Origin of the sequence: Bradyrhizobium sp. CB3481 (assembly GCF_029714305.1) — a bacterium.
In the GTDB taxonomy this organism is placed as follows: Bacteria; Pseudomonadota; Alphaproteobacteria; order Rhizobiales; family Xanthobacteraceae; genus Bradyrhizobium.
Window position 1 is genome coordinate 6,001,771 of record NZ_CP121647.1, and the last position, 57,671, is coordinate 6,059,441.

The following is a 57,671-nucleotide window of genomic DNA, read 5'->3' on the forward strand; positions in this document are numbered from 1 at the left end:
GACTGAACGTCATCAGGATCTGCGAGGCGCAGAACAGGACGACGGCCAAGCGGAACACCTGCAGCGCGCCGAAGCGCTGCGCAAGCTTGGCGCCGAGCATGACGAAGCCGGCGACCAGCATCGAATAGGCCACGATTCCGGTGGCGACCGTGGTCGGCGGGACGCCAAAACTCTTGACCATGCCGCCGAGCGCAACCGGCAGCGAGGCGACGTTGAAGGACATGATCATCTGGCCGAGCGCGATCGCGATCATCGGCACCCATGACTCCCGCGCTCCTTCCCGGATTGCTCCGATCGATATCGAGTGAGTTGCCATGGAGTCCTCCCGAACTGCTCGGTTTTTTTGGATGCCCTCCGGCCGAGGCCCGGGCAATCTGCCTAGTGCATCTGATTGTCTTCCGGTTGCGAAACGAACAGGTCCATTCCCAGCCGCTGCGACAGGAACTTTGCCGCGAGCTGTCCCTTCACGCTGTTGCCCGCGGCGTCGAGCGGCGGCGCAAAGGTGCCGAAACCGCCTTTGCCCGGCGATACCGCGACGATGCCGCCGCCGATGCCGCTCTTGCCGGGCAGGCCGATGTCGTAGAGCCAGTCGCCCGACGTCTCATAAAGTCCCGCCGTTATCATCACCGTCAGCGCATAGTGGCAGACCGCCGCATCGACGACGCGCTGCCTGGTCACCGGATTGACGCCGCCATCCGCCAGCGTCGCGCCCATCACCGCCAGATCCCTCGCGCTGACATTGAGCGAGCATTGCCGGGTGTAGAGGTCGGTCGCCTGCTTGGGGTCGCAGTAGATGCGGTCATAGCTCTGCAGCAGGCGCGCGATGCTGCGGTTGCGATAATTGGTCTGCGATGCCGACGCATAGACCTCTTCGTTGAGCGCAAGCTTGCGGCCCGCAAAGCGCGACAGCCCGTCGTGAATGAATTGCCATTGGCCTTCTACCGTCAATCCCGGCACGAGGCTCGTGGTCGCGATCGCTCCCGCGTTCACCATCGGATTGGTACGGCCACCGCCATGCTCGATGGCGGCGAGCGAGTTGAACGGCAAGCCGGTGGCGTTCGCCCCCAGTCGCGCGCGCGCCGCTTCCGGGCCGATCGTTTCGCAGACCAGCGCAAATACGAACGGCTTCGATACGCTCATGATCGAGAATTTGTATTCGGTTTCGCCGGCCTCGTAGACGCGCCCGCTGGTGCCGACCACGCAGACGCCGAACAGTTCTCTGGGAACCCTGGCGAGCGCGGGATAAACCTGCGAATTGTGGCCCTCGCCGTTCGACTTGAAACGCTGATGCGCATCAGACACCAGCCGCTGCACCATGTCGGGCTCAGGCAGGTGTCCTGTCGAGATGTATGGCCGCTCTGCTTGTTCCGCGATCGAAGGAAAGTCCATCGGACTTCTCCATCCGGCTTGGACCATCCCGTTCGAGGACGATCGAGCCGTTCGGGCAACATGAGGTCACGTGCTGACAAGCGATTTCTGTCGATCGCTCAGCCTCCTTCTGACCTGCGGCGGAACGTAACGCCCGAAAGTGTATGGAGTCAACAACACAACCTTAAAGTCGGTTTGCGTAGGGTATGTCCGCCTACAACACTTTGTGACAAATGGCGGTAGCGCGCGGAGGATGCTTCGACAAAGCGTCGCGAATTCGAATCCAACTCGATCGAGCACCGTCACGCTTTGCTGAGCGCGATCAGCGAAGCGTGATCTGATCGCTCTCAGGTTGTGATAGCGTGAGGCCTAGCCGCACGGCCATCGAGCGATGCGGCAGCGATGCTGACGTGTCAAAAGCGCTCCGGTGCGGCCGAGTTTCAATCATATCAAGCAGGAGGATACGGAGATGTCAGATCTAATCGCGATCATCTATCCATCCGAAGCAAAGGCCGAAGAGGTGCGGCAGCGTCTGTTCAAGCTGCAGAAGGAATATCTGATCACGCTCAGCGATGCTGTGATTGCGGTGAAGACCGACGCTGGTCCCGTCAAGCTGAACCAGCTTGTCAACACGACGGCGGTCGGCGCCGTGTCAGGCAGCTTCTGGGGCCTTTTGATCGGCGTGATCTTCCTCAACCCCCTGCTCGGCGTTGCGCTGGGCGCGGCGTCCGGGGCGCTCGGCGGCGCGCTGTCGGACTACGGCATCGATGACGCCTTCATGAAGAAACTTTCGGATACGCTTCAGCCCGGCAATGCCGCGCTGTTCGTCCTCATCAAGAACATGACACCGGACAAGGTGCTGCGGGAGATTCAGGACGCCGGCGGCACCGTGCTCAAGACCTCGCTGGACGACAGCAAGGAGCAGAAGCTGCGCGACGCGCTGGCGAAGGCGGGCGCTGATCAGGCCCCACCGCAGACCAATGCCGCCTAGGCCGTGGTAACTTCATCCGGTTGCGGCCATCGCGCTGCAGCCGGATAGTTCGCTGAAAGCACGCTCAACAGGGACGGCCGACATGCGCGCCGCGAGCGAAGCCGATACCGAGCCGGTAAGGGCCCCTGCACGGACATTGCTCGACGCGATCGAGCGGATCGGAAACAGCATCCCCCACCCGATCGTGATCTTCCTGATACTGATCGCGATCACCATGGCCGTCTCGCACTTGCTGTACCTGCTCGACGTGTCGGTCTCATTCCAGGTCATCAATCTGAAAACGCACGGCACCGACACCGTGACAGCCCGCGCCAACAGCTTGCTGACGGCCGAGGGGGTCAGGCACATCTATACGCGGCTGGTGCCCAACTTCATGGGTTTCAGCGCGGCCGGGTTGTTGATCGTCGCGATGATCGGCGTCGGCGTGGCCGAAGAAGCAGGTCTCGTCGACGCATCGATCCGCAAGCTCGTGGCGATCTCGCCACCCTGGGCGCTGACCTACATCCTCGCCTTTGTCGGCATCCTGTCGAGCGTCGCCGCGGACGCGGGTTATCTCGTGCTGATTCCGCTGGCCGGCAGCGCGTTCCTGAGCGTCGGCCGGCATCCGCTGGCCGGGCTCGCGCTGGGGATGGCGGGCGTCGCCGGCGCTTTCAGCGTCAATATGCTGGTCAAGCCGCTCGATGCCGTCCTCACCGAGCTGACCAACGACGCCATTCATATCGTGAATCCCTCGCTGTCGATCGCAGTGACCGCCAATTTGTGGTTTTCAATCGTGTCGGTCATCGTTCTGACGGTCGTGATTGCCGTGGTGACCACGCGAACCCTGGAGCCGCGCCTCGGCGCCTATCGCGAGGATCATGCCAGTGAAAGCTTGCCGCCGCATCGCGGCGGACAATTGTCCGCCGACGAGGCGCGCGGTTTGCGATACGCCGCCGCAGTATTGCTGGCTCTCGCGCTGGCCTTCTGCCTGCTGACGCTGCCGCCCGGCGCGCCTTTGCGCAATCCGGCAACCGGCGCATTGGTCGGCGATTCCCCGTTCATGAGCGGAATGATCGGCCTCATCATGCTGCTGTTCCTGGCGACCGGCATTGCCTATGGCATCGGCGCAGGAACAATCAGGCGCACGACGGATGTGGTCGACGCCATGACCAAGGCGGTATCCGGATTGGGCGGAACGATCCTGCTGTTCGTGGTCATCAGTCAGTTCGTCGACTACTTCACCTACAGCAACATGCCGACGCTGCTGGCGGTCAAGACCGCCGACGTCTTGAAGAATGCAAATATCGGCCCGCTCTGGCTGCTGCTGGGACTTATCCTGATTGTCGCCGTCCTCGATCTCGTCTTCACGCCGGCCATCGCGACCTGGGCCATCTTTGCACCCGTGTTCGTCCCGCTGTTCGTGCAGCTATCCGTCGATCCGGCGGCGGTGCTGGCCGCCTACCGGGTCGGAGATGGCCCCATCAACTCAATCACGCCACTCAACCCCTATTTTGCGCTGATCGTCGGGCTTGCGAGGAAATACGAGCGGAATGCCGGCGTCGGCACTGTGGTCGCGCTGGTGCTGCCCTATGTGGTCTGGATGCTTGCGGTCTGGATCCTGCTTTTCGCCGCATGGTACCTATCGGGCCTGCCCTGGGGTGTATAGCGCGAAGATGCGATGCGGAGTTCAGCATGATGGGGCCGACCGGGAACGCGATGCCGTCAGCGTGGAGGACCGCATGCTGATCGATCCGCGCCATGGCGATATCGAGGACGATGCCGCCAGTCCCGGGCAGCGATCCCTGCTTGCCATCACGGGCAGCCTGCTGGTCGAAATCAGTTTGCCCAAACTGCTGTTTGCCTGGACGGTGCTGCTGTTGTTGCCGGCGGTGCTGCTGGGCCTGGCGCCGTTGCTGGTCTCCGCCTGGTTTTCAACCCTGTCGGAAAAGCTTGCCACGCTGACCGGGATCGGCACCGCCCTCGCCTTGCTCGCGATAACAGCGGTCGGGTGGATCGGATGGCGGCCGCTGTTCCGGATCGCCGAGAATAATTTCTGGTCGCTCAATGCCCTCGCCGTGCAGCCGGGCTACGCGTTCACCCGCGAGGCGCTTCGTCACCTGACCGAACGGATGTGGGGCAGGACGCTGACCGCGCCGGGTCGGGCGAGGTTGCGCACCGCCAATTCGGTCGGCGCCGGCATCGTGCTGTCCGCCTGCGCGGTGTTGATTGCGATACTGGCCTGGCCAGCCACGCGTTGGACCGGGGGCTGGAACGACCTGGTCCTGCTACACCGCCTCGCCGTGCCGACGCTGGCAAATGCCGTTCTGCTGGTGTCGGGATATCTGGCGGCCGCATCGCTGGTGTGGGGATTTGCGGATGCCAGCATGTCTCAACCGGTCGACCTCACCGCTTTCGATACCGCCGCGCCGAGCGCACGACGCTGGCGCATCGCGCATCTGTCCGACCTTCACGTGATCGCCGAACAATATGGCTTCCGCATCGAAAGCGGACGGGCGGGCCCGCGCGGCAATGGCCAGCTCGCGCGCATCCTCGCACACCTCGCCGCCATCCACGCCACCGAGCCGCTCGACCACATCGTCGTCAGCGGCGATATGACCGATGCCGGCCGTGCCAGCGAGTGGGCCGTCTTTCTCGACGCGATGGCGCGTCATCCGGAACTGGTCGCCCGCACGGTCATGTTGCCCGGCAATCACGACGTCAACATCGTCGATCGCGCCAATCCGGCCCGGCTCGACCTGCCGTTCAGCCCGACCATACGGTTACGGCAAATCCGCACCCTATCCGCCATAGCGGCCGTGCAAGGCGACCGCGTGCGCGTCGTCGATGCCAATGGAAAGCCGGCCGCTACGCTGAACGAAGCGCTGGCGCCGCACCGCGATGCGATCATGGCCCTTGCCGGATACGGCGGTCTGCGCCGTGCCGCAGCGCTGCGCGACCTGTTCGACAGCCTGTTTCCGATGGTCGTCCTGCCAGAGGCGGCAGACGGGCTCGGAATAGCGATCCTGAACTCCAATGCGGAGACGCACTTTTCCTTCACCAACGCGCTCGGGCTGGTGTCGGTCGAACAGACGCACCGCTTCGAAGCAGCGATCCGCCACTATCCGGAAGCACGCTGGATCGTCGCACTGCATCACCATGTGGTGGAATACCCCATGCCGGTAAAAGCCTTCTCGGAACGCATCGGGACGGCATTGATCAACGGCAGCTGGTTCGTGCGCCGGTTGGAAGCGTTGGCCGGCCGCGCGGTGGTGATGCATGGCCACCGTCATATCGACTGGATCGGAGCCTGCGGTTCGCTAAAGATCATCTCCGCGCCCTCGCCGGTGATGAATGCGATCGACGATGCGGCGACGCACTTCTATATTCACACGCTGGCGGCTGGGCCAGATGGGCAGCTTGATCTGCTGCCACCGGAGCGCGTGGAGATTGCCGGCGAAGAAGAGCCCGAGGGCGTGCACTCATGAATTCGGGGCTGATGCGTCGGTCCCTGCCGCCGGCTTTGCCTTCGAACACGGACATCAATCTTCGGCGTTGGCTCGCCTGCTTTGGCAAAACCCGAAATGGAATGGCCTTCCATACTCCCAAGGCGATTGACCTTAGCTCCCATACCAAGCGACAGTATGGACATGGAGATGCAGGATCCGAACTGGAAAAGTCATTCTTGGCTCCCCTATTGTTGGGCCATCTTGATATTTTCCTGCTCGCGGGTGGTGGTCGCGCTCGGACTGGTATTCTCCCAAAAATATCTAACCGTCGGGAGGGCCGATGTCTGGTCTGCCGGACCAGCCTGGTACCACCAATTGCTGCAATGGGATTCGCAATGGTATTTCGAGATCGTCACTCAAGGTTATCGCTACAACGGCGATCCCACCATTCAACAGAATATCGTGTTTTACCCGCTGTATCCCATGCTCGTACGGGGCTTGGCAACGATCAGCGGTCTCGCGCCTGCGGATGCATTGCTGTTGGTATCGAACGTCGCGGGGTTGCTCGCGATTGTCATCCTTTTCAAGCTGGTTCGTGAGGAGTTTGGTGATCAACTGGCTCTCGCCACAATCGCGCTGCTCAGCTTCTTTCCCGCTTCGGTCCTGCTGTCGGCCGGGTATACCGAGCCCTTGGCACTGCTGCTGATCGTCTCGTTTTTCCTTGTGTTGAAACGGAAAAACTACTTGTCGGCAGCGCTGCTAGCAGGCTTGGCAGCCTCTACCCGATCGACGGGCGTTGTCCTGTTGCCTGTCCTTCTTTGGGAGATGTGGTCCAATCGCGACAAGACGAAGTTTCTTCTTGTCCTCGTGCCAAGCGTCCTTCTTGCGACGTCGGGGATCTGGCTATTCATGATCTACCTCTGGAGCGCTTTCGGAACTCCGTTTGCTTTTGCGGATGGGCAGGCGGCATTCCATCAGGGAACGACGCTAGCGACAAGATTGATTGCGGCACTGAAGCTTGAGCCGTTCACGCGAATGATGCTCAATGATTGGAATCCATGGGGACAAGCTAGCTGGTTTACATTATTGTTCATTGCCTTGATTGTTTTGGGCTGGTCCCGGTTGCGCGCAAGCTGGACACTGTTCGCCATGGCAGTCCTGTTGCTGCCATATCTAACGCTCAGCGGTGGGCCAGCAGGCTTCGTCTCAATGAGCCGATTTAATCTCGTTTCATTTCCCCTGTTTGTGACGCTGGCAGGTTTAGGATTGCGAGCGAAGTGGCTGTTGGCAGGAGTGATAGGACTCCTCGGCGCGTCCCTGTTCATGAACACCGCCCTGTTTGCTCGTAGAATTTGGATCGGTTGATCGCTACAATACCCGCGATGACATGCTGCTCGAGTAGGAAGTTATCCGGCGATCGCGTGTAACACCTAATAGCCCCCACCGAGAGGGCCGCGTCTTGCAATCCGTATCCAAGTTTCCCGGTCGCTATTATCTGGCAATCTTTGTGCTGGCATTCGCGACGCTTTCCTACCAGATCCTGATAACGCGCTTCTTCAGCGTTATGCTGCATTATCATTTCGCATTCGCGGCCATTTCACTTGCCATGCTGGGGCTCACCCGGGGCGCGATGAAGGTCTACGGCAAGCCCGCCCGTTATGCCGCCGAGCGGGTCGGAATAGAATTCGCGCGCCACGCGTCATGGTTCGCGCTCAGCAGCGTTGGCGCAATGATCGTCTTCCTGTGCGCGCCGCTCCTCGTACCTGCAGACAATGTTCCCCTCGCTCTGGCCCTGGCGATTATCGCCTTCGTGGCTCCGTTCACGGAAGCCGGGGTTTGCATCACGCTGTTGCTCACGCGCTTGCCCTATCGCGGCGGGCGGCTCTATGCAGCCGATCTGCTGGGTGCCGCCGCTGGATGCGTCGGCGTGATCTTCATACTGCTGGTGATTGACCCCGTAAGCGCCACGTTGTGGCTCGGAGTCTGTGCTGCCGGCGTAGGCTGGATCACTGTCCGAACCAGCGATGACGTCCGTAGTGTCCGTTTGAGCGGGGCTGTCGCGCTGGCGCTGGCGGTCGCGGCCACCCTGCATTCCGGCCTTGACCTGACCGGTCGAAGCCATCTCGGTGTGTTCTGGGCCAAGGGCGCTGAGCAGACCGGCACGCTGTTCGAACGCTGGAATACCTATTCGCGGGTGAGGGTACGCGAAATGGCCGAGAAGGTCCCGTTTGGCTGGGGTCTGGCCCGCACTCCTGATGCCCGGGTCGACCAACACTACCTCGACATCGATGCCGATGCAGGCACGATCATCACCAAATATGATGGCGACATCGGAAAGCTCGCCTACCTGAAGGATGACGTCATCAATGCAGCCTACCTCGTGCAGCCGGCGGCCGATGTCGCTGTCGTTGGCGTCGGCGGCGGTCGTGACATCCTTTCCGGTCTGCTGTTCGGTGCCAGCCGGATTCGCGCAATTGAGATCAACCCGGCGATCTTCGAAGTGCTCACCGAAAAATTCGCCGATTTCTCCGGCCATCTCGATCGCCAGCCCGGCGTATCCCTGGTCAACGCCGAAGCGCGAAGCTACATCAACCACTCGTCCGAGCGGTACGATCTTGTGCAGATTTCACTCATCGATACCTGGGCGGCGACGGTTGCCGGTGGCCTGACGCTCACCGAAAATCGTCTCTATACCGTTGAGGCGTGGGATGATTTTTACCGGGCGCTCAAGCCTGGCGGGCTGTTGTCGGTATCACGCTGGTACGGTGCCGAGCGTCGTGGCGAGCTATACCGGCTGATCGCGATCGCCGCGAGCGCGCTACAGCGCAAGGGAGTCCCAGCCGGGGAACTGCGGCATCACGTCGTCGCAGTCAACGTCGGCGGCATCGTGACGGTGATCACCCGGCCTGACGCGTTCAGCGACGCAGAATGGCAAGGCGCGCGCGAGAGACTTCAGGCGCAAGGCTTCGAGATATTTTTGGGGCCGGACGTCACCTTCGATACCGTCACCTCGACGTTGCTGTCCGACAAGGCAGACCAGGCCTTCTTCGATTCGCTGCCGGAAAACATCGCTGCTTCGACGGACGACAATCCGTTCTTCTTCTATACGTCGCGCTTCAGCGATTTCGTGAGCATCCGCAGTTGGGACATCATGAGCAACAATGTCGCGATCGGCGTCACCGGCCTGCTCATCATCGTAGCGCTCTGCGCTTGCGGATATTACATCGTGCTGCCCTTCCTCCGTCTTGCGACGCGGATGCCAATGGTGACACTGACGCCGCCCGTGGCCTATTTCAGCGCGATCGGGATGGGCTTCATGCTGATCGAGATATCGCAGATGCAGCGCCTGATGGTCTTTCTCGGACATCCCGTTTACGGGCTGAGCGTCGTGCTATTCACAATTCTTCTCTTTAGCGGAATTGGCAGCGCCACGGTCGGTGCGAATACCTCCTCCCGATCACGATTCACCGTCTTCAGGATTGCCGCCCTCCTCACCACGCTCGTGGTGGCAGGGCTGCTGACGCCGCTGGTCACCACATGGGGGCGGGCGTTGTCGACCGACATGCGTATTCTGGTGTCTGTCCTGCTGCTGGCTCCTCCTGCATTCTGCATGGGGATGATGTTTCCGCTCGGCCTCGGTGTCTGGCGCCGTCATCATGAACTACTGCCGTTCTTCTGGAGCACCAACGGAATTACGTCGATGTTCGCCTCGGTGCTGGGTGTGGCGTTGTCGATCCAGTTCGGCATCGCCAAGACCTATGCGTTGGGGGTGTTCTCTTATATGGTCTGCGCCATCGTGATCATTGCAAGCCGCCGGGTGCAGTCGATCGACATGTCCGCCGAGAAGGGTCCCGTCAGCTCCGAGGCTGGTACCGCAGGAAAGGAAGGCGCCTAGAGCTCGCTTGGTTTGACCTGATCAGATCCGCCGAGCAGCTCGGCGATCCAGCGGCTCGATGGGTGCGCGGCGCAGAAGGTGAGTATGGCAAGCGTGATCGGCACGCCGATGAAGGTCCCGAACAGGCCCCATAGGAAGGTCCAGAAGAAGATCGCGAACAGCACGACCACCGGGGAGATCGACAGCATCGTGCCGGCGACCCGCGGCTCGACATAGCTGCCGACCGCGAACTGGATGATGTTCAGGCAAACGAAGAGACCGAACACCGCAGGCCAGCTCTCGAACTGGGTCATCGCCAGCAGGGTCGGAAACAGCGTCGCGATGAACGGTCCAATGAACGGGATATAATTGAGCACGAAGGCGATCACGCCCCATTCCAGCGCGAACGGAAGTCCGGTGATCCAGGCGAACGCGCCGACCAACAAGCCGGTGACGGCACTCATCAGCGTCCGTACCATAAGGAACCATCGAAGCTTTGCTGCGGTTGCAGCGCCGCCCTCGAGCAGCACGGCCGCCGCGGCGCGGTTCTCCAGACGCTTGATCCTCCGCCAGATATCATCGACCTCGAGAAGGCCGAGCATGACGTAGACCAACGCAATCACCCAGAAGGTCAGCGTGGTATTGAGGCGGCCGGTGACATATTGCGTCGCGCGCAGGAGCCAGCCAACGTTGAAGTGCTCCGCCCATAATGCCGCAACGGAGACGCCGTGGCCATCCAGCCACGTGACAGTTGCCTCGTAGAACGCCTGATACCGCGCGAGGTCGGCGAGCAGCGAATGCCCGACGCGGCCAAATCCCCACGCCGCAAGCGAGGCAAGCGCGAAGCAGACCGTCACGGTGATGATGATGGTGATGGCCAGCGCCACAAGCTTCGGCATCCACCATTGCAGCCGCCGTTGAATCGGCCACACCACGGCAATGATGAAAATGGCCGCCGCCAGCGGCGCGAACACCTGGCTCGCCTGGGCCAGCGCCGCAGCGGCGAGCACCGCCGCGATGATCGCGATCGCAGCCTTTAGTCCGAAGCTTACCCCATGCCGGGCTCCTTGAGGCGGTCGGCAACCCGAGATTGTCAGCTGCGCCTGATTGCCGCAAGTGCGGCGGCGCGCGGGCAATAGCGTGACCGGCGTCACGTACCAGGGCGTCGAGTCGGCCTAGCGTTCCCGCGGCAAGTCGCTGCCGCGCGAATCCGTTTCAGGAGGCTGTCATGTCCCGTTTCAAGTCATCGCTGTTACGCACCGGCCTGCTTGCGGGCCTGCTGGGCTTCGCTGCCACGGGCCTGGCCTTCGCCGAAGCCCCGAATGCGGATATCCGCACCGGCATGCAGGCGCCGCCGCCGGAAGAGCGCGTCGCGCTGGTCATCGGCAATTCGAATTACCAGACCGCGCCAAAGCTCGCCAATCCCGGCAACGACGCGCAATCCGTCGCACAGCTGTTGAATTCGGCGGGCTTCGAGGTGACCCAGGCGACGGACCTGACGCGCGGCGAGATGATCAAGGTGGTTCAGGACTTCTCCTCCAAGGTCGGCGAGCGCGGTCCGCGCACCGTGGCGATGGTCTACTATGCCGGCCATGGCGTGCAGGTGGCCGGCGAAAATTACCTGCTTCCGGTCGATGCGAAGATTTCCTCGCCGTCCGACCTCGACGGCAATTCGATGCGGCTGGTCGACGTGATGGGCACGCTGGAATCGATACCGAGCCGGATGCGCATCGTCGTGCTCGATGCCTGCCGTAACAATCCGTTCCCTGAAGCGAGCGACAACGGACGCGGACTTGCCATCGTCGATGCGCCGAACGGCTCGATCGTCGGCTACTCGACGGCCCCGGGAATGGAGGCACAGGATGGTGACGGCAACCACAGCCCGTACACGTCCGCGTTCCTGAACATCGCGCGCGTGCCGAACCTGCCGATCGAGCAATTGTTCAAACGCGTCCGCCTCGAGGTGAACAACGCGACCAACGGCCGCCAGACGCCGTGGGAAAGCTCGTCGCTCACGTCTGATTTCTATTTCTTCGGCGATACCATCATGGCGGCGGGCCGCGCGCCGGATCGTACCCCGATCATGCAGATGGCGTCGAACCTGCCCTCGCGCTCGGTGCGCCAGGCCTACGATTATGTGCTGTCCGAGGGCTCGCCCGAATATTATGAGGAGTTCATCCGTCTGTATCCGCATGACCCGTTGTGCGACCACATCCGCGTGCTGCTGGGCAACATCCAGGTGGCAAAGGCTTGGCATAAGGCCGTGCTGGCGAACTCGCCGTTCGCCTACAAGACGTTCCACGACAGTTTTTCCAATACCCCCTACGCCAAGTCCGCGTTGCACCTGCACGCCGCGCCGAAGGCCGTGCCGCTGATGCAGTTCACGCATCTGGCGAAGCAGTCGCCGAACTTCAAGCCGGGCAATTTCGGTTCCCATGCGCACATGCCGATGTCGTCGAAGATCGTCACGCTACCCGCCAAGGGCATGAACGCGAACAACCCGATCCACGGCGGCTTCAACAAGGGTAATGCAGATAAGGTCATGGGTCTGCCTGGCAAGGGCCACTCCATGCCCGGCAATTTCGGCAGGAACGGCGGCAAGTTCGGCAAGGTCACGTCCCTGCATCCGAGAATGGACAACCATCCGATGCGGATGAACCGACCGATGATGATGCGAAGGCCGATGATGGGTAGCGGGCCGCGTCATTTCGGCAGCCGTATGGGTGGCGGAGGCTTCAGCCGCTTCGCCGGCCCGTCCCGCGGTTCATTCGGCGGCGGTGGGTTCGGCAGAGGGTTCGGTGGAGGTTTTGGACGGCGCTGATCTCAGCTTCGGACAAAGCAAAAGCGGGCAGAGCACATGCTCTGCCCGCTTTCCGTTTGAAATGGTGATCAGGCGACCAATCGAGCGAACAGGTCCGCGTCGACATTGCCGCCGGAGAGCACAATGACGACGTTCTTGCCCTTGGCGTCGATCCGGCCGGCCAGCAGCGCGGCGAGACCGACGGCGCCGCCCGGTTCGACCACCAGCTTCAATTCGCGATAGGCATAGGCGACGGCAGCACCGACCTCCTCGTCGGAAGCGGTGACACCATTGGCCAGCAGCTTGCTGTTGATCGAGAAGGTGAGCTCGCCCGGCATCGCCGCCATCAGCGCATCGCAGATGGTGCGGCCGGCGGCGTGATGGGCCTCGCGATGGCCGGCGCGTAGCGACAGGCCGTGGTCGTCATAGTCCTTCGGCTCGGCGACGATCACCTGCGCCTGCGGGAATTTCGACTTCACCGCCGTTGCCACACCAGCGATCAGCCCGCCGCCCGAGGCCGGCGCGACCACGATATCAGGGCTGAGCCCCAGCGCTGTCATGTCCTCGGCGATCTCGCGGCCGGCGGTGCCCTGCCCTGCGATCACGAAGGGATCGTCATAGGGGCGCACCAGCGTCGCGCCTCGCTTGGCCGCAATGCCGTTGGCGATGGCCTCGCGGTCTTCCTTGTCGCGGTCATAGAGCACGACCTCGGCGCCGTAGCCCTTGGTGCGCTCGCGCTTGGTGACGGGCGAATCCGCAGGCATCACGATGGTGGCCTGCATGCTGAGGATCTGCGCCGCCGCCGCCACGCCCTGGGCGTGGTTGCCGGAGGAGAACGCCACGACCCCGCCGCCGCGCCGATCCTGCGGGATCGAGGCCAGCTTATTGAAGGCGCCGCGGAATTTGAACGATCCGGTCCGCTGCAGCATTTCGGGCTTCAGGAAGACCTTGGTTCCGACGCGCTCGTTGAGCACCGGGAACGTCAAGAGCGGCGTACGCACCGCAAAGGGCGCGACGATCTTGGCGGCGGCCTCGATATCGGCCGCGCCAATGGGAGGATGCTGGACAGGTTCTGGCATCCGCAATTTGTAACGCGGCGACGGACAAGCGGGCAAGACGATTTGGCGTGATCTCAGGGGACGAAAACCGGGTCTTTCGCTGCGATTCGGCCCCTTTGCCCCGTCACGCTGCGCGCGCGGCGGCGCGGGGAACCGGCGCCACCCGCCGCTCCGGATCGGCCCAGGTGATGATCTCGAACCGGCCGTCCTCGTGCTCGACGAGGGCGGTGCAGCTCTCCACCCAGTCGCCGCAATTCATGTAGCGGATGCCGTGCTCATCGCGGATGGTGGCGTAGTGAATGTGCCCGCAGATCACGCCGTCGGCGCCGTGCCGCCGCGCCTCGCCGGCCAAAGTCTTCTCGAACGCGCCAATATAATTGACGGCGTTCTTGACCTTCAGCTTGGCCCATTGCGACAGCGACCAATAGGGCACGCCGAACATGCGCCGGAAGAAATTGACGAGACGGTTCATCTGGATGGCGAAGTCATAGGCCTTGTCGCCGAGATGGGCGAGCCAGCGTGCGTTCTGCACCACCAGGTCGAAGATGTCACCGTGGATGACAAGGTAGCGCTTGCCGTCGACACCTTCGTGAACGGCGTTTTCCACCACGTCGATGCCGCCGAAATGCGTGCCGTAATAGTTGCGCAGGAACTCGTCGTGATTGCCCGGCACGTAGACGACCTTGGCACCTTTGCGCGCCTTGCGCAGCATCTTCTGCACGAAATCGTTGTGCGATTGCGGCCAATACCAGCTCGACTTCAGCGCCCAGCCGTCGACGATATCGCCGACGAGATAGATCGTGTCGGCGTCGTGAACCCTGAGAAAGTCCAGCAAGCGGTCGGCTTGCGAGCCGCGGGCTCCGAGATGGACATCGGATATAAACAAGGTACGAAAGCGCCGTTCCGGGCTCTCTTCACTCAAGGCGTCACTACCCATACCCGTCCCCTGACAGATTTCTGTGACAGGGCGATGACTGATTCACGCGGCCCATAGCCCCACGAGAATCAATGCCGCACCCTTGTCTCTGCGGATAGCAGCGCGATGCGACAAGGGAGCGACATGGCAGTGTTCTTGCGGAGGCTAGCCGTGGTTAGCGGTCGCTCCGAAGGCGATCGTGACGTTAGATCTTTCGCCCCGCCCGCTCCCAATAGGGATCGCGCAGGCGGCGCTTGAAGATCTTGCCGGAATCTTCGCGCGGCAGGTTGGACTGGATTTCGATGTGCTTTGGCACCTTGTAGTCCGCCAGCGAGACCTTGAGCTGGCTGCGGATGGAAGCAATATCGAGCGTCACCGCCGGCTGCGGCTCCACCACAGCCATCAGCGCCTCGCCGAATTCGGCATCGGGGATGCCGAACACCGCGCAATCATGCACACCGGGAATCGCATGCAGCGCCGCCTCGATCTCGGCCGGATAGATGTTGACGCCGCCCGAAATCACCATGTCGCGCTTGCGGTCGCAGATGAAGACGTAGCCGTCGGCATCGATGTAGCCGACATCGCCCGAGGTGATGAACCCTTCCCGATCGATCTCGGCGCGCTTTTCCGGCTTGTTGTGGTAGGTGAAATCCGGATTGCCTGCGATGCGCGAATAGATTTCGCCGATCTCGCCCTGCGGCAGCTCCCTGCCGTCATCGCCGATGAAGCGCAGCTCCGCGCCGGGCGAAATCTTGCCGACGGTGCCGGGTTTCTTCAGCGCGTCCCCGGAGGTGGCAAAGGTGACGGCGCCCGATTCGGTCGAGCCGTAGAATTCGTAGATGATCGGTCCCCACCACTCGATCATCGCGCGCTTGACGTCGGCGGGACACGGCGCGGCGGCGTGGATGATGTGGCGCAGCGACGACATGTCGTACTTCTTGCGCACCTCCTCGGGCAGCTTCATCAGGCGGATGAACATGGTCGGCACCATGAAGACGGTGTCGACCTTCTCGGTCTCGATCACGCGCAAGAACTCCTCGGCATCGAAGCGCGGCATGATCACCAGCGCACCGCCGAGGCGGCCGGCGCGCAGCCCGAACGAGTTCGGTGCGGAATGATAAAGCGGCCCCGGCAATAGCGCGCGGGCGCCGGGCTTCAGGCCATAGATCATCGCGCGCATGCGCTCGGCATTGGCGGTCTGCTCCGGCGTCGGCGCAAAACGGCGCACGCCCTTGGGATGGCCTGTGGTGCCGGAGGTGTAGATCATGTTCTGCGGCTGCGGCACCGCCGGCCCGTCATAGCGCTGGTGCTGCTTGAGCCAGGATTCGAAATCGATCGCAAAGTCCGGCGTCGCCAGGTGATCCGGATCGATCTTGTAGTTCGCCAGGATCTCCGGCGGCGTCGGCACGCTGAGCGCGGTCACGCCTTGCGGGATCGCCTCACGCAACTGATGCAGCATGTCGGCATGCGCGATCAACACCGAGGTGCCGGAGTCCTTCAGCACATAATTGATCTCTTCCGGCTTGAAGTGCCAGTTGACCGGCACGCCATAGGCGCCGAGCCGCATCGCCGCATAGGCCGCCTCGATGAAAGCGATGTCGTTGCGCATCAGCATCGCGACGCTGTCGCCTTGCTTGACCCCGAGCTTCTGCAGTCCGCTGGCGATCCGCTCGGCGCGATCGGCGATTTCGCCATGGCTGCGCCGCCGCTCGCCGCTGATGATGCCGAGGAAGAGTTGGGAGGAGGACATTGTCTCTTTCCGATCTGTGGTCGGGTTGTGTACGTCGTCATTCCGGGGCGATGCGCAGCATCGAACCCGGAATCTCGAGGTTCCGGGTTCTCGCTTCGCGAGCCCCGGAACGACGGTGGCGGCTACCCCGCCTCCGCAAACCTTGGCGCGCGCTTCTCCATATTGGCGCGCACGGCCTCGGTCTGGTTGGGGCTGCCGATCAGCTTCTGCTGTTCGACGGATTCGGCGAGCAGCGCCGGCGCCGGATCGACCGACAGCTTGCCCAGCATGCGCTTGGCGGCGCGGATCGCATCCGGGCTCCTGCCGGCGATGTCGCGCGCCACCTCGAACGCCGCCGCAAGCGGGTCGTCGCAGATCCGCGTCGCGAGGCCATAGCTCATGGCTTCCTGCGCGGAGAAGATGCGGCCCGTATAAGTCAGCTCGCGCAAGATATCGTTGCGCACGAGGCTTGCCAGGATCGGCGTGCCCGCCATGTCGGGCACCAGGCCCCATTTGATTTCCATGATCGACATCCGCGCATCCGGCGTGAGGAAGCGCATGTCGGCGCCGAGCGCGAGCTGGAAGCCGCCGCCGAACGCGACGCCCTGGATCGCGGCAATGACAGGCACCGGAAGCTGGCGCCAGCCCCACACCGCCTGCTGCGGAAAATTCGCGATGCCATGGGTGCGTACCGTCAGGTCGCGCTTCTCGCCGCCGGCGATCCCATTGCCGCCATTTTCTTTCATCGCCTGGAAGCGGCCCATGTCGAGGCCGGCGCAGAACGCCCGGCCCTCCCCGGACAATACTACCACCCTGACGCCCTTTTCCTGGGCCAGCCGCTCGGTCGCCGCCACCAGCGCTTCGAACATCGCGGCATCGAGCGCATTCATCTTGTCAGCACGCACCAGGCGGACATCGGCAATGCCGTCCGAAATCGAGATCGAGACGCGTTGCTCCATGATTAAAATCCTCCACACTTCGTTCTTGGCGCTTTACACAAAGGCCGTTGTCCGGTTTTAGTCAATCGGTCAATTAACAGACAATCCGCGGGGTGGAAACGATGTTCAACGATCAGCTTCTCGCCGGGCGGCGGATCCTCGTGACCGGAGGCGGTACCGGCCTCGGCAAGTCGATGGCGGCGCGGTTTCTGCAACTGGGAGCCGAAGTTCACATCTGCGGCCGCCGCAAAATTGTATGCGACGAGACCGCGACCGAGTTGATGGACGAGTATGGCGGCCGCGTCGTCAGCCATGGCGTCGACATCCGCAATGCGCTTGCGGTCGATGAGATGATCGGACAGATCTGGGCTTCGGGTCCCCTCACCGACCTCATCAACAACGCCGCCGGCAATTTCATCTCGCGCTCGGAAGACCTGTCGCCGCGCGGCTTCGACGCCGTCGCCAACATCGTGATGCACGGCACCTTCTATGTGACCCATGCGGTGGGCCGGCGCTGGATCGCAGACAGGCAGCGCGGCAACGTGGTGTCGATCACCGTGACCTGGGTGCGCAACGGCTCGCCCTACGTGGTGCCATCGGCGATGAGCAAATCGGCGATCCACGCCATGACGATGTCGCTTGCGGTCGAATGGGGCAGACACGGCATCCGCCTCAACACCATCGCGCCGGGCGAAATCCCGACCGAGGGCATGAGCAAGCGCATCAAGCCCGGCGACGAGGCCGGCGCACGTACCCGGGCTCAGAACCCGATGGGCCGGGTCGGCACCATGGAGGAATTGCAGAATCTGGCCGTGTTCCTGATCTCCGGCGGCTGCGACTGGATCAATGGCGAGACCATCGCGATGGATGGCGGCCAAGCGCTCGCAATGGGCGGCAACTTCTACCAGCTGCGCGACTGGAGCGACGACGACTGGAACAAGGCCCGCGAGTCGATCAAGGCACAGAACGAGAAGGACCGGGCCTCGCGCGGGTGAACTCTGCCGTCGTCCCTGCGAAAGCAGGGACCCATAACCACAAGCGCTCGTTGTTACGAAGGCAACTAGCTCCATCGCCTTTACCGATAGGCCGCGGCGTATGGGTCCCTGCTTTCGCAGGGACGACGGCATCCCCGTATTGTCTTCTGCGCACGTTATCGCCACACTCCGCGCAACGATAACAAAACGATACGGGAGAGACATGTCCGCGCCGGAGCAATTGACCAATCTTGCCGACATGGTGCGCGAGCGCGCCAAAACGCGTGGCGATGCCATCGCCTATGAGTTCGAGGGACGCCAGACCACGTTCGCCGAGTTCGACGTCAAGACCAACCGCGTCGCGAACGCGCTGATTGCGATGGAGATCAAGCCGGGCGAGCGCATCGCCTATCTCGGCAAGAACAGCGACTTCTATTTCGAGCTGCTGATGGGCGCGATGAAGGCGGGGATCGTGATGGCGCCGGTCAACTGGCGCCTCGCCGGCCCGGAGGTTGCCTTCATCGTCAGCGACTGCAAGGCGCCGGTGCTGTTCGTGGGCCCTGAGTTCATCACGCAGGTCCGCAACATCAAGCCGCAACTGCCCGATATCCGCACCATCATCACGACCGAAGGCGGCGCGCCGGAATGGCAGGATTTTGCGGCCTGGCGCGATGCGACCAGCAGCGATGATCCAAAGGTGCCAATCGGCCCGAAGGACATCGCGATCCAACTCTACACGTCGGGTACCACGGGCAAGCCCAAGGGCGCGATGCTGTCGCATGCCAACTTCTTCAACCTCGTGCACGCCGGCAGCGAGGCTGAGAAGCCCGAATGGAACAAATGGTCGGCGGACGACGTCTCGCTGGTCGCGATGCCCGTCTTCCACATCGGCGGCTCCGGCTGGGGCGTGATGGGACTCTATCACGGCGCCAAGGGCGTGATCGCGCGCGAGTTCGATCCGACCAGGGTGCTCGATTTCTTCGAGCAGTCTGGAATCACCAAGCTTTTTATGGTGCCGGCCGCGATGCAGTTCGTGGTGCGGCAGCCGCGGGCGCGGCAGGTTGATTTTTCCCGGCTGAAATACATGCTCTACGGTGCCTCGCCGATTCCGGCGGCGCTGCTGAAGGAATGCATCGAGGTGTTCAAGTGCGGCTTCGTGCAGCTCTATGGCATGACCGAGACGACAGGCACCATCGTCGCGCTTCCGCCTGAGGACCATGTCGAGGGGCTGGAGCGCATGCGCTCAGCCGGGAAGGCGCTGCCGGGAATCGAGATCGCAATCCTCGATCCCGACGGCAACCGCTTGCCGCCCCGCCAGGTCGGCGAGATCGCCACCCGCTCCGGCTCCAACATGGCCGGCTACTGGAACCTGCCGGAGGCGACCGCGAGGACGCTCGGCAGTGACGGCTGGCTGCGCACCGGCGATGCCGGCTACATGGACGAGGACGGCTATCTCTATATCCACGACCGTATCAAGGACATGATCATCTCCGGCGGCGAGAACATCTATCCCGCCGAGGTCGAGAGCGCGCTATGCGATCATCCCGATGTCGCCGAGGCTGCCGTGATCGGCATTCCCGACGACAAATGGGGCGAAGCGGTCAAGGCGATCGTGGTGATGAAGCCGGGCAAGCAGGCGACCGCCACCGACATCATCAATTTTACCCGCGAACGCATTGCCGGCTTCAAGACGCCGAAATCGGTCGACTTCATCGAAGCGCTGCCGCGCAACCCGTCGGGGAAAATCTTGCGGCGGAATCTGCGCGAGCCGTATTGGGCGGGGAAAGATCGTCAGGTGAATTAGGCCCCGTCATCAAACGATGTCGTCCCCGCGAACGCGGGGACCCATACGCCGTGTCGTTGCTGATATGGGAAGTGTTAGTTGCCTTCTCTTGACCGCCGTGCCTCAAACTGCGTCCTGTGGTTATGGGTCCCCGCGTTCGCGGGGACGACGCGTTGAGAGCGGAGCGGCCGCTCACTTCTTCCCCGCCTTCTCCCGCGCGGCGCGGTGGCGGGCCTTCATCTCATCCGACCACACCTCCGCCGGATTGTAGAATTCGGCAAACGCCTTTGCACCCGGCGGCAGCGTAACCCAGGGCTGCTTGGTCGAGGTGAAGATGTGAACGTCCGGCGGGCACTGGCTTGGATCATCCATGGTGCCGACGCGGACGAAGCGCACCGCGGGGCCGGAGCCGGGATAATTGCTCCAGACGGCGACCTTGCAGACCGGGCAGCGCGCGATCTTCTGGCCCTTGCCGCTGGCCGACGGGGTATCGATGATCTCGGGCTCGGCCTTGAGGTGCTCGACCCTGTCAGCTTCATATAGCGCGTTGACTGCGTGCACCGTGCCGGTCTCGCGCTGGCACCAGCTGCAATGGCAGGCATGCACGATCATCGGCCGGCCGCTCAATCGGTAGCGGATATTTTGGCACGTACATCCACCTTCCATCATACGCTCCTAATATTTCCCCGCCCCCATATAGCCGAACAGGAATCCCGCCACCTTGCGCTTCTGGATTTCCTCGCTGCCTTCTGTGATGCGGTAGCGGCGGTGGTGGCGGTAGATGTGCTCGAACGGCTTGTGGCGCGAATAGCCCATGCCGCCATGCACCTGCATGGCGCGGTCGGCGGCCTCGCAGCACAGTCGGTTTGCCCAATAGTTGCACATCGAGACGCGGTCGGACAGCGTATGCTCGACCTGGGCCTGAGTGAGCTGGTCCATTTCCCATGCGGTCTTGCGGATCAATAGCCGCAGCATCTCCGCTTGCGTCGCCAGTTCCACCAGCGGCCACTGGATCGCCTGGTTCTCCGCCAGCGCCTTGCCGAACGGCTTTCGCTCACGGGCATATTTGACGCTTTCGTTGATGCAGTAGACCGCGGCGCCGAGCGAGCTTGCCGCCTGCCTGATACGGTTTTCATGCACAAAGCACTGCGCCAGCGACAGGCCGCGGCCGACCTCGCCGAACAGCGCATCCTCGGGCACGAACACGTCCGTAAAACTGACGCGCGGATGATCGGTCGGCATGTTGAAGGTCCACATATATTCCTCGACCTTCACACCCTCGCTTCTGGCTGGCACCAGGAAGCAGGTGATGCCGCGCGCGTCGCCGTCATTGCCCGAGGTGCGGGCAAACAGCGCACAATGGGTGGCGACGTGCATGCCGGTCGTCCACATCTTCTCGCCGTTGATGATCCAGCCCTTGACGTTGTCGCGGGTGGCCTGCACCGCCTTCGTCTCCATATGGGTCGCGTCCGAGCCGTGGTGCGGCTCCGTCAGACCAAACGTGATGCGGTATTTGCCCGTGATCGACCCGTCGATCATCGCCTTCTGCGCGTCGGTGCCGTAGCGATCGAGCATGGTCACGAGCGGGAGGTTGCCGACGATCGAATGCTCGTTCTGTAAATCGTTGTGCAGGCCGAGCCCCTTCGCGGCAAAATGCTCGCGGATTACGGCCATCCAGAGGTTGGAACCGTCCTTGCCGCCGTAACGCTTCGGGATCGCGAAGCGCAGATGCCCAGCCGCGTCGGCGAGGTTTTTTGCCTTGCGCAGCAGCGCTTCCCATTCGTGGCGCGGCAAGCCGCCGTTCTCGAAATCGGTGCGCGCCCATTCGCGGCGGTGGTCGAAGAAGCGGATGTTGTCGTCGGCCTCCTCCAGCGGTTTGATCTCGCGCGCGATGAAGCGGTCGAGTTCGTCGAGATAGGCAACGAGGTCGGCGGGCAGGTTGAAATCCAAGGCGGCTCTCCCGGAAATGTCGTTTATTGCTTTTGCGTTTAGGCGCTACAGAGCGCTCCTGCTCAGGTTGATTTAGCTGAGAAGACCGCGATTAAGTCAAGCAATGGAAGCGGCCTTGGCATGCGCGGGGGCCTTGCGCAATTGGATGGTTTCACACGGCCGCGTCGCGCTATGATCCCTGCCAATATTCTTCTCGGCAGAAAATTGACATGGGAGCCAACATGGACCTGAAATTCTCAAAGGTGACGCGCAAGGGACCGATCACGATCATCACGCTATCGCGGCCCGAAGTGTACAATGCGCTGCATATCGACGCGCATTTTGAACTCAACAAGGTGTTCGACGATTTCTCCGCCGACCCCGAGCAGTGGGTTGCGATCGTCACCGGCGCCGGCGACAAGGCGTTCTGCGCCGGCAACGATTTGAAATGGCAGGCCGCCGGCGGCAAGCGTGGCTGGGACAAGGGCGGCTTTGGCGGCCTCACCTCGCGCTTCGACTGCGACAAGCCGATCATCGCCGCCGTCAACGGCGTCGCGATGGGCGGCGGTTTTGAAATCGCGCTGGCCTGCGACCTCATCATCGCGTCGGAAAATGCCACCTTCGCCCTGCCCGAGCCCCGCGTCGGCCTCGCCGCACTGGCCGGCGGCGTGCACCGGCTGCCGCGGCAGATCGGGCTGAAGCGCGCCATGGGCATGATCCTCACCGCGCGCCACGTCTCCGCCAAGGAGGGGCTTGAGCTCGGTTTTGTGAATGAGGTGGTTCCTGCCGGCGAGGCACTCGCAGTGGCCGAGCGCTGGGCCGAGACCATCTGCAAGAACTCACCGATGTCGATCCGCGCTTCCAAACAGGCGATTCAGCGCGGGCTCGAAGTATCGCTGGAACAGGCGATCGCCGAGCAGCGCGAATATCCCGCCGTGAAGGCGATGGCGGCCTCGCAGGATTACATCGAGGGACCGAAGGCGTTTTCGGAAAAGCGGCCGCCGAAATGGCTGGGGCGGTAGGGCTCTCGACACCCTATCCACGTCATTGCGAGCGAAGCGAAGCAATCCATGCCTCAACACGGGGATAGATGGATTGCCTCGTCGCTGCGCTCCTCGCAATGACGGCGGAGAGTTGGCGCCGTAGGATGGGTAGAGCGCAGCGAAACCCATCATCGGGCGCATCGTCGATGCTCTGATGGGTTTCGCTTCGCTCTACCCATCCTACTTATTCCCTAACTCCCTCTTGTACGACGCGTAATTCGGCTGATCGACGGCCAGCTTGTCCATCGTGGTCTGCCAGAGATGCTCGGCGAGCCCCGGCGTCTCCAGATCGACTTCACCCGCTGCGATCTTTTCCGACAGCACGCGGTTGAGGTCGATCAACGCGCCGTCCATGCCGAGCAACTGCTTGAGCCGCGCCGCCTCCGCAGCATCGCTCTCCTGCGCCAGTGCCAATTGCCGCGTGACCAGGTCGAGCGCGTTAATACCGACGCGGAGCTTGAACGCATTATGGCCCTTGATATCAGGCGCAATCTCGTTGCGCAAAAAATCCGCGACAGCCTTGATCAGTTCGGTGGGCGTGGGTTCGTCCTGCACAATCATCCTCCTCTCGGAGCAAGCAATCTCAATAAATCGATCTCCGTCTCCGACGAACGGCGGCCGATCATGGCGCGCTCCATCGAATGGTCCGGGCCCTGGCGAAAACGCTGCATCATGCCGCAACACATGATGCCCCAACGCAGCGTGCCCATGACTTCCCAGAACATCACCCTGTCCGCATCGACTTTGCGGCCCGCCTCCTCGTAGCCGGCGAACAGCTCCTCGCGCGTGCCAAAGCCGCCGACCGGCTTGTCGATCTCGCCGAAGCGCCAGGAGTTGACGCAGATCCATCCCAGATCCTCCATCGGGTCGCCGACATGCGCGAGCTCCCAGTCCAGCACCGCGCGCACCCCGTCAGGGCCGATGATGAGGTTGCCGTGGCGGAAATCGCCATGCACCAGCGTCACCTCCTTCGACGGCCCAGGATCGCGCTCGCCGAGCCAACGCAGCGCCAGCTCGAACACCGGACGCGGCCAGTTGAAGCTGCGGTATTCCCGCTCGAGGTCGGCGATCTCTTTTGTTGCGCTCACCTCGCGCAGTTTCGGCAGCCTCAAAGCCGGCAAGCCGTGGATGCCGGCGATGATGCTCCCTAACTGCCGTGCCAATATCGGCCGTGCCTTGGCGAACTTCTCGTCGCGGAGAATCTTGCGCGCGATGGTCTCACCCTCGATCCGCTGCATGATGAAACCGCGGCCGAGCTCGTCCTCGGGCCTCAGCACATGCATCACGCGCGGCGACGGCAGGCCGGCATCGTGCGCAAGCTGCATCAAGGTGGCTTCGGCATGAAGACCCGCGGCCCGCCCAGGCGAGGCGCCGTAGCCCGGCGGCGCGCGGCGCAGGATGGCGCCGACATTGCCGCTCGGGTGCACGATATCGAACGTCCAGGTTTCCTGGCTGGCGCCACCGGAAAGTTTTGCCGCGCCCGTGACGCCAGTCGCCCCCGGATACCAGGAGGAGACGCAGCGTCCGAGTTGATCCTCGATCATTTGCCCCTGAACTTGGCGGGACGCTTCTCGAGGAACGCGCCAACGCCCTCCCTGAAATCTTCCGTCGAGCCGGCGATGCGCTGCGACTCATATTCGAGGTTGAGCTGCTCCTCGAAGGAGTTTTCTGAACTGTCCCAATAGAGCTTGCGGATCAGCGACAGCGCGACCGTCGGTCCGTTGGCCAGCTCATGCGCGAGCTTGATCGCCTCCTCCATCAAGACCGCATCGTCGTAGACGCGGTTGACGAGCCCCCATTCCAGCGCCTTCTCCGCCGGCAGCCGCTCACCCATCAGCGACAATTCGACCGAGCGTGCCTTGCCGATGATCCGCGGCAGCAGCCAGGTCGAGCCGCAATCCGGCACCAGGCCGATGCGGCGGAACGCCTGCAGGAAATAGGACGAGCGCGCGCACAGGATCATGTCGCCCATCAGCGCAAAGCTCATGCCGGCGCCCGCGGCGGGACCGTTGACCGCCGATACGATCGGACAATGCAGCCGGCGCAGCCGCCGCAGGAACGGATGGAAGCCGATCTCCAGCGATTGGCCGGCATTGCTCTTTCCCGCCTTCTGGCTATTGCGGCCTTGCAGATTGGCGCCAGTGCAGAAAGCGCGCCCTGCCCCGGTCAATACCAGGCAGCGCACCTCGTCCCGCTTGTCGTCGATCGCATCGAGCGCCTCGCCAAGACCGCCCAGCATGTCCATCGAGACCGCGTTCATGACCTCCTGATGATCGAGCTTGAGAATCGCGACCGGGCCGTCGAAATCGAGCGTGACGTGCTTGAACTGCATTGCTTCCTCATGACTTGTGTTTACGCGCTATTTCGCTGCGCGGAAGAGACCGGATGATGTCGCGCCCATATTTGATTTTCTTGACCGCCTTGTCCATGCTTGCGCCAGAACATCTGCCCGCCACCGGGCGCAAGTCTGTTCCAAACAAAATGGAAACATCGCATGAGCATTTTTGATCTCACCGGCCGCACGGCCGTGATTACCGGCGGCAATGGCGGCATCGGCCTTGGCATCGCACAGGCCCTGAACGCGGCCGGCTGCAACGTCTCGATCTGGGGCCGCAACGCCGAGAAGAACAGCAAGGCCGCCGCGACCATGTCGGCAGGGCCCGGCAAGGTGCACACGCAAATCTGCGACGTCTCCGATCCGGCATCGGTGAAATCAGCGATGCAGGCGACGCTGGATACGTTCGGCCGGGTCGACGGCTGCTTTGCCAATGCCGGCATCGGCGGCGGCGGACGGCGGGCCTTCATCGACCGCACCGAGGAGGAATGGCGACGGATGTTCGCGACCAATCTCGACGGCGTCTTCCACGTGTTTCAGGCCGCCGCCCGCCACATGACCGAGCGCGCCGAGGCGGGCGACAGATTCGGCCGGCTGGTCGCAACCTCGAGCCTTGCCTCGCTGTTCGGCACCGCCCGCAACGAGCACTATGCCGGCACCAAGGCGGCGTTGAACGCGCTATGCCGCGCGCTTGCGGTGGAGCTCGCCCGCTACGGCGTCACCGCGAACGCGATCCTGCCCGGCTGGATCAAAAGCGACATGACCGCGGGCATCATGGCCAACGACAAGTTCGTCGCCAACGTGATGCCGCGCATTCCCGTGCGCCGGTTCGGCGAGCCTGCGGATTTCGGCGGCATCGCGGTGTACATCATGAGCAAGGCGTCGTCGTATCATACGGCGGATTGCTTCGTGATCGATGGCGGGTATACGGCGTTTTGAGGTTGGTCGAGATGCCCTGATCGGCGCCGCACACTCGATCGTCGTTCCCGCGCATGCGGGAATCCAGTACGCCGCGGCTTATCGGCCCTATCACTGCGATCTCTGGAATACTGGATCACCCGCTTTCGCGGGTGACGACAGCGCGCGTTGCCGCTGCAGGGTGGGCAAAGCAGGCCCGCGGCCGCCGGCGATTGTCCCGGTTTGCGGGATGGTCCATCGCGCCGGACGATAATTGTTACCTGCGATCCTCGAAGCCAGCTTCCTTCGAGTAACCCGGTTGAACGTTCCAGCCGGGCGAAAAAGAGGATCGTTCATGACGTCAGACAGACGCACGTTTCTGGGTACCGGCCTGATCGCCGCGGCCATGACCTCGCAGGATTGGGGCCTCGCCGCCGCCGCGGCCGAGTTGGCGTTGCGCGACGGCCTTCGCACTGAGGCGAGCACCGATTTCGGCCGTCTGCTTCGCAAGGAGCCGCGCGTAGTCGCGCAGCCTGTCTCGGGCGCGGAGATCGCCAGCCTGTTCCGCCTTGCAAAAAGCGAGAGACTGAAGGTTGCCCCGCGCGGCCGGGGCCATTCGATCTACGGCCGCGCGCTGAGCGAAGGCGGCATCGTGGTCGATATGGGCAGGCTCGGTGCAATCGGCGACATCAGGCCGGACCGCGTCGTGGTTGGCGCCGGCGCGAGCTGGCAGAGCGTGCTCGATGCCACGCTGCCGCAAGGCCTGACGCCGCCGGTGCTGACCAACTATCTCGGCCTGTCGGTCGGCGGCACGCTCGCGGTCGGCGGCATCGGCGGCTCCTCATCCCGACATGGCATGCAGACTGACAACGTTCTCGAGCTCGATATCGTGACGGGCGACGGAAACGAATTAACCTGCTCGGCGGAAGCGAACCCCGCCGCGTTCGACGCCATCAGGGCCGGGCTCGGCCAATGCGGCATCATCACCCGCGCGACCTTGCGCCTGGTGCGCGCGCCGGAGCGCGTTCGCCGCTTTCAACTGTTCTATCCCGGCTTGAGCGAACTGATCGCCGACCAGCGGCGTGCCCTGGCGGAAGATCGTTTCGATCAGTTGCAGGGCGCCATTCTTCCCGACGGCGCCGGCGGCTGGCAGTATCAGCTCGAGGGAGCGGTGTTCTATCATGGCGACCAGCCGCCTGACGATAAAATCCTGCTCAATACGTCGGCGGACATGCGTAGCGCCGCTGTCACGACCGACCTCACCTATCGCGAAGATGCCGCCGCCTTCGCAAAATTCGAAGCTTTGCTTCGATCGAAGGGACAGTGGACGACCCCAAAACCTTGGCTGCTGACGTTCCTGCCCGGCAGCAGCGCGGAAAAGCTCGCGCGCGACGTCCTCGCCGAACTGAGCCCGGTGGATATCGGGCCATTCGGACGGATCACCTGCTATCCCATGCGAACGAACGCGTGCCGCACGCCGCTGCTCCGCCTGCCCGACGAAGACGTCGTTTTCCCATTCAATGTCATCCGCATGCCGCCGTCCGACGATCGCGCCGCGACGGAGCGAATGGTGGCGCAGAACCGTAGCCTCTATGAACGCCTCCGCAGCGCCGGCGCAATGCAGTATCCGGTCAGTGCGTTTCCGATGTCGCAGGATGATTGGAAAGATCATTTCGGGCCGGGCTGGGCACGGTTCGCCGAAAACAAACGGCAGCTCGATCCGGCAGGCCTGCTGACCCCCGGCTACGAAACGTTCCGATGACGCGCTAGAGCAGCTCGGCCTTGAGCGCGCTGGCCAGGAAATCGGTGAAACGCCGCATGCGCTCCAGCGGCGCCTTGGTCGGCGGCCAGACCAGCTGGATCGGCATGCCCTCGGTTTCAAACTCCGGCAGGACGATGGTCAGCGCCCCCTGTTCGACCAGCTCCCTGATCTGCCAGAGCGGCAGCTGTGCAAAGCCGACGCCTTCACCCGCTGCCGCGCGGATCGCGGCGGCGCTGTTCGAGTGAAAGCGGCCGGACACGCTGATCCTCTGCAGCTTGCCGCCGATGCGAAACGGCCATTTGTGCGTCGGCCCCGTTCCCGACCGCAGCACGCAGTGATGGTTTCCAAGCTCGTCCGGATGTTTTGGGACGCCATGCTGGGCGAGATAGGATGGCGCGGCACAGGTTACGACGCGCAGCGCCTGCAGCCGGCGCGCCGTCAGCTGCTCATCGGCGGAGACGCCGATCCGCACCGCCATGTCGAGCCCTTCGGCGACGAGGTCGGCCTGGTCGTCGGACGCCTTCAGCTCGATCTCGACCTTCGGATAGAGTTTGAGGAAACGGCCGATGATCGGCGCGACATAGGATGACGCAAACAACACCGGCGCGCCGACCTTCAGCGGGCCCGATACTTCGCCACGAAGGCTGGCGGCTTCGTTGCGCGCCTCGATGATTTCGGCAACCGCCGGCTTGATGCGTTCATAGAACAGTTTTCCAGCTTCCGTCGGCTCCGAGCGTCGCGTGGTCCGCTTCACCAGCTCGACGCCGACCGAACGCTCCAGCGCGATCAGCGACCTGTTCAGCGATTGCAACGGACGGCGCAGGTGACGCGAGGCCGCCGCCTGGCTGCCCTTCTCGATCACCGCCACGAAGGCTTCGAGGTCGTCCAACCGTTCCACGCGCGGGATCCCCCTTTGCGGGATAGTGTATCATTGAAGAAGGGCCCGCCGCGACCATCGCGACGGGCCCTTCCCTGTTTGCTGTCTTACGTGCCTATCCCCACGGCCCGCGCGAGGCCGAGGGCCGGCCCCACGGGCTGTGGCGCAGATAGTTGCCGCTTGTATTCGTCGAAAGCGTTCCGCCATGTGCGCCCATTTCTCCCGCCAGCTGCTGCAGGGCGGCGATCCGGTTCTCGGTCGACGGGTGCGTGGTGAACAGATTGTCCATGCCGTGGCCCGACAGCGGGTTGATGATGAACATGTGCGCGGTGGCCGGATTGCGCTCGGCTTCCGGGTTCGGGACCACATGCGCGGCACCCGCGATCTTCGCCAGCGCCGACGCGAGCCACATCGGCTGGCCGCAAATGCGTGCGCCCATATCGTCGGCGGCGTATTCGCGGGTGCGGCTGATCGCCATCTGCACCAGCATGGCACCGAGCGGCGCCAGGATCATCATGGCGATCGAGCCGATGACGCCCGGGCCGCTGTTGTTGTCGCGATGACCGCCAAAGAACATGCCGAACTGCGCCAGCATCGAGATCGCACCGGCGATCGTCGCGGTGATGGTCATCAGCAGCGTGTCGTGATTCTTGATGTGCGCGAGCTCATGCGCGATCACGCCGGCGAGCTCCTCGCGGCTCAGCGATTGCATCAGGCCCGTGGTCACCGCGACCGCGGCGTTTTGCGGATTACGGCCGGTGGCGAACGCATTGGGCTGCGCCTCGTCCATCACGAACACGCGCGGCATCGGCAGGCCGGCGCGCCCCGCGAGCTCGGCCACGAGGTGGACGAGGTCGGGCGCGCTGTTACGGTCGACCTCATGGGCGCCGTACATCGACAGCACCATGCGGTCCGAATTCCAGTACGCGAAGATGTTGGTCGCGGCGGCGATCACGAGCGCGATCATGGCGCCGCTGGCGCCGCCGATCAGATAGCCGACGCCCATGAAGAGGCCGGTAAGACCGGCCAACAGGATGGCAGTCTTGAAATAGCTCATTGTCGTCTCCTTGCCGCCTCCGGCCGGAAGGCCGTGGCTGGCATCCCAAAGGTAGGAATTGCCCTGGCGGCGCTTCAAGATGCCGGGGTGCGTCGAGGCGCCGCGTTTGGCGGCCGAAACCGTGCCGAATTACGGAAACGTAATCTGACGGCTTGGGCACGGCCCCCCGCCAGCGCCAGTTGCTCCCGCCCGGCTTGTACAACGCGGACGCCACCGTCTACATTTGGCCAACGAGCGCCGCACGGGCTTGTTCCGCCATGCGAAAACGCAAATCGCGGTGGCTCATCGGAAACTGGGGAGGAATTGAAGCAATGTTTTCGCACGTGATGATCGGCACCAACGACCTCGACAAGGCCAAGGCATTCTATGACGCCCTGCTCGGCACGCTCGGGGTGCGGCCGGCCAAGGTCGACGGCCACCGCATTTTCTACTTCACCAAGACCGGCGTGTTCTCGGTGACCAAGCCGATCAACGGCCAGCCGGCGACACCCGCAAATGGCGGCACCATCGGCTTTGCAGCCGACTCTCCCGAGCAGGCCGACGCCTGGCATGCGGCCGGTATCGCCAATGGCGGCACGACCTGCGAAAATCCGCCGGGCGTTCGCGAAGGCCCCGGCGGCAAGCTCTATCTGGCTTACTTACGCGATCTCGACGGCAACAAGATCTGCGCGATGCACCGTATGCCGGCGTGACTCTCGAACCTCATCCTGAGAGTCTGTGAATGTATCCAGTTCCGTCATTGCGAGCGCAGCGAAGCAATCCACGTCTCGGCACGGGGATAGATGGATTGCTTCGCTGCGCTCGCAATGACGTGGACATAGCGGAGCGCGCAACCCCTCCCCTCATCCTGAGGAGCGGCGAATGCCGCGTCTCGAAGGATGAGGGCAATGACCGGGCCTCATGGTTCGAGACGGCGCCAAGGGCGCCTCCTCACCATGAGGTTTGACATGAACGACTAGAAGAGGAGCGCCAGGCCATGAATCGATTTGCCATCTCATTGGCGGCCTCCGCCGCATTGCTCTCGGCTAGCCTCGCGCCCGCGCACGCCGAGATCGATGTCACCACGCTCAAGAAGGCGATCGCGGCATCGATTGAAAGCACCTACCCCCAGCTCGACGGGCTCTACAAGGAAATCCACGCGCATCCTGAGCTTGCCTTTCAGGAAGTGAAAACCGCCGCGAGGCTCGCCGCGGAAATGCGCGCGCTCGGCTTCGACGTCACCGAGAATGTCGGCAAGACCGGGCTGGTCGCGATCTACAAGAACGGCGACGGCCCCACCATCATGGTGCGCACCGAGCTCGATGCGCTTCCGATGGAGGAAAAGACCGGCCTCGACTATGCGAGCCGGGACAAGACCAACTGGGGCGGGCGCGAGGTGTTCGTCGCCCATAGCTGCGGCCACGACATCCACATGGCGAGCTGGGTCGGAACGGCGAAGACGCTGCTTGGCCTGAAGGACCAGTGGCGCGGCACGCTGATGTTCATCGCGCAGCCGGCGGAAGAGATCGTGGCCGGCGCCCGTGCCATGATTGCGAGCGGCCTGTTCACGCGATTCCCCAAACCCGACGCCGCCTTTGCCCTGCATGCAGGCCCGTTCTCTCACGGCACGGTCTTTTATCGGACCGGGGTCGGCTCCTCTGCCGCCGATGGTCTCGAAATTACATTCCACGGCCGCGGCGGTCACGGTTCGGCGCCGCACACGACGATCGACCCCGTTACGATTGCGGCGCGGTTTATTGTCGACGTACAGAGCGTGATCAGCCGCGAAAAAGACCCGAACGAATTCGGCGTCGTGACCGTTGGCGCCATTCACGGCGGCACTGCCGGAAATATCATTCCCGATTCCGTGCAGCTCTCCGGCACCATTCGCTCCTTCAAGCCCGAGGTTCGCGCCAAGCTGCATGCCGGGATCGAACGAACGGCAAAGGCCGTCGCCGCCATGTCGGGCGCCCCTGCACCCGACATCAGGATGGCCGAGGGGACCAAGTCTGTCATGAACGATCCCGATGTGGTGGCCGCCACCGCCGAAGCCCTGAAGGCGGCATTCGGCGACAAGTTCAGGGTTTCGCCGCCGGGGACCGCCAGCGAGGATTTCTCCGAATATGCCGGCGCCGGCGTGCCGTCGATGATGTTCAACATCGGTGTCTATGACCAGGAACGCATCGACGCCGTGCGCAACGGTGGCCCGCCGATACCATCAAATCATTCGCCGCTGTTCGCGCCGGTACCGAAGCCGACCATCGAAACCGGCGTCACCGCCATGACGCTCGCGGTGCTGAGCGCGTTCGACAAGCGCAAAGGCAAATAAGTTCGTAGGATGGGTAGAGCGCAGCGAAACCCATCCTGGGCATTGACGATGCGCTCAATGATGGGTTTCGCTTCGCTCTACCCATCCTACGCACTTGCCATGGCACGGAAAATCGTGCGCGCCTCGCCCGCGCTTGTACAAGCTATGCCCTGCCGTCTACAGTGCCGGCCAAATGCGCCCGAGAGATCTCTGCGCAAATGGGAGGAATATCCATGAAGCACGCCTATATCCCGCGAACGACGACCTACAATCTCAATCCGGGCGAAGAACTCAACGATCTCAGAATGTCGGACGAGGTCCGTCCGCTCTATGAGCACGTGAAGAAATTCATCCGCGAGACGGTCGACCCGATGTCGGTCGAATTCATGCGGCTCGGCGAGGCCAAGAAGGACCGCTGGAGCTTCACGCCGGAACAGCTCGCGGTGCTGCAGAAGGCCAAGGACAAGGCCAAGGAGGAAGGGCTGTGGAATTTCTTCCTGCCGGATGCCGAGACCGGCGAAGGCCTGAAGAACCTCGACTACGCCTATATTGCGGTCGAGCTCGCGAAGAATCCGCTGGCGTCGGAAACCATGAACTGCTCGGCGCCGGATACCGGCAACATGGAAGTGCTGGAGCGCGTCGGCACCAAGGAGCAGAAGGAGAAGTGGCTGAAGCCGCTGCTCGCAGGTGAGATCCGCTCGGCCTATGCGATGACGGAGCCGAACGTCGCCTCCTCCGACGCCAAGAACATTTCGACCACGGCAAAGCTGGTCGGCGACGAGTGGGTGATCAATGGCGAGAAATACTACATCTCCGGCGCCGGCGATCCGCGCTGCAAGATCATGATCGTGATGGTGAAGACCAATCCCGACGCGCCGCCGAGCAAGCAGCAGTCGCAGATCCTGGTACCGATCGATACACCCGGTGTCGAGATCCTCGGGCCGATGCACGTGTTCGGCCACGACCACGCGCCGCGCGGCCACATGCACCTGCGCTTCAACAATTGCCGCGTGCCGAAGGAGAACATCCTGCTCGGCGAAGGCCGCGGTTTTGAAATTTCGCAGGTCCGCCTCGGCCCGGGGCGCATCCATCACTGCATGCGCACGATCGGCAAGGCGGAAAAGGCGCTCGATTTGATGGTGTCGCGCGGTCTGACCCGCGAAGCCTTCGGCAAGAAGATCGCCCATCTCGGCGGCAACCTGCAGATCATCGCGCAGGCGCGCTGCGAGATCGAGGCGATGCGGCTGATGGTGCTGAAAGCGGCCAAGGCGATGGACGTGCTCGGCAACAAGGAAGCGCGGATCTGGGTCAGCATGGTCAAGGCGATGGTGCCGGAGCGTACCTGCAAGATCATCGACCAGGCGATCCAGATGCACGGCGCCACCGGCATCTCGCAGTGGAGCCCGCTCGGCGAAATGTACCAGGACGTGCGGCATCTGCGCTTCGCCGACGGTCCCGATGAGGTGCACTGGATGGTGGTCGGCAGGCATGAGCTGAGCATGCCGTAGCGGCTTGCTCACAAAGCCAACGCAACCGTCATTGCGAGGAGCAAAGCGACGAAGCAATCCATGCCTTCATATGCCGCGCTATGGATTGCTTCGCTTCGCTCGCAATGACGGAGAAACTAGCCCCACCCGCGAGTCCCCCATGCAGTACGACCCCTCCGACCTAAAACCCCGCGAGCGCTACAAGGTGCTGACGTCGTTCGTGCTGCCGCGGCCGATCGCGTGGGTGACGTCGGTGGGACCTGCCGGCGTGGTCAACGCGGCGCCGTTCAGTTTCTTCAACGTGTTCTGCGAGGATCCGCCGCTTTGCATGTTCGCCGCCAACCTGCGGCCCGACGGCCGGGTCAAGGATACGGTGATCAACATCCGGGCGACGAACGAATTCGTGGTCAACATGACCGACGAGGCGCTGGCGCACGCGATGCATGAGAGCAGCGGCGATTTTCCGCCCGAGATCGGCGAGCCGGATTACCTTAAACTCAAACTGGCGCCCTCGACCAAAATCGCCGTGCCGCGGCTGGCAGATGCGCCGTTTTCGATGGAATGCAGGACCTGGAAGGAAATCGACGTCAACGGCGACCGCCTGCTGATCATGGGCGAAGGCATCCACTTCCACATCCGCGACGACTTGTGGGACCACGTCGCGATGCGCGTGCACATGGATCGCTATCACCCGATCGGCCGCATGTTCGCGGATCGCTATTGCCGGACGGATGATCGCGTGGTGTTTCCGCCGGCCGAGGGGGCGAAGACCGCCGTCTGAGCCGACGCGTTTCGTAGGGTGGGCAAAGCGAAGCGTGCCCACCATTCCAACCACGCATGAAGATGGTGGGCACGGCGCAAGCGCGCCTTTGCCCACCCTACGAATTTCAGGCCGGCCGGTGTGCGCGCATGAAAGACCGGATCTGGCGCACCGCGAGCGGTACCCGCTCCTTCGGCTCCTTCCACGGAAATAAACTCACTTCGGCGTTCGGCGCCAGCATCGCGCTCTCCATCGCGACCGCATAGGGATGCGCCGGGATGTCGTCGGGCAGGATCAAGACCGGCGTCTGGCATTGCCGCACGAAATCGCGCGTGACCGTGAACACGAAATCCGGATTGGTGCGGTACATCCGCGTCAGGAATTTCTCGGCCTGCTCCATCGTGATGTCGGGCCGGCGTTTTGTCAGTTCGGGCGCCCAGCCCCTCATGTTGTTGTCGTAGAACAGGTCGCGCATTTCGGGACGCGAGCCTGACGGCATTGCGAGCACGCCCGCCACCACGCGATCCGGCGCGCGCTTGAGCAAATTCCAGATCAAAGGGCCGCCGATGCAGAAGCCCAGCACCATGAATTTTTCGAAACCGAGATGGTCCATCAGCGCGAGCTGATCGTCGGTGTGGGAATCCCAGGGGCGGTCGGTCTCGAGCGGCCCTGACGACTGGCCGGGCGGCGCGTTGCGCAGGTCGAAGGCGACGCAGCGGTACTCGTCGCCAAACTCCTTGATGGCGTTGAAGGGCGGATAGTCGCCGGTGATGCCGGAGATGTTCGAGTTCAACCCGCCGCCGGCGATCAGCAGCAGCGGGAAGCCGGAACCGGCCTCCTCATAGTGGATGCGGACGGCGTCTTTTTCGAGAAAGCTCATGCGGTTTCTCCCTGCCCGCGCATCACGCCTTCGCGGGGCCGATCTTGTCCTGCGTTTTGTATCGAAATCGCTGGCGTCGCCATGCCGGCCTGGCGGCGTCAGTTCCAGAATTTCCACCACGGACGTGAACCTGGCACGCCATCAGCGCGTTTCGGCGCGCGCACCATGTTTGCTTCCGCCCGCAAAAATTCCTCTTCATCGTCGTTCAACCAGAAATTCGTTCCATCGGCTTGCAACCGATCCAGAGGGAAGCCGGTAAATGATCTGCATATCTCGAACACGAGTTCCTCGCCAAAATCGGGATCGCCCATATCACCATATTCGGGATGGCGGGGGTCCCGATATCGGGTCACTCCGTCGACGTCATGGCGATCGAATTTGGAGAGATAGGCTTCTTCTACCGGCAGCCGCGACCCCTCATCGGCGATCACCATCCCATCGTAGCCGTGTTGGCGGCGGATCAACGTGCCCCGATGGAAAATCGCAAATCCCCAATGACCGACTACGCTGTGCAGGGACAGAACCGCGATATCTGCTTCGGAAAATCGACGAAGCAGCACATTTCTGAAGACTTCAAACTCCTGATTCTCTTCATCGCCTTCGCCGGCAAAAAAGTATCCCGCAAGGGGGCTGTATATGATCGCGCAATCGTCCACCATGCCGATCCAGATACTGCCTTGCAGGGCACCGTCAATTGGCGTGTCACTGACCTTGCGCACCTTGTCATAGCCGAGGTCACCGAGAAGTTTCTCTGGTCCGCCGTCGAGCACTGCTGGCCGAACAAGGATTGTATGCGTTTTCCAGCCCAACCCGCGCCTCCACAATCTGTAATTGTCAGAGCGTGTAGCAGCCCGCGGTCGGTCTGTCACGTACTGGCCGGCTCGCCGATCTTGTCCTGCGTCTTGGTGTCGAAATCGCTGGCGTCATGCCGCTCGTGCAACTGGCTCGCCGGATCGCCCGAGATGCGGTTGACCATGCGGCCGCGCTTCACCGCCGGGCGTTTCGCGATCGCATCGGTCCAGCGCTGCACGTTCTTGTATTCGTGCACCGACAGGAATTCGCCGGCGCCGTAGACCAGCCCCTTGGCCAGCGCGCCATACCACGGCCAGGTCGCCATGTCGGCGATGGTGTAGTCCTTGCCGGCGAGATATTCGTTGTCGGCCAGGCGCCGATCGAGCACGTCGAGCTGGCGCTTCACCTCCATGGCGTAGCGGTCGATGGCGTATTCGATCTTGGTCGGCGCGTAGGCGTAGAAATGGCCGAAGCCGCCGCCGAGAAACGGCGCGCTGCCCATCTGCCAGAACAGCCATGACAGGCACTCCGCGCGCGCCGCGCCGCTGGTTGGCAGGAACGCACCAAACTTCTCGGCGAGATGCACCAGGATCGCGCCCGATTCAAACACCCGGATCGGCTCCGGCCCGCTGCGGTCCATCAGCGCCGGAATCTTCGAGTTCGGATTGACGGCAACAAAGCCGCTGCCGAACTGGTTGCCGTCGATCTTGATCAGCCAGGCGTCGTATTCCGCGCCGCTGAAGCCGGCCGCCAGCAACTCCTCGAACATCACGGTGACCTTCACCCCGTTCGGCGTCGCCAGCGAATAGAGCTGGAACGGGTGGCGGCCGACCGGCAGCTCGGCCTCATGCGTCGCGCCCGCGATGGGCCGATTGATGCTGGCGAAGCGGCCGCCGCTTTCCTTGTTCCAGGTCCAGACTTTTGGCGGCTCGTATCCAAGGGGACTGTTGGCGGGGGCGTCGGTCATTCGGGATGGCTCCAGGCTGTTCGGCCGTCTCGCGGTGGCGTGATATGCGCAGTCGTTTCGCTGGCCTTTTATACCGGCCCCTACGATCTGGTAGCAGCGCCGCAACCAAACAAGAAGGCGGCAAAAATCAGGGGAGCAATGCACTTCCGGCAAATGATGTCCTCGGAGCAATGCCGCTGTGGCTGGCGCGGTCGCGATCCGCCATAATGGCTGTGTCGCGACAACAGAGACCCTGCAAATGCTCCCGTCCCAGCGCGCCTTATTCGAGATCCCGCGCCAGATCTGCTACCTCAACGCCGCCGGCTATAGCCCGCTGCCCATCCGCACCCTGGAGGCCGGCCGCGCCGCGGTTCTCCGCAAGGGCACGCCGTGGACGCTCGAGGCCTCCTTCGCCAACCAGCAGCATGAACGCGCCCGCGCTGCGGCCGCCCGACTGATCAATGCCGAGGCTTCCGACATCGCGCTGATCTCCTCGATCAGTTACGGCGTTGCGACCGCCGCGAAGATATTGCCGATCGCCCGCGGCAGCCGCGTGATCGTGCTGGAGGACGATCATTCCTCGCCGGTGCTTGAATGGCACACACGGGCCGAGGCGGAAGGCTTCACTGTCGACACCGTCCGGCAACCCGGCGATGGCGACTGGACCTCGGCGGTGCTCGAAAGCATCGCGCGATCCGGACCACCGGTCAGCCTGGCCTCGATTTCGTCGGTGCACTGGTCGGACGGCGGGTTGATCGACGTCGACAAGGTCGGCGCGGCGCTGCGCCAGCACGGCGCGGCCTTCCTGATCGACGCGACGCACGGCGTGGGCGTACTGGCGATGGACGTCACGCGGCTCGATCCCGATTTTGTGATCTTCCCGACCTACAAATGGCTGCTCGGCCCTTATGGCCGCGCCTTTCTCCATGTCGCCAAACGCCATCAAGGCGGCTTCCCGCTCGAGCAGACCGCGTCCGGCCGCCGCGACGTGCGCGCCGACAACGCGGTCTATTTCACCGATATCAGTTACGTACCCGATGCGCGGCGCTTCGATATGGGCGAGCGCGACCATTTCATCTCGATGGAGATGGCTTCGATCGGCATGGAGATGATGGCGGACTGGGGCACAGCCGCCGTCGTGCAACGGCTTGCGATGCTGACCGAGCGGATCGAAGCGGGCGTGCGCGGCATTGGCGGCGTCCACGTTCCCGAACCCCATCTGCGGGCGCCGCACATCTTGAGCCTTGCGTTTGAGGGCGGAATGCCGGCAGGCCTCGTCGAAGGATTGGCGAGCGAAGGCGTCCATGTCGCGCCGCGCCTCGGGCGCATGCGCATCTCGCCGCATGTCTATAATGACGAGGCGGATGTCGATCGCTTCGTCGAGGTGCTGACGCGGCGGCTGCGGGGCTGACCCCATGTCAGACCTCATCCTGAGGAGCCGCGAAGCGGCGTCTCGAAGGATGAATGGCACCAGCGGGGCCGCATGGTTCGAGACGGCGCATTCGCGCCTCCTCACCATGAGGGTAACAGAGTTACGATGCCGCGGCTTATGACGCCGCGACCTTGCGTGGCGCTTCCGCCCGCTCCCATCACAAATCCCTCATAGCCTTTGGCGGCGACCTCGTCACAGATCTTTCGGTAGGGGCCGACGCCGCCGATATAGGGCATGAAGATGCGCGGCTTGCCCGGAACATTGGCGCCCATGTACCAGGAATTGGCCTGCGGATAGAGCGTGGCGGCCGCAACCTCATTGACGTGGTCGACCCATTTGTCTTCGGCGTCCGCCGACGCCTCCATCGTGTCCAGACCGCGTTCGCGCATGTACGCGAGGCAGTCCGCGATCCAGTCGACATGCTGCTCGATCGAGACGATCATGTTCGACAGCACCGACGGGCTGCCGGGGCCGGTGATGACGAACAGGTTGGGAAAGCCCGCGCTCATCAGGCCGAGATAGGTGCGCGGGCCGGCTGCCCATTTCTGGTTCAGCGTCTGGCCACCACGTCCCTTCATATCGATTTTGGCCACCGATCCGGTCATGGCGTCAAAGCCGGTCGCCAGCACCAACGCGTCGACCTCGTAATCCTTGCCGGCAACGCGCACGGCGTTTTCGGTGATCTCCTCGATCGGGTTCGACTTGATGTCGACCAGCGTCACGTTCGGCCGATTGAAGGTCGCGAAATAATCGGTGTCGATGCAGATGCGCTTGGAGCCGATCGGGTGATCGTTCGGCTGCAGCGCTCTTGCCGTTCTGGGGTCCTTGACGATCTCGGCAATCTTCTCGCGGACAAAATCGGCCGCAGTGTCGTTCGCCGCCTTGTCGAGCCCGAGATTATTGTAGACCGACATGAAGGTGAGGCCGCCGCGCTGCCAGCGCGCCTCATATTTCGCGCGGCGTTCATTGTCGCCATCATCGAGCGCGCCGCGGTCGGGCATCTCGGTATAGATGCCGTTCCGCGCGACTTCGCGGGCAAAGCGCCTGATCTCGGGATAATTGTCGCGAAATTTCTTGCGCTCTGCGTCCGTCAGCGGTGCGTTGCGGGCAGGAATCGAAAAATTCGCGGTGCGCTGGAATACCGTGAGATGACTCGCCTGCTCGGCGATGACGGGCACGGACTGGATGCCTGACGAGCCCGTGCCGATGACGGCGACGCGCTGGCCGGTGAAATCGACCGCCTCATGCGGCCAGTGCCCGGTGTGATAGACCTTGCCCTTGAATTGATCGAGGCCCTTGATATCGGGCATGCGCGCGTTCGACAGGCAGCCGGTGGCGAGCACGACGAATTTTGCCGTCACCGTCTTGCCGTCGGATGTCGTGACCGACCAGAGATTAGTGACCTCGTCAAAAACGGCGCTTTCGACGCGGGTGTCGAACTGGATATCCTTCCGCAGATCGAAGCGGTCGGCAACGTGGTTGGCGTATTTCAGGATCTCCGGCTGCGGCGCGTAGCGTTCGCTCCAGTCCCACTCCTGCTGCAGCTCTTCGGAGAACGAATAGGAGTACTGCATGCTCTCGACGTCGCAGCGCGCGCCGGGATAGCGGTTCCAGTACCAGGTGCCGCCGACGCCCGAGCCCTGTTCAAAAACCCGCGCCGTCATCCCCTGCCCGCGCAAGCGGTGCAGCATGTACATGCCGGCAAAGCCCGCGCCAACCACGACGACATCGTAGGTGGCGGAGGATTTGGCGGTAACGGAAGACGTGGCGGACATGAAGGCGGGCTCCCTTGGCTTATCTCTTGATTTGGCCGCCAGCATTCTATCCGCAGCGTGAAAGCGCAAGACGCAAATCGGCGGCATGGCATTGCATATTTTGCGCGGTGGAATGTTCGCTCCTCATGGTGAGGAGCGCGTCTTCGCGCGTCTCGAACCATGAGGCCACAGGCGGGCCTGCATCCTTCGAGACGCCGCTCCGCGGCTCCTCAGGATGAGGGTCAGGAGTGCTTGGCATGCAAGCCTCCGATGGGCTAGCGTTCCGCGGAAGCCGAGCAGTAACTGGAATGCCGCCGCCAGGAGGACACACCATGAAATCGCCAATCTGCGAGATGCTGGGCATCGAGTTTCCGCTGCTTGCCTTCAGCCATTGCCGCGACGTGGTTGCTGCCGTCAGCCGCGCCGGCGGCTTTGGCGTTCTGGGCGCGACGGCGCATTCGCCTGAAACCATCGAGCAGGAGCTGAAATGGATCGACGATCACACCGACGGCAAGCCCTACGGGCTCGACGTCTTGATCCCGGAGAACATTTCGACCGCGGGTGAGAAGGGTGTCACCTGGAAGAGCCTGGAGGCGCGGATCTCGCCGCAGCATCGCGACTTCACTCGCAACCTTCTGAAGAAGTACGGCGTTGAGCTGACGACCACCAATGTCGCCGACAACCAGCCGCAGCCGTTCGACGCGCAGCGCGCACTCGATGTGCTTGAGGTCTCGTTCCGCCACCCGATCAAGCTGATTGCGAACGCGCTCGGCGTTCCGCCCAAGCAGATGATCGACATGGGCCGCAAGCATGGCGTGCCGGTGGCGGCGCTGGTCGGATCGAAGGAGCACGCGCTGCGGCAGGTTGCGGCGGGAGTCGATATTCTGGTGGCGCAGGGCACCGAGGCCGGCGGCCATTGCGGCGAAGTCTCGACCATGGTGCTGGTGCCCGAGGTGATCAAGGCGATCAAGCCTATCCGCGACGTGCCGGTGCTGGCCGCGGGCGGCATCATGACCGGGCGGCAGATGGCGGCCTGCATGGCGATGGGCGCGGCCGGCGCCTGGACGGGGTCGGTGTGGTTGGCGACGGTGGAATCGGAAACCACGGAAATCTTCCGCGAGAAGATGATCGCGGCCTCCTCGCGCGACGCCGTCCGCTCCAAAGGACGTACCGGCAAGCCGGCGCGGCAGTTGCGCTCGGTGTGGACCGATGCGTGGGATCGCGGCCCCGATAGCCCGGGCGCGCTGCCGATGCCGCTGCAAAGCATCATCAGTCGCGACGCCTTCAACTCGATCGACCGCGCCGCGGCGGCCGGTAACGCGCAGGCGCGCGATCTCGTGACGTATTTTGTCGGCCAGGGCGTCGGCCTGATCGACAGCGTGAAATCCGCCGGCGCCGTGGTGCAGGAATTCAAGGAGGATTTTGCCGATGCGGTGGAGCATATGAATAGGCTGATGGAGGAGTGAACTCCACTCTCGTAGGGTGGGCAAAGCGACTTGTCCGCCGTAGCTCAACGAGCGAAGGCGGAAGCGTGCCCACCACCTCCCAGCAGGATGCAAAATGGTGGGCACGTCGCTGGCGCTCCTTTGCCCACCCTACGAAGCTGCGCAATCTGAGAAAGCGAAACAAGAAAATATGTCCAACACCTCCCTCCCCGAAGACCGCATTCCCGTCATCGTCGGCGTCGGCGAAATCGTCGACCGTCCGAAGGACATCACCGACGGCCTCGAGCCGCTGGCGCTGCTCGAGCAGGCGGTGCGGCGGGCGGAGGCCGATAGCGGGACAAAATTGCTCGGCGAGCTCGGCTCGCTCGACGTCGTCAATTTCCTGAGCTGGCGCTACCGCGATCCAGAGAAGCAGCTTGCCGCAAAACTCGGCGCCAGCCCGGCCCACTGCTATTACGGGCCGGTCGGCGGCGAGAGCCCGATCCGCTACATCCACGAAGCGGCCAAGCGTATCGCGCGCGGCGAATGCAGCGTGGCGGTCGTCTGCGGCGCGGAGGCGCAGTCGACCGCGACCAAGGCCGAGCGCGGCGGCATCACGCTGCCCTGGACGCCGTTCGCCCATGACGTCGAGGAACCGAAGCGCGGCGCGGCGTTCCAGAAGCCGATGGCGGTGAAGCTCGGCGTGTTCAGGCCGATCACCGTCTATCCGCTCTACGAATCCGCCACGTCAGCGCATTGGGGCCAGACGCCGCGCGAGGCGCTCGCCGAGTCCGGCGCGCTGTGGTCGACCTATTCGAAGGTCGCCTCGGAGAATCCGAACGCCTGGCTGAAGAAGCGTTTTTCACCGGAGGAGATCACGACGCCGACGCCGGAAAATCGCCTGATCGCCTGGCCCTACACGAAACTGATGGTCGCCAATCCGACCGTGAACATGGGCGGCGCGGTGCTGCTGACGTCGCTAGCGAAGGCGCGCGCGGACGGCGTCGCCGAAGATCGCCTTGTCTATCCCCTTGGCGGGGCCTCGGCGGAAGAGCCGCGCGACTATCTCGTGCGCGACCAGTTCTATGAAAGCCACCCGCAGAACGCGGTGCTGAAGGCGGTGATGGATCTCGTCAAGGGCGACGGCAAAAAATTCGACGCCATCGAGCTCTATAGCTGCTTCCCCTGCGTGCCCAAGATGGCGCGGCGAACGCTCGGCCTGGGGCCCGATGTGCAGCCGACGGTAACCGGCGGCCTCACCTTCTTCGGCGCACCGCTCAATACCTACATGACGCATGCGGCCGTCGCGATGGTGCGAGCCTTGCGCGAACGCGGCAAGCTCGGCCTGCTCTACGGCCAGGGCGGCTTCGTGACCAAGCATCATGGCCTAGTGCTGTCGCGCGAGGCACCGAACGAGGCGCTCGCACAGGATACCAGCGTGCAGGCCGAGGCCGACCGCAATCGCCGCAAGGTGCCGGATTTCGTCACCGAGGCGTCGGGCAAGGGCAAAATCGAGAGTTTTACGGTGATCTACAAGGGCAAGGGCGAAGTCGAGCATGGCGTCGTGATGCTACGCACCGAGGCTGACCAACGGGCGCTGGCCCGCATCCCGGCCAATGATGCGGCGACGCTCAAACATTTGCTGGATCTGGACCGGACGCCGGTGGGCTCAGTCGGCGATGTCGTTACGTCCGGGGACGGCGTGCTGGAGTGGCGGGTGGGATAGCCTCCCACCCCCCGGTTCCCGGCCCTGCGTGCGGCATAACCGCACTTCGTCCCGGGCCGCCTGTCGTGTATGAATGACGAAGCGCGAACCGGCATTTCAGTCAGGATACCTAATGGCAAGTCGATCCAGGACGGCGCGGACCACGATGGCGGCGCGGCGTTGGGGTCCCCATGCCGTTATGGCACTCACGGCGATGGCCGCCGTGGCGGCGCTGAGCGCAGATGCCGCGGCGCGAGAGACGCGCCCCGCGCCCGTCAAGGAGGCGATGGCGCCGCGCGATGCCGGCGAGCCGATCATGGCCATCGTGTCGATCAAGACCCAGCATGTCACCTTCTACGACGCCGACGGATGGATCCTGCGCGCGCCGGTCTCTACCGGCATCACGGGACGCGAGACGCCGGCCGGCATCTTCGCGGTCGTCGACAAGGAAAAGGACCACCACTCGAACATGTATGACGATGCCTCGATGCCGAACATGCAGCGCATCACCTGGAATGGCATCGCCCTGCATGGTGGGCCCCTGCCCGGCTATGCGGCCTCGCACGGCTGCGTGCGGATGCCGTTCGGCTTTGCCGAGAGGTTGTTCGACAAGACGCGGATCGGCATGCGGGTGATCATCTCGCCTGAGAACGCCGAGCCGGTGGAGTTCTCTCATCCGGCGCTGCCGGTACCGAACCGGGAGGCGCTTGCGGCCGCGCCGGCCAAGGCGGAGGCGCTTCCCCGCGAGGCGGCCGAGGCCGCCAAGACGGCCGATGCTGCGAAGAAGGCCGCGGCAACGGCCGCACGCGACACGGCTGCCCTGACGGCCTCGCTGCGCAAGCTGGAGGGACTGAAAGCGCGCGCTGATGCCGAACTCGCCTCCATCGAGAAGGCCCTTGCTTCAGCCAAGACCGACGAGGCCAAGGCGCGCGCCGAGGAGCTCAAGCAAAAGGTCTCGGCCAAGGCCGCGGAGCTTGCAACACAGCTCGACACCGCCAAAGCCGACGCGAAATCGAAGCTCGAGGCGGCGGCCGCGGCCAAGGACGCCGCCAAGGCGGCCCAAATGAAGAAGGCCGACACCGCCAAGGCGGCGAGCGAGGCCAAGCTCGCGCTCGCGCCGGTCTCGATCTATGTCAGCCGCGCGACGCAGATGCTTTACGTGCGCCGCCCGACGGAAAAGCCGGCACCCGATGGCGGCGGCGTGGTGTTCGATGCCACGATCGAGGTTCCCATCAATATCCGCAATCCCGACAGGCCGATCGGCACGCATGTGTTCACGGCGATGGCGCGCAACGAAACAGGCCTGCGCTGGACCGCGGTCACCATCGACAATGGCGACAACGCCAAATCCGCCCTCGACCGCATCACCATCCCGCAGGAGGTGCTCGATCGGATCGCGCCGACCGCGGTGGCGCGATCCTCGATCATCATTTCCGACGAGCCGCTGAGCAAAGAGACCAATTATCGCACCGAGTTCGTGACGGTGCTCAGCAATCAGCCGCAGGGCGGCTTCATCACGCGCAAGCCCACGCCGCCCGACATGCTGATTGCCGGCGAGAACGACGATGGCTTCGGCTCTTTTTTCCAGCCCAGCTGGAATTCGCAATCGGTCAATACACGCCGGCGCGGTGCCCAGGACTATCAGCCGATGCAACCGCGCTGGTGGTAGGACCGCCTCTCGTCACGCCGCGCGCACCGTATCGAGGAACTTGCCGACCTCCATCTTGAGACGGTTAGAGTCGGTGGAAAGCGACTGTGCCGCCGAAAGCACCTGCGCGGAGGCGGAGCCGGTTTCGCCGGCGCCGCGCTGGACGTCGGTGATGTTGCTCGATACCTGCTGGGTACCCTCGGCCGCCTGCTGCACGTTGCGGGAGATTTCCTGGGTCGCGGCGCCCTGCTCTTCCACGGCCGCGGCAATCGTCGAGGCGATCTCCGCCAGCCTCTCGATCGTGCCGCTGATCTCCTTGATTGCGCCGACCGACTCCTGCGTCGCGCCCTGGATGCTTGATATCTGCTGGCCGATCTCGCCGGTGGCCTTGGCGGTCTGCTCAGCCAGCGCCTTGACCTCGGAAGCCACCACGGCAAAGCCGCGTCCGGCTTCACCGGCGCGCGCCGCCTCGATCGTGGCATTGAGCGCAAGCAGGTTGGTCTGGCCCGCGATGGTGTTGATGAGCTCGACGACGTCGCCGATGCGGGCGGCCGCTTTCGACAATTCGCTGACGCGGTCGTTGGTGATGCGCGCCTGGTCGACCGCCTCGCCGGCCATGCGCGCCGATTCCTGCACCTGGCGGCTGATCTCGTTGACGGAGGAAGACAGCTCTTCGGTCGCCGACGCCACTGATTGCACATTGGTGGACGCTTCTTCCGAAGCAGCCGCCACCGTCGTGGTCACTTCCTGGGCACGCCGGGCGGTCGCGGTCAGCGTTTTGGCCGAAGCCTCGAGTTCGGTCGAGGCGGACGAGACGGTTTCGACGATCTCGCCGACCGCGGCCTCGAAGGAATCGGCGAGGCGGACCATTTCGGCTTTGCGCTGTTGCGCCGCGATCTGATCCTGCTTCATCTTGGCCTCCCCCTCGTCGCGAGCTTTCTGCTCGGAGACAATCTTGAACTTTTCCACGGCGCCGGCGACCGCGCCGAGTTCGTCCTTGCGTCCGAGACCCGGCAGCATCACGGCAAAATTGCCGCCGGCGAGCTCATCCATCGCGCTGCTCAGCGCGCCCATCGGGCGGGCGATCGTGAAGAAGGAGAAGATGCTCGTTGCGATCAACAGCAGCATCGTTCCGATGCCGATCGCCATGGATTCCCATTCGACCGCAGTCATTTCCGCGGCAGCCTGGGCCGCCTGCTCTTTCACGCTGTGCTTGGCAAAATCGGCGATCTGGTCGGCAAGCGGCTCGAGCTCGGCAACGATCGGCAGCGTCGTCTCGCGCGCGATGCGCTTGACTTCGTCGAACGCTTTTGCAGCGGCATCGCTGCCAGCGCCCGCAGCAATCGCCTGGGCGCGAACGGCCGCGATCTGCAGGGCGCCCTTCTCGTAGTCCGCGGCCCTGGTCTTGAGCTTCTCGATCCGTGCGCGGTTCTCGGCGGATTTGGACAGCTTCATCATTTCGTCAGAGTACTTGTTCACTGATGCCAATCGGGCCGACAGATAGTCCTTTGCCTTCTGCAGGTCGGCCGCACTCTCCGCGAGGCGCAGGTCACGCACGCCGATCTGCATGCCGCGTATCGACGCCTTTACGTCCACCGCATCTCGCGCGATGGCCTGCTGGCCGGCCGTGCGCACGTCGAGATCGCGCATCGCCGCGTTGGAACGGATCTGCACGATCACCATCGTGGCGACGAGCAGAACACCGAGGCCCGAGGCAATGCCGAGCTTGGCGCCGATTGAGAGATTGAGAAGGAGACGGGTGATGCCGGACATGACAGGAGTCCTCGCGAACAGGATGAATTGGACCGCTTGAGAAGACCGTCTGTTCCCGACCGGGGATAACGGTTTGGCAGGCGCCGGGCCATGCGGACGAGCCGGTTCGTTGCGAACGAAGGGCTCCTGTGGCGACAACGGCCACAGAGCGGCATCCTTGGTCGCCAAGATTCCATGCGTTGGTTAATTAGCGACTAAGTCGATCCAGGTTCACGGACCGGTAGTACTACGGAATCACGGCGTACACTTCGGAAGCCCGCGAGCCGCCGATAACGTCTGCTGCGGTGTCTCACCGAATAATTCGCGGTAGAGCGAAGTAAACTCGCCCATGTGCCAGAAGCCGTTCTGAAGCGCAACGGCCTTGATCGATTGCGGTTCTATCCGCACCAGCTGCTGACGCACGTTCCACAGCCGCCGCAGCCGCATATAGCGGTGCATGCTCATCCCGCGAATGGCAACCACGGCGTTATGCAGCGTCCGCACCGAGACCCCAAGCTGCCGCGCCACGTCGGCGCTGTACAGCGTCTTGCCGGCGTTGACGGCGACGAACTCGTCGAATTTCCGGACTAGCGCCAGATAGTGGTTCAGGCCGAGGCGCTTGCCTTCAGGGGCCGGCGACGCCGCAGCCACCGCCAGATCGATCGCCTGCAGCATCGATTCCTCGATGCTCTCGATCACGTTTGGCTGAGCTAGCGTATCGGGAGAATGCGATGCGAGCATCAGCACATCGCGCAACATGGTCCGTAGCGCGTCGAACCTGACGTAGTCCGTGCCGATCACCTGGGCCCGGTCGTCTTCGCCCGGCCAGCCGCGATCGTCGACGGAATCGAAATTCACGAAAGCGACGAGATTGGCCTGCTGCTCGACGATCTCGCATTTCGCGGTGCCCTTGACCAGCAACAGCACGGGCGGGCGCGCCTCCATCCCGTTGAAGATCAGCGATGCCTCGTCCTCCATCAGCAAGCCGATGATCGCGCCGGTCGTGGAGTATTGCACCTGGAGAATTCGCGGAAACGTCCGCTGCAGGTAGACCGTGCAGCCCTTCAGCCTCAGCGACGCGAACGACGCGGCGAAGTTCCGGACGCCGAGCGGAATGCTGCTCGCATCGCCCAATCCTTCTATCCTCCGGAAATGATCAAAATCCGGAGACCGGCTGATCTTCACGAAGTCGGATTCAACTAGTTCATCAAGCAACGACACGCGGCGGTCATCCGAGCCGTCGGTAGCGATCGTTGCAACAACGAAAAAGCGCTAGCCGGGATTGAGAGAGATCGAATGCGCAACTTGACCATGGCGGACGGGTGCTTCGATGCACCCTGCCATCGGATGAAGCGTCTTGAGTCCTGAGTCGTCTTGGTTGACGCAGAACACGTGGCATCGGATCCTGGCACCAGGTCTTTCTCGATGCCCCTGCACCTTACCTATTTTTCCCGGCTACGGAAATTCGTTCGCCACATTCAGGCCAAGTTTCACTCAGGACGATTGGTCGGCCGACATCGCAATCGCCATTTTACGATCTGGGGATGTCTCCCGTGCCTCGTGCAGCCGAAAACCCCGGATGCCCGTGGCAGTTCGCGTCTCCGATTCGGAGACGCCGTGATCGCGAAGCCGGCAGAAGCGGCCGGCTTCGGCGCGGGGTCGATGCGCCAATCAGGCCGCCCGCACCGAATCGAGGAACTTGCCGACTTCCTGCTTCAGGCGGTTGCTGTCGCCCGACAGCGACTGCGCCGCCGTGAGCACCTGGGACGATGCGGAGCCGGTTTCGTTGGCGCCGCGCTGCACATCGGCAATATTGGTGGACACCCGCTGGGTGCCCATCGCCGCCTGCTGCACGTTGCGGGAAATTTCCTGCGTCGCCGCGCCCTGCTCTTCCACGGCCGCCGCGATGGCCGACGAGATCTCCGACAGCTTCTCGATGGTGCCGCTGATCGCCTGGATCGCGTTGACGGATTCCTGGGTCGCCGCCTGGATACCGGTGATCTGCTGGCCGATCTCGCCGGTGGCCTTTGCCGTCTGCTCGGCCAGTGCCTTGACCTCGGAGGCGACCACTGCGAAGCCGCGGCCGGCCTCGCCGGCGCGCGCCGCCTCGATGGTGGCGTTGAGCGCGAGCAGGTTGGTCTGACCCGCAATGGTGTTGATGAGTTCGACGACGTCGCCGATGCGGGTCGCCGCCTTCGACAATTCGCTGACGCGCTCGTTGGTGGTGCGGGCTTGACCCACGGCATCATTGGCCATCCGCGCCGATTCCTGGACCTGGCGGCTGATCTCGGTGACGGACGAGGCCATTTCCTCGGTGGCCGACGCCACCGACTGCACGTTGGTCGACGCCTCTTCGGAGGCGGCGGCGACCGTCGTCGTCAGAACCTGCGCGCGTTCCGCAGTCGCCGTGAGCGTGCCCGCCGATATCTCGAGCTGGCTGGACGCCGACGATACGGTCTCGACGATGCGGCCGACCGCAGTCTCGAAATCATCGGCCATCTTGTTCATGTCCGTCCTGCGGCTCGCCACGGCGCGGCTCTCGGCGGCGCGCTGCTCGGCCTCCAGCGACTGCCGCTCGACGGCATTACGCTTGAATACCTCGACGGCCTTGGCCATCTCGCCGATCTCGTCGCCGCGTCCGACGCCTGATACCTCGATGTCGAGCTTGCCGCTGGCAAGGTCGTTCATCGTGGCGGTCATCCGCTGCAACGGGGCGGTGATGCTGCGCGCCACGAAGATCGACACCGCAAGCATGAACAGCAGGATGGCGCCGGCGACGATCAGGGAGCGCTGGGTCGATACCCAGGTCTGCGCCTTCAGGTCGTCGATATAGACGCCGGTACCGATGACCCAGTTCCACGGCGCAAAGCCGACCACGAAGGACAGTTTTGGTTGCGGCTTGTCGAATCCCGGCTTGGGCCATTCGTAGGGCACGAAGCCGGAGCCGTCTTTCTTGACCGCATCGACGAAGTCGACGAACAGCAGCTTGCCGTTCGGATCCTTATAAGAGGAGAGATCGCTGCCGTTCATTTCCGGCTTGATCGGATGCATCACCATTTTGGGATGCATGTCGTTGATCCAGTAATAGTCGTTGCTACCGTAGCGAAGCGCCGATATCCGCGCCATCGCCCGCTTTTGCGCGTCGGCGTCCGAAACGCCGCCCTTCTGCGTGGCGGCATGCTCTTCCTTGACGATGCCGAGTGCGAGCTCGCCGAGATGCTTCAGCTCAATCTGCTTCTGCTGATACAGGCTCGCGGCCAGCTCGCGCGACTCGAGATAGGTAACGCCGAGCAGCCCGGCGAAGCTCAGGCAGATGAGGGCATAAATCCTTCGGCCAACGGTCATCCTGACCCGGCTCATCATTGCAAACATGATCGATCTCCACGCGACGACGAGGGTCGTCCGTCCCCAGCTTCGCGGAATCGTATAGGTGAGCGGCTTTCTACCCGTTAATTTCGCGGTCCGTAGATTTACGGATTTTCCGTCATCCGGAACGCGCGGCCCGCGCCCTCAGGCCGCCCGCACAAACAAGAAGGCCCGCCCCTTGTTTCAGGGACGGGCTTTTCACTTTACGGGTCTGGTGACTTAGGCCGCGCGAACCGAATTGAGGAACTTGCCGACCTGGGCCTTGAGGCGGTTCGATTCCGACGACAGCGACTGCGCCGAAGAGAGCACCTGCGAGGAGGCCGTGCCGGTCTCGCCGGCGCCGCGCTGCACGTCGGTGATGTTGGCGGAGACCTGCTGGGTGCCCCGCGCCGCCTGCTGCACGTTGCGGGAGATTTCCTGGGTGGCGGCGCCCTGCTCTTCCACCGCGGCGGCGATCGTCGAGGAAATTTCCGACAGCCGCTCGATGGTGGAGCTGATCGCCTGGATCGCGCCGACCGACTCCTCGGTCGCCGCCTGAATGCCCGTGATCTGCTGGCCGATCTCACCGGTCGCCTTCGAGGTCTGCTCCGCCAGCGCCTTCACCTCGGAAGCGACGACGGCGAAACCGCGGCCGGCATCGCCGGCACGCGCCGCCTCGATGGTGGCGTTCAGCGCCAAGAGGTTGGTCTGCTCGGCGATGGTGTTGATGAGCTCGACCACGGCACCGATGCGCGCCGCCGCCTTCGACAATTCGCTGACCCGGTTGTTGGTGGTGCGGGCCTGGTCGACGGCCTCGTTGGCCATCCGCGCCGATTCCTGAACCTGACGGCCGATCTCGGTGATAGACGAGGCCATTTCCTCGGTGGAGGAAGCCACCGACTGCACATTTGTGGACGCTTCCTCGGAAGCCGCGGCGACCATCGTGGTCAGCTCCTGGGCGCGTTCCGCGGTCGTCGTTAGCGTACCGGCGGCGCTTTCGAGCTGGGTCGACGCCGACGACACCGTATCCACGATATTGCCGACCGCACCTTCGAAATCGTCGGCGAGCTTGATCATTTCGGCCTTGCGCCGCTGCGCCGCGGCCAGGTCCTGCTGGACCTTGGCTTCGGCTTCCTCACGCGCCTTCTGTTCGGCGTTCTCGCGGATGACGGTCACCGTCTTGGCGAGGTCGCCGATTTCATCGCCGCGGCCAGCGCCGGGAATCTCAACGTCAAGATTGCCGCCGGCCATCTCGCCCAGCGCGCCGTTGAGGCGCGTCATCGGACGGGCGACGCCGAGGAAGGAGAAGATCACCGAGGCGATCAGCGAGGCGACCACGACGATCGCCATGATCAGGTTGATCTGGTTCGCGCGCTCGGTATCGGCCATGACCGCGTCCTTGGAGATTTTTGCATCCCGTTGTGCGGATTCGACGGTAGCCTCCATCAGGTCCGCAACCTCGGCAGCGGTCTTGACGGTGCGGGTGGCGATAATTTCGTTTTTCGATTGCTCGGTTCGCACCGCCTCCTCGTTGGCGGCCAGGAAGCGCTTGACGACCGAGGAAAGGTTGCTGACCACGACCAGCAATTCGCGATCATCGGCTTCGCCGCGCAGCTTGTTGAACACATCCTTCAGCGAGGCCTCGGTCTTGGCCATCTCGGTGACCAAGCCGGCATCGCCGGTGGCGCCGAGCTTCCAGGCATTCGCCCGCAGCGAATTCACCTTGCCGTCGGCCTGAAAAAGCAAACGCTCGATCTCGAGGCGGTTGTCCAGCTTGGCCATGGCAGGCAGCTTCAACTGGGCATCGACCCCCTTGTTCCATTCCTCCGAGATGGTCGAACGCTTTTCGATCTGTGCCAGCAGCGTCGTCTGCGCCTTGGCAAGATCCTCCACCGCCGCCACAAAGCCTTCCATCAGGGTCTTGGTCTTCTGCAGCCGCTCCCTGGCGTCGGGCTGCTGGGCCATCGACAGCGCCGCCTCGAGCTCCTTGGCCGCGCTCGCCTTGTGGCGCTGCAGATCGGCAACGGCCTTGTCCACTTCAGCGGACTTTCGCGCCAGGCGAACGTCGCCGGCGGCAAGCTGAATCTTGCGCAGGTCAATATGCGCGGCGAGCGCATTGTTCGCCACCTGCTGCGACCTTGTGGCGCGTTCGCTGGCTTCCTCGATCTTCGCCTCGGTGACCATCTGGTTGGCGACCATGCCGATCGCCAGCAAGACGCCGACCGCGCCGGCCAAGCCCAGTTTATTTCCGATACGGTTGAGCTTGATCATGTCGACGACCCCACATTTCTTCTGAAGCAGTTTTTCCTGAGGCGGAATTTTTGGCCGAAGGAGCCGGCAACCTTCGCGCGCGAATCCCCGCGATATCGCCTAGACTAGCGGGGGCCGGTTAATTTCCGCTTGCGTGGAATTGCGGAGTCTTCAATAGGGTTGCAGCGCAATCGACTTCTCGTATTACGCGAAAAGCCCGCCTCCCTGTCCGGAAGGCGGGCCCTTCGTCTGCGATCGGCCGGGTGTCAGGCTGCCCGGACCGACTCCAAAAATTTGCTGACCTCGAGCCTGAGGCGCTTGCTGTCACCGGAGAGCGACTGCGCCGCTGACAACACCTGCGAGGAGGCGGCGCCGGTCTCGCTGGCGCCGCGCTGGACGTCGGTGATGTTGCTCGATACCTCCTGGGTGCCCCGCGCCGCCTGCTGCACGTTGCGGGAGATTTCCTGCGTGGCCGCGCCCTGCTCTTCGACCGCCGCCGCGATCGTCGAGGAGATCTCCGCCAGCCTTTCGATGGTGCCGCTGATTTCCTTGATGGCGTTTACCGATTCCTGGGTAGCCCCCTGGATGCCGTTAATCTGCTGGCTGATTTCGCCGGTGGCCTTGGCGGTCTGTTCCGCCAGCGCCTTCACCTCCGATGCCACGACGGCAAAGCCGCGACCGGCCTCACCGGCCCGTGCCGCCTCGATCGTTGCGTTGAGCGCCAGCAGATTGGTCTGGCCGGCGATGGTATTGATGAGCTCGACCACGTCGCCGATGCGGGCGGCGGCTTTCGACAATTCGCTGACGCGGTCGTTGGTGGTGCGGGCCTGACCGACCGCGCCGGTCGCCATCCGCGCCGATTCCTGCACCTGGCGGCTGATTTCGGTGACCGAGGACGAGAGCTCCTCCGTGGCTGACGCCACCGACTGCACATTGGTGGTCGCCTCCTCGGAAGCGGACGCGACCGTGGTGGTGACCTCCCGGGCACGGTTGGCGGTCGCCGACAGCGTGCTTGCCGAAGCCTCGAGCTGGGTCGAGGCCGACGACACCGTCTGCACGATCTCGCCGATCACGTTCTCAAAGTTACGGGTGATGCCGTCGACCCGCCGGCCACGCTCGATCTTGGCTTCGGCGTCGGCAGCAGCGGCCTCGTCGGCGGCCTTCTTGGCGATCAGCGCCTGCTTGAACACCTGCAAGGTATCTGCCATCGCGCCGATTTCGGTCTTCTCGCCCCGATGCGGCACCTCGGCGCTCAGGTCGCCATTGCCGAGCGCCTGCATCGGCTTGATGATCGATGCGATGCCGCCCGACACGTCGCGCACCAGATAGGTGCTGATGCCGGCGCCGAGGATGACGGCTGCGGCAAGGATCATGGCGAGCATCATCAGCGCCGAGGCATAACTGTCGGCTGCATCCTGCGCCGCCTTGTCCGAGCCGGCGGTGTTAAGGTCGATGTCCTTGCGCAGGACGGCATCGCCTTCAAGTCCGATCTTGTTGACCGTCTTGGTGTTCAGCTCGTGCGCCTCGTGGGGAACTTGGCCGGCGGCCTTGCGGGACAGCGCCATCACCTGGTCGGCCCCCTTCGTGTAGCTTTCCCACAGTTTGACCCATTCATTGTACAATGCGCGCTCTTCCGGCGACGTGATCATCGGTTCATAGGCCTTGCGGGCCTTCGCGACGGCATCGACGACGGTAAGAAGCGTCTTTTCCTGCGCCAGCTTCTCCTCCAGCGTCTCGGACAGCATGTGCTCGCGGATCACGTTGCGGTAGGTGATGACGCCGGCACGAAGGTCACCGAGCACGCGGATGCTGGGCAGCCAGCTGGTGGAGATATCGACCGTATTGGCGTTGATGGCACGCATATTGCGGACCGCCAGCAGGCCCATGCCCGTCATGGCGACGAGCAGGAAGGCAACCACGGCAATGATCTTGGTACGAATGGAGTACTTGGCGAGCATGGTTGGTATCTCTTTGTTTTTTGGGCACGCGGGAGCGCGCCGATGGTGGCAAAGGCGAGTTGAAAGACAGAGGGATGCCTTGCCCGCATCAAACCTGATGCGTCCTCAGGTAGAGTTAACAAACGGTGGTAAAAATACCGACACAGTACTCGCCCGGAGACGCGCACCGACCAGGCGATCAGCGCATCAGCTTCAGCGCGTTGGAAAAGAATTCGGGCCCGCCAAAATTGCCCGATTTCAGGGCAAGCAGCATCTCGCCCTGGCCGGCGCCCACGGCGCGCAAAACCGGCACGCCTGCCGCGATTTCCTCACCTACGAGGAATCCTGGAATGCGCAGACGGTCGACGACGGCGCCTGAAGTTTCACCACCGGCGACCACCAGCCGGCGCACACCCGACTGCACCAATCCTTCCGCGAGATCGGCCATCGCCTGCTCGATGGCATGCCCGGCTGCATCACGGCCATGACGGGATTGCAGAGCTGAGACCTGGTCCGGCGTCGAGCTGCTCGCGATCAGGACCGGCCCCTCGCTGATTCGCGCACTCGCCCAAGCCAGCGCACGTCGAGTTTCGCTCGGACCTTGGATGATCTGCTCGGGGTCGAGATGCAACACAGCCATGGTCTTTTCGGCGCTTGCGATCTGCGCCAGCGTCGCCTGCGAGCAGCTTCCGGCCAGGCACGCCGCCGGTCCGCCGACCGGCGCGCCGGAGGCCGCGCCCGCGGAACCCGACTTGACCTTGCCGGAGGCGACCAGCGCCCGCGCCAGGCCAAGACCGATGCCGGACGCGCCGACCGACAGGCCATGATCCAGCGCCACCGCACCGATCGTTTCCAGGTCGCGGTCGAAGACGGCGTCGGTGATCGCAGCGCCGATGCCCTTGCCCGCGAGATCTTTGAGCCGTCCGCGAACCGCCTCCGCGCCGCGCGACAGCGTGGCGAGATCGACCAGGCCGACCTTGGTCTTGCTCTGCCGCGCCAGCACCCGCACCAGGTTGGAATCGTGCATCGGGTTGAGCGGATGATCCTTCAGCGGGCTTTCGTTCAGCGGCACGGAACCGACGAACAGATTGCCCTGATAAACGGTGCGGCCGGTTTCCGGAAACGCCGGCGTCACCAGCACGATGGCGTCGCCGGAAGAGGCGCGCAGCGCGTCCATGACTGGACCGATATTGCCGGCGTCGGTGGAATCGAAGGTCGAGCAGATCTTGAACAGCACGTGGCCGGCGCCGCGGCCGCGCAACCACTTCTCCGCGGCGCGCGAGCGATCCACCGCAACGTCAGCTTCGATCGAGCGGCTCTTGAGCGAGACCACGACCGCATCGACTTCGGGCAGCGCCAGATCGTCCGGCGGCACGCCGATGGTCTGCACGGTGCGCAGGCCCTGACGGGTCAGCGTATTGGCGAGGTCGGACGCGCCGGTATAATCGTCGGCGATGCAGCCAAGGGACAGTTTCACGGCTTTACTCCCGCATACGGCTTGAACCAGGCGAGCCCATCGGTGGTCTTGCCCCGCGGGTTATATTCGCAGCCGACGAAGCCGCCATAGCCGAGCCGGTCGAGCTCCGTGAACAGGAACGGATAGTTCAGCTCTTCGCCATCGGGCTCGTTGCGTGAGGGAATGCTGGCGATCTGGATGTGGCCTGTTATCGGCATCATCTCGCGCAGGCGCATGGTGACGTCGCCGTGAATGATCTGGCAGTGATAGATGTCGAACTGCAGTTTCAGGTTTGCGATCTTCAGCTCATTGATCAGATCGCGGGCGAAGCCAAAATCGTTGAGGAAGTAGCCGGGAACATTGCGCGGATTGATCGGCTCGATCACGAGGTCGAGGCCGTGGGGCGCAAAGAATTCCGCCGCCCATGCCACCGACTTGTAGAATTGCTCGACGGCCTTCGCTTCGCTGCGGCTGGCGATGCCCGCCATCAGGTGCAGCCGCTTGACGCCGGTTGCCTTGGCGTAAGGCAGCGCCGTCTCGAGGCTTCGCTTCAGATCGTCAAACCGCTCCGGCAGCGCGGCAAAACCTTTTTCGCCGGCGTCCCAATTGCCCGGCGGCAGATTGAACAGCGCCTGCGTCAGGCCGTTCTTTTTCAGCCGCTCGCCGACGGCTTCCGCCGGATGATCGTAAGGGAACAGGAATTCGACCGCGGTGAAGCCCGCTTTCGCCGCCGCCTCGAAGCGGTCGAGGAACGGAACTTCGGTGAACATCATGGAGAGATTGGCGGCAAAACGCGGCATCGGTAATCCCCTACTTGATCTAGCGCTTTACTTCGGCTCGCCCGGCAGGTGCGTGCCGGTGACGCGGGCATACATCCGCGCGACCGACGCGTCATCGTCGCGGCCCATGCCGGCGGCGGCTGTCATCAAAAACATCTGCAGCGCGGCGGCGGAGACCGGCACTGGAAACTTCTGCGAGCGTGCCATGTCCTGGATGATGCCGAGGTCTTTCACGAAAATCTCCACCGCGCTGCGCGGCGTGTAGTCGCCGTCGAGCACATGCGGCATGCGGTTCTCGAACATCCAGGAATTGCCCGCGGAGGCCGTGATCACCTCGTAGACCTTCCGGATGTCGAGGCCCTGCTTGGCGGCAAACGCGATCGCCTCCGAGGCGGCGGCGATGTGCACGCCGGCCAGCAACTGGTTGATCATCTTGAACGCGGCGCCCTGCCCGGCGACATCGCCGAGCTCGTAGAGTTTTGCCGCCATTGCATCGAGCGCCGGACGCGCTTTCGCAAACGCGGCCGGGCTGCCGGATGCGAGGATCGTGAGTTCGCCCTGCGCGGCGCGCTGGGCGCCGCCGGAAATCGGCGCGTCGAGGTAGTGCCGTCCGGTATCCTCCAACTGTTTGGCGAGCCGGCGCGCGACGTCGGGGTCCATGGTGGCGGAGGAGATGAATACTGCACCCTTGGCCAGGGTTTCGGCGACGCCGTTCGGGCCGAACAGGATGGTCTCGGTCTGGGCGGCGTTGACGACGACGCTGACGACGATGTCGGCCGCTTTCGCCGCTTCCGCCGGCGTTCCCGCGCCCTTGCCGCCATCGGCGACGAAGCGTTTGACGGTATCTGCCGAGACGTCGCAGCCGGTGACCTCGAGCCCGGCCCGGCGCAACGAGGTCGCCATGCCAAAACCCATCGAGCCCAGCCCGATGACGGCAACGCGCGGTTTGGTGGATTCTGGCATGCGGCGGTCCCCTCGACGTTTCTTGGCAGGTTTGGCTCTGGGTAACACGGCTTGGCCGCCGTGCCAAAGCGTGAGAAAAAGGTTTAGGAAACAGGGCCATCCGAATGAGCGAAACCAGAATCCGCGAGGAAATCTGCCGCCTCGGCCGCTCGCTGTTCGAGCGCGGGCTGACGCCGGGCTCTTCCGGCAATATCAGCGTGAAACTCGACGATGGCGGCTGGCTGGTGACGCCGACCAACGCCTCGCTCGGGTTTCTGGACCCGGCGCGAATGTCGCGGCTCGATGCCGGAGGCCGGCTGGTATCCGGCGACGCGCCGA

Annotated in this window: 46 protein-coding genes (2 of these 46 only partly in view); 20 read left to right on the forward strand and 26 right to left on the reverse strand. The window is 63.5% G+C overall.

All coding sequences use genetic code 11. The features are described 5' to 3' along the window. Both QA643_RS29335 and glsA read right to left on the reverse strand, forming a co-directional pair. Positions 1 to 253: the 5' portion of an MFS transporter gene (locus QA643_RS29335; RefSeq protein WP_283034969.1), read on the reverse strand. Its footprint begins 1,334 nt before the window's first position; the window shows 253 of its 1,587 coding nt (coding positions 1-253); the start codon lies at positions 251 to 253; its stop codon lies off the left edge, out of view. A 125-nt stretch (positions 254 to 378) separates the two neighbouring features. Continuing rightward, positions 379 to 1,389 carry a glutaminase A gene (gene glsA, locus QA643_RS29340; protein ID WP_283029140.1) on the reverse strand — a complete coding sequence of 337 codons (1,011 nt, stop codon included), beginning with the start codon at positions 1,387 to 1,389 and terminating at the stop codon, positions 379 to 381. A 448-nt stretch (positions 1,390 to 1,837) separates the two neighbouring features. Between glsA and QA643_RS29345 the strand changes: the two genes are divergently transcribed. The 5 genes from QA643_RS29345 to QA643_RS29365 all read left to right on the forward strand — a co-directional run bounded on the left by QA643_RS29345 (position 1,838) and on the right by QA643_RS29365 (position 9,679). After that, on the forward strand, positions 1,838 to 2,359 hold the full coding sequence (locus QA643_RS29345) for a DUF1269 domain-containing protein (protein ID WP_283029141.1): 522 nt from the start codon (positions 1,838 to 1,840) through the stop codon (positions 2,357 to 2,359). Positions 2,360 to 2,441: 82 nt separating this feature from the next. Next, the gene (locus tag QA643_RS29350; RefSeq protein ID WP_283029142.1) at positions 2,442 to 4,004 is read left to right on the forward strand and encodes an AbgT family transporter; all 1,563 of its coding nucleotides are present in this window, start codon (positions 2,442 to 2,444) and stop codon (positions 4,002 to 4,004) included. Between the two features lie 73 nt (positions 4,005 to 4,077). Further along, positions 4,078 to 5,823 carry a metallophosphoesterase gene (locus QA643_RS29355; RefSeq protein WP_283029143.1) on the forward strand — a complete coding sequence of 582 codons (1,746 nt, stop codon included), beginning with the start codon at positions 4,078 to 4,080 and terminating at the stop codon, positions 5,821 to 5,823. Positions 5,824 to 5,991: 168 nt separating this feature from the next. Beyond that, entirely contained in the window at positions 5,992 to 7,149 is a 1,158-nt protein-coding gene (locus tag QA643_RS29360; protein ID WP_283029144.1) for a mannosyltransferase family protein, read from the forward strand. Positions 7,150 to 7,291: 142 nt separating this feature from the next. Next, entirely contained in the window at positions 7,292 to 9,679 is a 2,388-nt protein-coding gene (locus QA643_RS29365; protein ID WP_283029145.1) for a hypothetical protein, read from the forward strand. On the opposite strand, the gene QA643_RS29370 is transcribed toward QA643_RS29365, so the two are convergent. Further along, entirely contained in the window at positions 9,676 to 10,668 is a 993-nt protein-coding gene (locus QA643_RS29370; protein WP_283029146.1) for an AI-2E family transporter, read from the reverse strand. The genes QA643_RS29365 and QA643_RS29370 overlap by 4 nt on opposite strands. 218 nt (positions 10,669 to 10,886) lie before the next feature. Here QA643_RS29370 and QA643_RS29375 point away from each other — a divergent pair, with 218 nt between their 5' ends. Further along, entirely contained in the window at positions 10,887 to 12,479 is a 1,593-nt protein-coding gene (locus QA643_RS29375; RefSeq protein ID WP_283029147.1) for a caspase family protein, read from the forward strand. 68 nt (positions 12,480 to 12,547) lie between these two features. On the opposite strand, the gene QA643_RS29380 is transcribed toward QA643_RS29375, so the two are convergent. The 4 genes from QA643_RS29380 to QA643_RS29395 form a co-directional block, all read right to left on the reverse strand. Next, positions 12,548 to 13,537: a threonine/serine dehydratase gene (locus QA643_RS29380; protein ID WP_283029148.1), complete on the reverse strand. Its 990-nt coding sequence runs from the start codon at positions 13,535 to 13,537 to the stop codon at positions 12,548 to 12,550. 103 nt (positions 13,538 to 13,640) lie between these two features. Next, positions 13,641 to 14,453, reverse strand: coding sequence for a UDP-2,3-diacylglucosamine diphosphatase (locus QA643_RS29385; RefSeq protein ID WP_283029149.1), 813 nt, complete (start codon positions 14,451 to 14,453; stop codon positions 13,641 to 13,643). A 184-nt stretch (positions 14,454 to 14,637) separates the two neighbouring features. Next, the gene (locus QA643_RS29390; RefSeq protein ID WP_283029150.1) at positions 14,638 to 16,182 is read right to left on the reverse strand and encodes an acyl-CoA synthetase; all 1,545 of its coding nucleotides are present in this window, start codon (positions 16,180 to 16,182) and stop codon (positions 14,638 to 14,640) included. Between the two features lie 122 nt (positions 16,183 to 16,304). After that, on the reverse strand, positions 16,305 to 17,120 hold the full coding sequence (locus QA643_RS29395; RefSeq protein ID WP_283029151.1) for a crotonase/enoyl-CoA hydratase family protein: 816 nt from the start codon (positions 17,118 to 17,120) through the stop codon (positions 16,305 to 16,307). A 101-nt stretch (positions 17,121 to 17,221) separates the two neighbouring features. On the opposite strand from QA643_RS29395, the gene QA643_RS29400 reads away from it, so the two are divergent. Then, entirely contained in the window at positions 17,222 to 18,094 is an 873-nt protein-coding gene (locus tag QA643_RS29400) for an SDR family oxidoreductase (protein ID WP_283029152.1), read from the forward strand. Positions 18,095 to 18,296: 202 nt separating this feature from the next. Further along, the gene (locus tag QA643_RS29405; RefSeq protein ID WP_283029153.1) at positions 18,297 to 19,877 is read left to right on the forward strand and encodes a fatty acid--CoA ligase; all 1,581 of its coding nucleotides are present in this window, start codon (positions 18,297 to 18,299) and stop codon (positions 19,875 to 19,877) included. Positions 19,878 to 20,048: 171 nt separating this feature from the next. Here the strand turns inward: QA643_RS29405 and QA643_RS29410 are convergent, their stop codons facing one another. Together QA643_RS29410 and QA643_RS29415 are read right to left on the reverse strand one after the other, a co-directional pair. Further along, the gene (locus QA643_RS29410) at positions 20,049 to 20,468 is read right to left on the reverse strand and encodes a GFA family protein (RefSeq protein ID WP_283029154.1); all 420 of its coding nucleotides are present in this window, start codon (positions 20,466 to 20,468) and stop codon (positions 20,049 to 20,051) included. 63 nt (positions 20,469 to 20,531) lie between these two features. Further along, positions 20,532 to 21,806, reverse strand: a complete 1,275-nt coding sequence (locus tag QA643_RS29415; protein WP_283029155.1) for an acyl-CoA dehydrogenase family protein — start codon at positions 21,804 to 21,806, stop codon at positions 20,532 to 20,534. Positions 21,807 to 22,027: 221 nt separating this feature from the next. Between QA643_RS29415 and QA643_RS29420 the strand changes: the two genes are divergently transcribed. After that, complete coding sequence (locus QA643_RS29420) at positions 22,028 to 22,807, forward strand: enoyl-CoA hydratase-related protein (RefSeq protein ID WP_283029156.1); 780 nt, start codon at positions 22,028 to 22,030, stop codon at positions 22,805 to 22,807. A gap of 201 nt (positions 22,808 to 23,008) precedes the next feature. Here QA643_RS29420 and QA643_RS29425 read toward each other — a convergent pair whose 3' ends face one another. The 3 genes from QA643_RS29425 to QA643_RS29435 are packed head-to-tail and all read right to left on the reverse strand — an operon-like array spanning position 23,009 to position 25,160. Beyond that, on the reverse strand, positions 23,009 to 23,383 hold the full coding sequence (locus tag QA643_RS29425; RefSeq protein WP_283029157.1) for a DUF6285 domain-containing protein: 375 nt from the start codon (positions 23,381 to 23,383) through the stop codon (positions 23,009 to 23,011). Between the two features lie 2 nt (positions 23,384 to 23,385). Next, positions 23,386 to 24,372 carry a phosphotransferase family protein gene (locus tag QA643_RS29430; RefSeq protein WP_283029158.1) on the reverse strand — a complete coding sequence of 329 codons (987 nt, stop codon included), beginning with the start codon at positions 24,370 to 24,372 and terminating at the stop codon, positions 23,386 to 23,388. Then, complete coding sequence (locus QA643_RS29435) at positions 24,369 to 25,160, reverse strand: enoyl-CoA hydratase/isomerase (RefSeq protein ID WP_283029159.1); 792 nt, start codon at positions 25,158 to 25,160, stop codon at positions 24,369 to 24,371. Before QA643_RS29435 ends, QA643_RS29430 begins: the two co-directional genes overlap by 4 nt. Before the next feature lie 162 nt (positions 25,161 to 25,322). Between QA643_RS29435 and QA643_RS29440 the strand changes: the two genes are divergently transcribed. Together QA643_RS29440 and QA643_RS29445 are read left to right on the forward strand one after the other, a co-directional pair. Further along, complete coding sequence (locus QA643_RS29440; RefSeq protein WP_283029160.1) at positions 25,323 to 26,102, forward strand: SDR family oxidoreductase; 780 nt, start codon at positions 25,323 to 25,325, stop codon at positions 26,100 to 26,102. Between the two features lie 313 nt (positions 26,103 to 26,415). Then, the gene (locus QA643_RS29445; RefSeq protein WP_283029161.1) at positions 26,416 to 27,822 is read left to right on the forward strand and encodes an FAD-binding protein; all 1,407 of its coding nucleotides are present in this window, start codon (positions 26,416 to 26,418) and stop codon (positions 27,820 to 27,822) included. Between the two features lie 4 nt (positions 27,823 to 27,826). Here the strand turns inward: QA643_RS29445 and QA643_RS29450 are convergent, their stop codons facing one another. Next, positions 27,827 to 28,720, reverse strand: coding sequence for a LysR family transcriptional regulator (locus tag QA643_RS29450; protein WP_283029162.1), 894 nt, complete (start codon positions 28,718 to 28,720; stop codon positions 27,827 to 27,829). Positions 28,721 to 28,814: 94 nt separating this feature from the next. Further along, positions 28,815 to 29,756 (reverse strand): zinc metalloprotease HtpX, encoded by a 942-nt coding sequence (gene htpX / locus QA643_RS29455; RefSeq protein WP_283029163.1) that lies wholly within the window; start codon positions 29,754 to 29,756, stop codon positions 28,815 to 28,817. A gap of 311 nt (positions 29,757 to 30,067) precedes the next feature. Between htpX and QA643_RS29460 the strand changes: the two genes are divergently transcribed. The 4 genes from QA643_RS29460 (at position 30,068) to QA643_RS29475 (ending at position 34,311) form a co-directional block, all read left to right on the forward strand. Continuing rightward, entirely contained in the window at positions 30,068 to 30,448 is a 381-nt protein-coding gene (locus tag QA643_RS29460; protein WP_283029164.1) for a VOC family protein, read from the forward strand. Between the two features lie 284 nt (positions 30,449 to 30,732). Continuing rightward, on the forward strand, positions 30,733 to 32,064 hold the full coding sequence (locus QA643_RS29465; RefSeq protein WP_283029165.1) for an amidohydrolase: 1,332 nt from the start codon (positions 30,733 to 30,735) through the stop codon (positions 32,062 to 32,064). A gap of 212 nt (positions 32,065 to 32,276) precedes the next feature. Further along, positions 32,277 to 33,551 carry an acyl-CoA dehydrogenase family protein gene (locus QA643_RS29470; RefSeq protein ID WP_283029166.1) on the forward strand — a complete coding sequence of 425 codons (1,275 nt, stop codon included), beginning with the start codon at positions 32,277 to 32,279 and terminating at the stop codon, positions 33,549 to 33,551. A 139-nt stretch (positions 33,552 to 33,690) separates the two neighbouring features. Continuing rightward, positions 33,691 to 34,311: a flavin reductase family protein gene (locus QA643_RS29475; RefSeq protein ID WP_283029167.1), complete on the forward strand. Its 621-nt coding sequence runs from the start codon at positions 33,691 to 33,693 to the stop codon at positions 34,309 to 34,311. A 106-nt stretch (positions 34,312 to 34,417) separates the two neighbouring features. On the opposite strand, the gene QA643_RS29480 is transcribed toward QA643_RS29475, so the two are convergent. The 3 genes from QA643_RS29480 to yghU all read right to left on the reverse strand — a co-directional run bounded on the left by QA643_RS29480 (position 34,418) and on the right by yghU (position 36,929). Next, positions 34,418 to 35,170 (reverse strand): alpha/beta hydrolase, encoded by a 753-nt coding sequence (locus tag QA643_RS29480; RefSeq protein ID WP_283029168.1) that lies wholly within the window; start codon positions 35,168 to 35,170, stop codon positions 34,418 to 34,420. A 98-nt stretch (positions 35,171 to 35,268) separates the two neighbouring features. Continuing rightward, entirely contained in the window at positions 35,269 to 35,979 is a 711-nt protein-coding gene (locus tag QA643_RS29485) for a hypothetical protein (RefSeq protein ID WP_283029169.1), read from the reverse strand. Positions 35,980 to 36,035: 56 nt separating this feature from the next. Continuing rightward, positions 36,036 to 36,929 carry a glutathione-dependent disulfide-bond oxidoreductase gene (gene yghU, locus QA643_RS29490; RefSeq protein ID WP_283029170.1) on the reverse strand — a complete coding sequence of 298 codons (894 nt, stop codon included), beginning with the start codon at positions 36,927 to 36,929 and terminating at the stop codon, positions 36,036 to 36,038. 238 nt (positions 36,930 to 37,167) lie between these two features. On the opposite strand from yghU, the gene QA643_RS29495 reads away from it, so the two are divergent. Beyond that, positions 37,168 to 38,319, forward strand: a complete 1,152-nt coding sequence (locus QA643_RS29495; RefSeq protein WP_283029171.1) for an aminotransferase class V-fold PLP-dependent enzyme — start codon at positions 37,168 to 37,170, stop codon at positions 38,317 to 38,319. 101 nt (positions 38,320 to 38,420) lie between these two features. Here QA643_RS29495 and QA643_RS29500 read toward each other — a convergent pair whose 3' ends face one another. Then, a complete protein-coding gene (locus QA643_RS29500; protein ID WP_283029172.1) occupies positions 38,421 to 40,115 on the reverse strand; it encodes an NAD(P)/FAD-dependent oxidoreductase in 1,695 nt (564 codons plus the stop codon). 311 nt (positions 40,116 to 40,426) lie between these two features. On the opposite strand from QA643_RS29500, the gene QA643_RS29505 reads away from it, so the two are divergent. From QA643_RS29505 to QA643_RS29515, 3 genes are all read left to right on the forward strand, one after another. Beyond that, complete coding sequence (locus tag QA643_RS29505) at positions 40,427 to 41,560, forward strand: nitronate monooxygenase (RefSeq protein ID WP_283029173.1); 1,134 nt, start codon at positions 40,427 to 40,429, stop codon at positions 41,558 to 41,560. 169 nt (positions 41,561 to 41,729) lie between these two features. Then, positions 41,730 to 43,244 (forward strand): acetyl-CoA acetyltransferase, encoded by a 1,515-nt coding sequence (locus QA643_RS29510; RefSeq protein WP_283029174.1) that lies wholly within the window; start codon positions 41,730 to 41,732, stop codon positions 43,242 to 43,244. Between the two features lie 112 nt (positions 43,245 to 43,356). Further along, complete coding sequence (locus QA643_RS29515; protein WP_283029175.1) at positions 43,357 to 44,892, forward strand: L,D-transpeptidase; 1,536 nt, start codon at positions 43,357 to 43,359, stop codon at positions 44,890 to 44,892. Positions 44,893 to 44,904: 12 nt separating this feature from the next. On the opposite strand, the gene QA643_RS29520 is transcribed toward QA643_RS29515, so the two are convergent. The 8 genes from QA643_RS29520 to ltnD form a co-directional block, all read right to left on the reverse strand. Further along, entirely contained in the window at positions 44,905 to 46,644 is a 1,740-nt protein-coding gene (locus QA643_RS29520; protein ID WP_283029176.1) for a HAMP domain-containing methyl-accepting chemotaxis protein, read from the reverse strand. Positions 46,645 to 46,878: 234 nt separating this feature from the next. Next, entirely contained in the window at positions 46,879 to 47,757 is an 879-nt protein-coding gene (locus QA643_RS29525; protein ID WP_283029177.1) for a helix-turn-helix domain-containing protein, read from the reverse strand. A 537-nt stretch (positions 47,758 to 48,294) separates the two neighbouring features. After that, complete coding sequence (locus QA643_RS29530; protein ID WP_283034970.1) at positions 48,295 to 49,986, reverse strand: methyl-accepting chemotaxis protein; 1,692 nt, start codon at positions 49,984 to 49,986, stop codon at positions 48,295 to 48,297. Between the two features lie 222 nt (positions 49,987 to 50,208). Next, entirely contained in the window at positions 50,209 to 52,239 is a 2,031-nt protein-coding gene (locus QA643_RS29535) for a HAMP domain-containing methyl-accepting chemotaxis protein (RefSeq protein WP_283029178.1), read from the reverse strand. A gap of 245 nt (positions 52,240 to 52,484) precedes the next feature. Further along, a complete protein-coding gene (locus QA643_RS29540) occupies positions 52,485 to 54,176 on the reverse strand; it encodes a methyl-accepting chemotaxis protein (RefSeq protein ID WP_283029179.1) in 1,692 nt (563 codons plus the stop codon). Between the two features lie 178 nt (positions 54,177 to 54,354). Continuing rightward, positions 54,355 to 55,632 (reverse strand): 3-oxo-tetronate kinase, encoded by a 1,278-nt coding sequence (gene otnK / locus QA643_RS29545; RefSeq protein WP_283029180.1) that lies wholly within the window; start codon positions 55,630 to 55,632, stop codon positions 54,355 to 54,357. After that, positions 55,629 to 56,411, reverse strand: a complete 783-nt coding sequence (otnI, locus tag QA643_RS29550) for a 2-oxo-tetronate isomerase (RefSeq protein WP_283029181.1) — start codon at positions 56,409 to 56,411, stop codon at positions 55,629 to 55,631. The genes otnK and otnI overlap by 4 nt, the downstream gene beginning before the upstream one ends. 27 nt (positions 56,412 to 56,438) lie before the next feature. Then, positions 56,439 to 57,353 carry an L-threonate dehydrogenase gene (gene ltnD, locus QA643_RS29555; protein WP_283029182.1) on the reverse strand — a complete coding sequence of 305 codons (915 nt, stop codon included), beginning with the start codon at positions 57,351 to 57,353 and terminating at the stop codon, positions 56,439 to 56,441. A 104-nt stretch (positions 57,354 to 57,457) separates the two neighbouring features. Here ltnD and QA643_RS29560 point away from each other — a divergent pair, with 104 nt between their 5' ends. Then, positions 57,458 to 57,671, forward strand: the start of a protein-coding gene (locus QA643_RS29560) for an aldolase (protein WP_283029183.1). It continues 446 nt past the right edge of the window; 214 of the gene's 660 nt are visible here — the first part of the coding sequence; its start codon is at positions 57,458 to 57,460; the stop codon falls past the right edge of the window.

Coding starts and splice junctions, on each gene's coding strand:
- QA643_RS29420 (WP_283029156.1), top strand. CDS start 22,028: ATGGACCTGAAATTCTCAAAGGTGACGCGCAAGGGACCGATCACGATC.
- QA643_RS29345 (WP_283029141.1), top strand. CDS start 1,838: ATGTCAGATCTAATCGCGATCATCTATCCATCCGAAGCAAAGGCCGAA.
- QA643_RS29390 (WP_283029150.1), bottom strand. CDS start 16,182: ATGTCCTCCTCCCAACTCTTCCTCGGCATCATCAGCGGCGAGCGGCGG.
- QA643_RS29470 (WP_283029166.1), top strand. CDS start 32,277: ATGAAGCACGCCTATATCCCGCGAACGACGACCTACAATCTCAATCCG.
- QA643_RS29515 (WP_283029175.1), top strand. CDS start 43,357: ATGGCAAGTCGATCCAGGACGGCGCGGACCACGATGGCGGCGCGGCGT.
- ltnD (WP_283029182.1), bottom strand. CDS start 57,353: ATGCCAGAATCCACCAAACCGCGCGTTGCCGTCATCGGGCTGGGCTCG.
- QA643_RS29500 (WP_283029172.1), bottom strand. CDS start 40,115: ATGTCCGCCACGTCTTCCGTTACCGCCAAATCCTCCGCCACCTACGAT.
- QA643_RS29530 (WP_283034970.1), bottom strand. CDS start 49,986: ATGATGAGCCGGGTCAGGATGACCGTTGGCCGAAGGATTTATGCCCTC.
- QA643_RS29400 (WP_283029152.1), top strand. CDS start 17,222: ATGTTCAACGATCAGCTTCTCGCCGGGCGGCGGATCCTCGTGACCGGA.
- QA643_RS29350 (WP_283029142.1), top strand. CDS start 2,442: ATGCGCGCCGCGAGCGAAGCCGATACCGAGCCGGTAAGGGCCCCTGCA.
- glsA (WP_283029140.1), bottom strand. CDS start 1,389: ATGGACTTTCCTTCGATCGCGGAACAAGCAGAGCGGCCATACATCTCG.
- QA643_RS29535 (WP_283029178.1), bottom strand. CDS start 52,239: ATGATCAAGCTCAACCGTATCGGAAATAAACTGGGCTTGGCCGGCGCG.
- QA643_RS29540 (WP_283029179.1), bottom strand. CDS start 54,176: ATGCTCGCCAAGTACTCCATTCGTACCAAGATCATTGCCGTGGTTGCC.
- QA643_RS29440 (WP_283029160.1), top strand. CDS start 25,323: ATGAGCATTTTTGATCTCACCGGCCGCACGGCCGTGATTACCGGCGGC.
- QA643_RS29375 (WP_283029147.1), top strand. CDS start 10,887: ATGTCCCGTTTCAAGTCATCGCTGTTACGCACCGGCCTGCTTGCGGGC.
- QA643_RS29405 (WP_283029153.1), top strand. CDS start 18,297: ATGTCCGCGCCGGAGCAATTGACCAATCTTGCCGACATGGTGCGCGAG.
- QA643_RS29465 (WP_283029165.1), top strand. CDS start 30,733: ATGAATCGATTTGCCATCTCATTGGCGGCCTCCGCCGCATTGCTCTCG.
- QA643_RS29460 (WP_283029164.1), top strand. CDS start 30,068: ATGTTTTCGCACGTGATGATCGGCACCAACGACCTCGACAAGGCCAAG.
- QA643_RS29510 (WP_283029174.1), top strand. CDS start 41,730: ATGTCCAACACCTCCCTCCCCGAAGACCGCATTCCCGTCATCGTCGGC.
- QA643_RS29480 (WP_283029168.1), bottom strand. CDS start 35,170: ATGAGCTTTCTCGAAAAAGACGCCGTCCGCATCCACTATGAGGAGGCC.
- QA643_RS29430 (WP_283029158.1), bottom strand. CDS start 24,372: ATGATCGAGGATCAACTCGGACGCTGCGTCTCCTCCTGGTATCCGGGG.
- QA643_RS29395 (WP_283029151.1), bottom strand. CDS start 17,120: ATGGAGCAACGCGTCTCGATCTCGATTTCGGACGGCATTGCCGATGTC.
- QA643_RS29435 (WP_283029159.1), bottom strand. CDS start 25,160: ATGCAGTTCAAGCACGTCACGCTCGATTTCGACGGCCCGGTCGCGATT.
- QA643_RS29495 (WP_283029171.1), top strand. CDS start 37,168: ATGCTCCCGTCCCAGCGCGCCTTATTCGAGATCCCGCGCCAGATCTGC.
- QA643_RS29445 (WP_283029161.1), top strand. CDS start 26,416: ATGACGTCAGACAGACGCACGTTTCTGGGTACCGGCCTGATCGCCGCG.
- QA643_RS29355 (WP_283029143.1), top strand. CDS start 4,078: ATGCTGATCGATCCGCGCCATGGCGATATCGAGGACGATGCCGCCAGT.
- htpX (WP_283029163.1), bottom strand. CDS start 29,756: ATGAGCTATTTCAAGACTGCCATCCTGTTGGCCGGTCTTACCGGCCTC.
- QA643_RS29410 (WP_283029154.1), bottom strand. CDS start 20,468: ATGATCGTGCATGCCTGCCATTGCAGCTGGTGCCAGCGCGAGACCGGC.
- QA643_RS29385 (WP_283029149.1), bottom strand. CDS start 14,453: ATGGGTAGTGACGCCTTGAGTGAAGAGAGCCCGGAACGGCGCTTTCGT.
- yghU (WP_283029170.1), bottom strand. CDS start 36,929: ATGACCGACGCCCCCGCCAACAGTCCCCTTGGATACGAGCCGCCAAAA.
- QA643_RS29475 (WP_283029167.1), top strand. CDS start 33,691: ATGCAGTACGACCCCTCCGACCTAAAACCCCGCGAGCGCTACAAGGTG.
- QA643_RS29360 (WP_283029144.1), top strand. CDS start 5,992: ATGCAGGATCCGAACTGGAAAAGTCATTCTTGGCTCCCCTATTGTTGG.
- QA643_RS29380 (WP_283029148.1), bottom strand. CDS start 13,537: ATGCCAGAACCTGTCCAGCATCCTCCCATTGGCGCGGCCGATATCGAG.
- QA643_RS29505 (WP_283029173.1), top strand. CDS start 40,427: ATGAAATCGCCAATCTGCGAGATGCTGGGCATCGAGTTTCCGCTGCTT.
- QA643_RS29520 (WP_283029176.1), bottom strand. CDS start 46,644: ATGTCCGGCATCACCCGTCTCCTTCTCAATCTCTCAATCGGCGCCAAG.
- otnI (WP_283029181.1), bottom strand. CDS start 56,411: ATGCCGCGTTTTGCCGCCAATCTCTCCATGATGTTCACCGAAGTTCCG.